The sequence below is a fragment of the Flagellimonas aurea genome (genome assembly GCF_017313785.1).
Classification (GTDB): domain Bacteria; phylum Bacteroidota; class Bacteroidia; order Flavobacteriales; family Flavobacteriaceae; genus Flagellimonas; species Flagellimonas aurea.
On sequence record NZ_JAFLNL010000012.1, the window covers coordinates 1 to 57,671 of the forward strand.

The window sequence follows — 57,671 nt, forward strand, 5'->3', positions numbered from 1 at the left end:
ACTATCTCCATTTCTATGGTATCTTTGTCGAGTACTTTGTACATGGGCTATGGTATTTGCGTGTGGTAACACAAATGTCCGTAGCCCTATCTTTCGATCCAAAAAAAGTTTAAATCACTTCATAAACAATGAATAATATCAAAGAGAAGATAAAAAGAATTAAAATTGATTCTCTGTATGGTAAGAAAAAACATTTCAATGCTGCAGATAGAAAGGAAAATTGGCATTATTGGATTGGAATACCCTTAATTATTGTAAATATTTTATCTGGTTCAATTTTGTTTTATGTCCTTACTGAAGATGCGGCGGATTGGTTAAAATTTGTGCCTTTAGTATTTGGATTAATTGCTGCGTTGTTAAGTGGTTTTCAAACATTTCTTAATCTTCAAAAAAAAGTTGAAGGACATAGAAGAATCGGTAATAGGTTTTTAGGAATAAGTAAGAAATGTGATATGTTAATTGCCTACATAGAAGATGATGTCATTGCAAAGAGAAATTTAATAGGGTCCATTGAGGAAATAATTTCAGAAATGGAAGAAACTAACAAAGACGCTGAATCGTTTCCTACGAATAACTCAGATTATAAGCATGCCAAAATTGGCATTAACTCTGGTGAGGAGTTTTATACAAAAAATGAATTAAGACTTTAGCATTAAAAAATATCCAAAAAAATGATATCAAAATACTTAGTTGACTTGGTTAACCAAGTTTCCATTCAAGAAAATGAGGTTAGAGAGATAAAGACTATAAGCGATGAACTGTTTATAATTTTAAAAATTAATTTAACATTTTTCCAAGGTTTTAGAGTATATGGCTCAATTACACGTGGAACTTCGTTATCTCCCACTATATCCAGAAAAACAGATGTCGATGTGTTTTGTGAATATGACCTGGGAAGTTGGATTACTTTAATGGAATACAATAAAGGTACAGAGTCGAATATCGTATTGACTGATGTTATTTATAGAGGTTTGGTTGACTTGAAGAATGAGGATTTGAAAGATGTAAAACTTGATTACCCCTCCGTACATCTAAAATTTAAGGGAATTGTCTTTGAATTAACGCCAGCTTTAGGGGATAAAGGAAGTAGTAGTTTAACACTTGAGTTGCCTTATACAGAATGGGAATATGATCATCGACACCTTTTACCACTTGGGAAACAAACCAATGTGCGCACAACTTCAAGGAAAAGTGAAGATCCTGAGGATAAAAAACCTAATTCAAAAGTTGAAACTGTCTTACCATATGTTTATAACGATCGAGTAAAAAACAAGAATAATAATCCATATTTTTATTTAATTATTCTATTGAAATACTGGAAATATGTTTTTCAATCAAATATTACCTCTTTTCTTCTTGAATCTGATATTTTCGAAGGTTTAGAAAAGTCCAAATTCTTTAAAGGAAAACAAGATTTAAGAGATATTTTGTTTACTTTCTTAACCACTACAGAAGTATATAGCTTTGAACTATTTAGAACGGATAATCAATTCTCAAAATTATACAATAACATTGTAAGTATTAAGAATCTTTATGACCAGGGAGAAGAGGAAGATGCATTTTATCAGTTAATTAAATATTTACCCCCTCCAGATTATTTAAAAAAATACTCTTTCCCGTGTTCAGAATTACTATAAATATCAAATATTCAATTTGATCTTAAAAATAATATCCAATGTTTGATTTATTTATCAATTAAACTAAAAAGTATTTTTAATTCTTCCACTAGGTGCGAATATAAATTCCCTCGGCCAATGCAGGACTGCTAATGGTATGGTGAGGGCTTCTAAATGGTCTTTGGCTCATCAACCCCTTATTCTTGACTATTCCAACAACACTGTGGATTTTGGTAGTTTCCAGTGCTTCGTGAAGTGTCATGGGCGGTAAAATCGAGGGCAAGCGCTTGGCCAACATGGTCTTTCCCGCACCCGGAGGACCTATCAAGATGACGTTGTGGCCTCCGGCAGCAGCAATTTCCATACATCTTTTAATACTCTCCTGCCCTTTTACATCTGAAAAATCAAACTCGGGAAAGCTCAGGTGTTCATAAAATTCCTGTCGGGTATACACCACCGTTTGTTCCAAAGGTGCATCCGTATCAAAAAAGTCGATTACTTCCTTGATGTTGTTTACACCGTAAACTTTTAGCCCGTCCACGATAGCTGCTTCATTCGCATTTTCCTTGGGTAGGATAAACCCCTCGAAACCTTCCTCTTTTGCTTTGATAGCAATGGGCAAGGCGCCTTTTATTGGCTGTAAGCTCCCGTCCAACGAGAGTTCTCCCATAATCAAATATTTATGGATGCTTTCGGAGCGGATTTGGTCCGATGCTGCCAAGATGCCAATGGCCAGTGTAAGGTCATAGGCAGAGCCTTCCTTTCGTAGGTCGGCAGGCGCCATATTGATGGTGATTTTTTTTCCGGGAATTCGATACCCGTTATTTTGGAGCGCCGCGGCAATCCTAAAATTGCTCTCTTTAATCGCATTATCGGGCAATCCAACCAAATGATAACCAATACCTTTATCTATATTTACCTCTACAACAATTGTGGTTGCTTCGATTCCAAAAACGGCACTTCCGTAAACTTTTATCAGCATATCAACTTTCTAATTGAAAAAGGCTGAGAAAATAGCCAATCTCCAATCAAAAAAATCAATGGTTTGATGGATACCCTAATTTGAATTGATGAATGCCCCGTTTGAATTAACGAAAGGTCAAAATGGATTCTGCAGTTTCTTCGATTTCCTTCTTGTTCATCATCATTTTACGGAACTCTCCGTTGACATACATCTGGGCCTGATCATCATAATGTTTACTGAACGGATTTCCTGACTGTCCCGTGGGCAAGATACTGATGCTGTTCTCTACATCGGAAAAATCGATGATTCGGCGGGTAGATGGTCCAGAGTTTACTTTGTAAAATCCAGTGCTGTCATATGGAAAGGCCAAATTGTTTATCACCTCACGGGTGCCCTCGACAGGGAATGGTCCCACATTGAAGTATTTTCTCAAGGATGCCACTTGGCCAAAGGGATGCCCATGCTCCAATGTATGCACCTTGTCCCAAGTCCACTGACTAGTATCCTCTCCAAAGTCTTTGATCAATGATTCCCATGTCTGAGCGAATGACATCAACACGATATCCTGCCTTGTTTCCACTACATCTGGAGTGTTGACGTTGTCCCACCATTTTCCGGATTTCATTCTGGAGCCCCAAGCTATCTGTCTCTTAAACAGGTGTGTGGACAAGAATTGTTTGAACATTTCCGGGCCCAATTCATCTTCCATGGTATTCTTCACCATAAAATATAGTGTCCTGTGGTATATTACCGGGCTAATGGATTTGAGCTTATATTCCCCATTCCAATTTTTCATGGAGTCCAAAAGCACCAATTGTTCATTGTTCAAATTTGAAACATCGAACAATTTAATCAACTCGGTGACCACCTCCGTGTTCACTGGAGAGGTGACATCCAATATCATCTCAGAAATGGATTCCCTGTCCCAATCATCTTTAGCATCCAATAACTGCACAATCCGCTTTGCCCGGTTTTCAGGCAAATAATAACCGGGATAGAGCATTCCTGCAATAGAATCGGGCTGATTATTGGCGGAATACACATAGTTCCACGGTGGGTTCTCGGCCATTGGATTCTCTGAAAAATCCAGATAGCGCAAGGGTTCTTCTTTTCCTGATCTACCATCCAAAATAAACTTGGTGGACAGACTGTCCGGCATCTCGTAAAGCTTGGCGGTGGCCCACCATGCCACATTTCCTTGGGCATCACCATACATTACATTGAGTCCCGGTGCATGAATATTGGGCAAAGCGTTCTTAAACTCTTTCATATTGCTTGCATGGCTCAATCCGTATAAGGCATGCATCACCATATTCTTGGGTTTGGTATATATCCAAGACATGGCAACTGGTTTTTCCTCCGAAATTTGGTCAGCTATATTGTTTAAGACAGGCCCGTGATGTGTTTTCTTGTAAGTAAACGATACATCCTCACCATCTTTTACTTTGATGGTTTTATTTACAAATTCATAGTCCTTCCATCCTTCTGCTGTTTTGTATTTGGTACTATCGGATGGGTGGGTTTCTTCATAATAAAAATCGATGTCGTCGTTTTCGAACATGGTGAGTCCGTACGCCAGATTTCTGTTGTGTCCCAACAAAGGAAATGGAACTCCTGCCAAATGATACCCGTACTTTTCATAGGTTGGGGTACTTATGTGGGCCTCGTACCAAACCGAAGGTTGTGCAAACCCAATGTGAGGGTCGTTGGCCAAAATCACCTTTCCATTTTTAGTTTTTTGCGGAGCAACCACCCAACTGTTGCTTCCTTCGAATTGCGGAATGGGCAGCTTGCTTAAGGCTGTATTCACACTTGCGGTAATGTTTGTACCGAGAGTATCGGCAACTTCTCCTTTAAAATTTTTAATCCATACAGTGGAGGTATCCGAACTTATGGCCAAGTCCTTCATGTACTCGTCTCCCAATTTGTTGCGCATACTTGTCAACAAAGGGTCTGTTTTGTGGGCCATGGCAAAACTGAATGCCATATATCCCACAGCATTGTATACGTCTTCAATGGTAAAGGGCTCCTTATCGATGCCGGTCAAATAAAACTCTATGGGAGTCGGTCCCTGCTTAATAAATTCATTGATTCCATCCAGATAGGCTTCGGCGAGCACAATGGTTTCACTATCGGTATCAAGACTAGCAACAGTTTCTTTTGTGTGATCGGCAATGCCCAGGGAGAGAAAAAACTTGTCCGTTCCAATCATATCCTTCCCAAAAACCTCAGAAAGTCTTCCTTTTGCCACCCTTCGGAGCAACTCCATCTGCCATAATCTGTCCTGAGCATGAACATAACCCAATGCCTTTAATGCATCAGCCTCGTTGTCGGCATAAATATGAGGAATCCCATAGGGGTCAAAATAAGTGGTTACCTCATTGGAAATACCGGGCAGTTTTTTTTCACCACTATAGTCTGGTTTTAGGGAATTTAAGAATATAGCAATACCTATAATTACAAGTAGAAGGAATCCTGCAATTGCAAGAAGAATCTTTTTGTACTTTTTCACGAAGATGGGTTAAGTCAATTAGTACTCTAAGTTATAATTAATTTCTTAGAAGGCTTAAAAAAGATATTGACAAATATCAACTATTTGTTCATGGAAAGATAGTGCTTTTCCAAGCCTGACTTTAACCATTTCTCATAGGTTTCAACATCAACGTATTGGACTGCTTCATTGAGAATTTCAAGATTTGGGGAAAGCAATACATAATAGGGTTGCGACGCAGCGTTAAAGTTGATTGTCTGGAACGTGCCCCATTTTTGGCCAATCGTCTGGATGGATTTCACCCGTCCAGAGTCATATTTAAAATCGAACTGCTCGGATTTAGGCAGTTCTTTTCTATCATCAACATAAAGTGAAATCAACACATAATCTTCCTTCAAGATGGGATAGATATTGGAATGGCTCCACACATTTTCCTCCATTTTTCTACAATTTACACAGGCCCAGCCCGTAAAATCGAGTAAAATAGGCTTGTTCACTTCTTGTGCGTATGCCACGCCTTCTTCAAAATCTTTATAGCAATCCAACCCTAATGGGCAGTCACTCTCTGTTTCCACAACGCTGTAAAAACTAGGAGGTGGGAAACCGCTCAAAAGTTTTAGGCTACTGACATTGAAAAGTCCTAGAACCAAATAAGCGGTAAATGCTAAACTAAGTATACCTATTGTTTTTCTTGCCGTTGAAAGATTCTTTTTGGGTCCATCATGTGGAAACCTAAAAATTCCGAATAGGTAAAGTGTCATCAAAACAAATAGCACTACCCAGATACCAACAAAAATTTCTCGTTTAAAAATGCCCCAGTTCCCTACCAAATCGGCATTGGACAAAAATTTGAAAGCTAAAGCCAGTTCCAAGAATCCAAGCACCACTTTTACAGTCGTCATCCAACCACCAGATTTTGGCAAGGAGTTCAACCAAGCCGGAAACATAGCGAACAATGCAAATGGAAGGGCCAAGGCCAAACCAAAACCTACCATTCCAGAGGTTAGATTGGTGGCTACATTACCTTCTGCCAATGTGGTACTTCCCAAAAGACCACCCAAGATAGGTCCTGTACAAGAAAAAGATACGATAGCCAAGGTCAACGCCATAAAAAAGATACCAAGCCCTCCTCCTATTTTGGATGAAGCGGAATCCATCTTATTGGCCCAAGAACTGGGCAACGTTAATTCATAGTAGCCAAAGAATGAAAAGGCAAAGAATACAAATATGACAAAGAAGAACACGTTCAACCAGATATTGGTGGCGATGGTGTTCAAAATTTGTGAGTCTACCGAATTGAACAAGTGGAACGGTAAGCTCAATAAGAAATAAATCAGCACGATAAAGAAACCGTAGAGCAAAGCATTGGCTATCCCTTTGGATTTATTCTGCGTCTGCTTGGTAAAAAAAGATACCGTCAACGGAATCATGGGGAAAACGCAGGGAGTCAACAGGGCTATCAAACCACCAATAAAACCCAATCCGAAAATCATCCACAAATTGGATTGTCCTTCGGAATCCGTAACTCCGTTTTGATTCAAAAGGTTTTTGTTCTTAAAATCTACCTTGAGCGATTCTCCCAAGGCAACGCTACGTTCATCCAGAGCTGTTTCTTCAGTAACAAAACCACTTCCGTCCAACGAAATTTGGAATAGCTCGTCAACAGGAATACAGACCTCTTTGCAAATTTGGTAGAACAAGTTCACTGAAATCTGGTTGACCTCAGGGTTCAATAATTTGATTTTCTGGGTGAAAATGGCCTCATTCTTAAAAAAAGTCTCCTCCACCTCGAAGATATCGCTGTACTCTTTTATGGTCTCGCTCTCGTCTGTTTTACCAACGAGCTCGTAATCCTCCCCTGCTTTTTCAAAAGTAAATTCGCTGGGCAAAGAACCGTTTTCATTCGTATATTGGGAATAGACGTGCCAGCCGTCCATAATTTTCCCTTTGAACACCAATTCGTATTCGGTGTCGGACAATTTATGTACTTCGTGGCTCCAGACTGCAGGATTCTGGTCTGTTTGGGAATATATAAATGGATTTACAAAAAGAAATCCCAGTAATAGTACCAATAGTCTCATGGGAACTGTGTAATCTTTAAAATTTTCATGGTTGAACCATCAACCTTGAATCGTTCATCGGCTCTTCTGCCCACAATCCAGACTATGTCATCGCCAGAGCAGAGCAACCATTGTTTCTCCTTGGAAATCAGGTCCATCTTTTCGTCCTTAAAAAATTTGGACAGCTTTTTCTTGCCCTTCATCCCAAATGGATAAAAATAGTCGCCTTTTTTCCAATTCCTTAACACTAACGGAAAGTTTAACTTTTCCTTGTCCAAAAATACGACATTTTGCCCCTGTTTTTCAAAGGTTTCCACATCTTCTAAACTTATTTTGATGGGCAGTTCATCTATCGCTTTATCTGAATGTATTTCAAATGCTTCGCTCTCTTTGCGTTCAATTTTTGCAAGAATGAGGCTTTGCCTATCTTTTATCAATCTATGCGTCTTGGAGAACACTTGTTTACCGCTCTCGGCGGCCAATAAATCCTTCACATCGCTCCATTCGCTAAACCCATACCCATTGAACAATCCATACAAATATGCATCCAAAGGTTGCAACTTTTGTAGTTCGGCAATTTTGATTTGTACTTTATCCTTCCTTTGTTGAAACAGTTTTGACTTCAGCTCATTTAAGTGATTATTTACCAAATCATTGATTTGCCTCAAATGATGCTGCGTATGCTGAAAATTTTGAAGAAATGTTGGGTTGAGCTCTTTTATTCCTGGGACAATTTCATGACGGATTTTATTCCGAAGGTATTTAACGCTTGCATTGCTACTGTCCTCTCGCCATTGGATGCTTTCTGACTTTGCATATTCTATAATCTCGTTCCTGGAAAAGGGCAACAACGGCCGAACAACATTACCATTTACTTGGGGAATGCCTGAAAGTCCTTCTATTCCGGTTCCTCGGGAGAGGTTGATAAGAAAAGTTTCCAAACTATCATCTGCATGGTGAGCGGTCAAGACATAGTCGTACCTTTTGGATTGCAACAGTTCATCAAACCACTTGTAACGCAATTCCCTTGCTGCCATTTGCACCGATAAACGTTGCTCTTCTGCATACTGTTCGGTATCAAATTGCTTTACATAAACATCGATTTCAAAAGTAGAGGCCAACTCACGTACAAAATCCTCATCTCCATCACTTTCCGTACCTCGCAAGGAAAAATTGCAATGGGCCAGTGCAAAATCAAACTTTAAAGCTTTACATAAATGAGCCAAAACCACACTATCAAGGCCACCACTGCATGCTAGTAGGAGTTTCTTGCCATTAAGAAATGGCATTGCGGCAGCAACGTGTTCTTTGAATTTTTGGACCATACTACAAATTTACGAATAAACCCTAAGCCTTGCGGCTGTGTTACATTGTTGGTATGTTTCTGAGTTATTTTATTGTTCTATTGGTGTATAAGGCTGAATTGATACTTGATCGTATTTTTATGTCCATCCTTATGTCCAACAGCGCAGCGGTCTTGGTGCTTTTTCTCTTGCGCTTCATTATCTTCCCTTTTTGACACAAATTCCACGAATCATCCCGAATGTTTTTTATCGATTATGACGTTTGAACTTTTACACCTGCATACTGATTTCTGAGTTATCTGTTTATAGGTCTTTGTTCTTTTATCCAAAAGCGCAGCGGTCTTGTTTCCTTACCTATGTTTCTCTTTCCTCCAAAACCGTTCGCATTGCTTTAGCTTTCAGCAAACATTCCTGATACTCCCTTTCCGGGTCGGATTTAGCAGTAATGGCACTGCCTACGGAAAAGGACACATATTTATTGCTTGCATTGTACAGAATACTGCGAATCACGACATTGAAATCAAAATCACCTTTTGGTGAAAAATAACCTACCGCTCCACTGTACAGGCCACGTTTGCTTTCTTCCAATGCCTCGATGATTTTCATTGCAGAAATCTTTGGGGCACCTGTCATACTTCCCATAGGAAATGTTTCCTTGATTAATCCCAAAGAATTTTTGTCCGTTGCAACTTTTGAAACTATTGTGGAAATAAGTTGATGTACTTGCTTAAAAGTATGGGGGTTACAAAGTTCCTCTACTCGCACCGAACCCTTTATTGCACTCTTGGACAAATCATTCCGAACCAAATCGGTGATCATAATATTTTCGGAGCGTTCTTTTTCATCTTGAGCTAAATCTCTTTTGATTTTTTCATCTTCCCGCTCATCATCACCTCTCCTTGCAGTTCCCTTTATGGGTTGTGAAATTACTTTTTGTCCGTGCTTTTTTAAATATCGTTCAGGCGAGGCGCACATCAAATAGTTATCGTTGAGGCGTGCAAAAGCGGCAAACGGTGGTTCGGAAATACCATTTAGTTTTTTATAAGTTTTCCATGGGTCTATGGTAGCTTCTTCGGCATAAAACTCTTGACAAAAGTTGGCTTCATAAATATCTCCTCTGTGAATATGTTCCAAAAAACGATGGGCCTTTTCAAAATAAGCATCCTTGTGAATCCTCATTTTTATTTTGATAGCATCTTGTGGGTCGGCCGGCAATTGTAAAGGGACAAAATCTCTGATTTCTTCAAAATCCGCTTCAATTTCCTGAGCCACCACATTTAAATAACTGAAATGGAGCTCATCATTCTCTACCCGGATAACCTTTAACGGCTGAAAAAACTGCACCGCCGGAAATCCGAGACCGTCAAAATTATTTGAGGTCAAGTCCTCCAACTCGTTCTTTACATCGTATGAAAAGTAACCAAATAGCCAATCTTTTTCATTTTCTAAAAAATCGTGGAGCACTTTAGTGGTTTCAAATTTTTGAGATGCGCCAACCGCTAAACAGGCTTCAAAACTGGAATATCGGTCCTGATGGGAATTGCTGTCCAGCCAAACGGCCGTTTCAAATTGTTTGGACCACCAAAAAAGCGCCTCTTTACTTTGTAAAAGGGATTTTATCTTAAAGGAGCGATGCGTCCGCAATAGTTATGAGTTTAAGGAATCCAAAAATGTATCCAGCGCCTGTTTGTGTTCAATTTGTAGGGTCTTGTCCAAAATACCATCATCACCAAAATTCTCATAAAAAGAGGGTAATGAAAAGCTCGCTGTTATTTCCGCGCCAAATCTTGGCAGCATGCCTTCAATAACAGTAAAAGAACCTTTTGCGCCACGTCTGCCGCCCGATGTGGACATCAAAAACACCTTGGTGCTTTCCAAAAAATTACGGTCCATGCGGGACAACCAATCCAATACATTCTTAAAATATGCGGACGGATTGCCATTATGCTCGTTTACGGACAAAATAAGTGCATCCGAACTGTTGATTTTTGCTTTCAAATCCTGTAAGAAATCAGCATATCCATCTGATTTCTCCAAATCTTCACTGAACATGGGAAATGCATGTTCCGCCATGTTTAAGAGTTGAATATCATGCTGTTGAACCAAGGAAACAGTAAATTTTACCAATCTAAAATTGATAGAAGTGGAAGAATTACTCCCCGCTAATGCCAAAATTGCAGCCATATCATGGAATTGTTGATTGTTTCGCTAAAATACCCCAATTGGAAGTTAGATGCGACTATTTTGCATATTTTTGATGCGGCCAACATCTAAACTACTTGCTAAACAAGTATATAGGGTGAATCAAATACAAATGACTGCAAAGACTGACAGACTATTTTTTGTGGATGCCATGCGTGCATGGGCAATTTTGATGATGCTGCAAGGACATTTTATAGATGGCCTGCTAGACCCTGTTTTTAGGGATGCCGGCAACACTACCTATAACATCTGGTTGTATTTTAGGGGAATAACTGCTCCCGTGTTTTTTACGGTCTCCGGTTTTATTTTTACCTATCTATTGATTCGGGTTCCACAAAGTGGTATGGAAAACCCAAGGGTGGCCAAGGGAATCCGACGTGGGCTACAATTACTGCTCATTGGCTATTTGCTTCGAATGAATCTTGGAGGATTATTTAAAGGAGAAATTTATGATTCTTTCTATCTGGTAGATGTTCTCCACTGTATCGGTCTATCTATTTTGGGGCTTATAGGTGTTTATGTGCCGACTGCAAAAAAGAAAAGCTACGTTTTTCCGACCGTTCTTGTGATCATCACATTGGTGCTTTTCCTGTTCGAAAGGGTTTACAAGGATTGGTCCTTTGCATTTTTGCCCGACTTTTTGGCAAATTACTTTACAAAGGCCAACGGGTCCGTGTTCACTATTATTCCATGGTTTGGCTACACAACCATTGGGGCATTTATCTCCGTGCTCTTCACTAGGTTCAAAAATTATAGGCATTTGTACCCTGCTGCCATTTCCATTGCGTTGGCCGTTGGTTATCTGTTGATTTATCAATCGTCCAATTTCTTTGAAATCGTTTACGAAAGGACCGGGTTCAATTTTCTCAAACAACTGCTCACCAACAACTACCTATTTATTCGGTTGGGCGATGTTTTTGTAGTTTTTGCCGTGTTTATGATACTCCGCAGATTAATGACCAACAAGACTGTTTTGAAAATCGGGGCAAGTACTTTGTCTATCTATGTGATTCACTTTGTTATCCTTTACGGCAGTCTTACAGGCTTGGGGCTCTATCGGTTCTTTCACCATTCACTTTCTCCAGAGATCGTGGTTCCCGGTGCACTTGCATTTATGATTACGTGCACATGGTTGTCCCTTCAATACAACAAGTACGAATTGGGCATCAAAACACAGATTTCTTCAGGTCTTGCGTTCATCAAAACCCAGGCAATCGAACTTAAAGAATTATCCATTCCGGTACTTCGAGAAGTTTTTATCCGTGTTCGTATTTTCCTAAGACGCATTTTCCGAACTGTCAGGAGCTAAAAAAAGCATCCAATCCTAAGACTGAATGCTTTCTATAAATCATTTTGATTTTCCTATCTACACATGCAATGCCCTATCATCCGTAGCGGCCAACGCAGCTTCCTTAACGGCTTCGGCAAAGGTTGGGTGCGCATGGCTCATACGTGAAATGTCTTCGGCAGATGCCCGGAACTCCATAGCGGTAACGCCTTCGGCAATCAAATCGGCACAACGTGCCCCGATCATATGGATGCCCAGCACCTCATCGGTATTCTTATCGGCCAAAATTTTCACAAAACCATCCAAATCCATACTGGCTCGGGATCTTCCCAACGCTCTCATCGGGAACTGACCTGATTTGTATTCCACGCCTTCTTCCTTCAATTGCTCCTCTGTTTTGCCCACAGCGGCAACTTCCGGCCAGGTGTAGACCACTCCCGGAATCAAATTGTAATCGATATGTGGTTTTTGTCCCGCTAAAATTTCAGCGACCATGGTTCCTTCTTCCTCGGCTTTGTGGGCCAACATAGCTCCTTTTACTACATCGCCGATAGCGTAAATGTTGGACACATTGGTCTGTAGATGCTCGTTCACCTCTACTCTACCTCTATCGTCCAATTTTACTCCTGCTGCTTCAGCGTTCAATCCATCGGTATATGGTTTACGGCCTACGCTTACCAAACAGTAGTCCCCTTTAATGGTGACTTCCTCGCCTTTTTTGTCGTCGGCCTTTACAATGACCTCATCGCCTTTGCGCTCTACGGATTTAACTTTATGGGAAAGGTTGAACTTTACCTTTTGCTTTTTCATCACTTTGGCAAGTTCTTTGGACAATGCGCCGTCCATTCCCGGGATAATGCGATCCATGTACTCCACTACGGTAACATCGGCACCCAAGCGTTTGTACACTTGGCCAAGTTCCAACCCTATGACACCTCCTCCGATAACAATCAGGTGTTTTGGTATTTCTTTCAATTTCAATGCCTCCGTGGACGTGATTACACGCTCCTTATCAATCTCGATAAATGGCAAGGATGATGGTTTTGATCCCGTGGCAATAATGATGTTCTTGGCCTCGATGGTCTCCTCTCCGTCCTCTTTTTTAATTTGGACGTGTGTCGCATCCTTAAAACTTCCCACTCCGTGATAGACATCGATTTTATTCTTGTCCATCAAAAACTCGATGCCCTTGGTGGTCTGGTCCACAACGCCTTGTTTGCGATCGATCATTTGTTTCAGGTTCACTTTGATCTCGCCCGGGATATCGATACCGTGCTCCTCAAAGTGCTTAACGGCATCCTCGTAGTGGTGCGATGAGTCCAAAAGTGCCTTGGACGGGATACAGCCTACATTTAAGCAGGTTCCGCCAAGGGTGGCATATTTTTCTATAATCGCCGTTTTCATTCCCAATTGGGCACATCGTATTGCCGCCACATAGCCTCCTGGTCCAGAGCCGATAATGGCTACATCATATTGATTCATATTATAATAATTGTAAGGATAATTGCTAAAAAACTGTGTTTCTGTAAAACAAGTGTAAAAATACGAATGTTTTTCGGGACAGTACCAATCTATTCTGCGGGATTGTTTGGGGTTGCTCGGTTATTTGGTTATTTGGTTATTTGGATGATTGGATTGTTCGATTGTTGTAAATTGTTTAGTGTTAACTGCTTACTGCATACCGGCTCCCGACTCTAGAAACTTATAATTTTACACTTTGTCCTTCCAGCACTGCCTACTGCTTACTGACTTTAGATTTTAAAAACTTACAATTTAGTACGTTGTACTCTGTCCCTCCAGCCCTCCCCACTGCCAGACTCCCAGCTTACACTTTTATGTCTTTTGTCTTGGTTCTTGAATCTTACATCTGATTTCTAAACTGCTGGCAACTGGTAATTGCTCATTGTAAACTGCCCACTGCCCACTGATTCCTTAAATATGCACCGAAGGGCTGTTCTTCACCTCCTTGATCACAAATGAGCTCTGGGTGTTGCCGATATTGGCGATTGCGGTTAGTTTGGTGAGCATAAATTCGCGATAGCTTTTCATGTCCTTTAGGAATATTTTTAAGATATAATCGTAATCCCCTCCCACATGGAAGCATTCGGATACTTCTTTAAGCTGCAGGACCTCACGTTCAAATTTGATAACGTTTTCCTTGGTGTGCTGTACCAAACGTATCTGACAAAGCACCATAAAATCGCGGCCCACCTTCACCTTGTCCACCAAGGCCGTGTATTGCGTGATCACTCCGTTCCGCTCCAAACGGCGGATGCGCTCGTAAACGGCAGTCTTGGACAAATGCAAAGCATCCGCATATTGTTTGGTGGTTTTTTTGCTGTCGTTTTGGAGTAATCTGAGCAACTCAATATCTACATTATCCAGTTTCATACCGACGATTTTTCTAATTGGAACATCAAAAATCCAATTTTACGGAACAATTTCCTAATATTTTTATGTAATTAGATTATTCATCTTCATTTATCATAATCTATTGATTTTTGGGTCTACATATTTTTATTTTTACTAAAAACAGCTCATTATGGACTATAAAGCATCGGAACACATTCAAGACCTTCAATATTTTGGTGAATTCGGAGGTGTAAATCCCTCCATATCAGATTCTTCCACCTATACGTTTCTATCAGCAAAAACCATGTTCGATACGTTTGAAGGGAACACCGAGGGTTGCTATTTGTACAGTCGCCACTCCTCCCCGTCCAACTTGTATTTGGGCGAGGCCATGGCACAATTGGAAGGCACGGAATCGGCCAATGTGTATGCTAGCGGGATGGGCGCCATTACCGCAGTGATTCTTCAATTGTGCGATGCTGGAGACCATATTGTGTGTAGCCGAACCATTTACGGTGGGACCTACGCTTTCCTGAAAAATTTTGTGAAGAAGTTCAATATGGACGTTTCCTTTGTGGATATTACCGATTTGGAAACCGTGGCGAACTCCATCACACCAAAAACCAAAATGATCTATTGCGAGGCAGTGAGCAATCCTTTACTGGAAATTGCGGATATTCCTTCGTTGTCCAAAATCGCCAAGAAAAATGATATGCCCTTGGTGGTGGACAATACGTTTTCACCGCTGACCATCAACGCAGCAAAGCTGGGTGCCGATATTGTAGTGCACAGTCTTACCAAATTCATCAATGGCACTAGTGATTGTGTTGCTGGCGCTGTTTGTGCCTCTACCGATTTCTGTTTGAGCTTAAAAGATGTGAACAATGGAGCGGGAATGCTCTTGGGCAGTACATTGGATAGCTTACGTGCCGCATCCATTTTGAAGAATATGCGAACGCTGCACATCCGAATAAAAAAACATAGTGAAAATGCCCACTTCCTCGCCGAACAGTTTGAAAAAGATGGTTTAAAAGTAGTGTATCCCGGTCTGGAAAGTCATTCCGGGCACCATTTGATGAAATCCCAAATGAACACAGAATACGGTTTTGGTGGAATGCTTACCCTTGATGTAGGCTCCGTGGAACGGGCAAATGCCTTGATGGAACTGATGCAAAAAGAAAAATTGGGCTATCTGGCAGTAAGCCTTGGCTTTTACAAAACATTGTTCAGCGCTTCGGGAACCTCTACATCTTCCGAAATACCCGAAGAAGAACAAAAGGAACTGGGTCTATCCCAAGGACTTATCCGTTTTTCCATTGGTCTGGACAATGATATCCGAAAGACATACACCACCATGAGAAGCTGTATGGAAAAGTTGGATATTCTATCGCCAGATGCAAGTTTGGCCTAGTTAAGTCGACTAATGCAGTTTGCACAACATGGTGCAAAATCGTAATATTACCTCTTAACAAACTCAGACCAAATGCCGAACAAAGAGGAAAAACCAAAATTTAGGGAAGACGAACATATTGTAGAGAACAAACAACTGTGCATCACGGAAGCGTTGATACCCGTTTTCGCCCTTGTTGCCATGCTGGCCTACAATGTTTTTGTTTTTGGTGATGACGCCCTGAGCGGTTCCAACCAGTTTATACTCTTAATGGGCGGAGCGGTCGCAGCAATCATTGGTTTTTTCAACAAGGTATCCTATGATCAAATGATCGATGAGGTCGCCGAGAATGTTAGGTCCACCACAGGTGCTTTGCTGATCCTTTTAATGGTAGGTGCTTTATCCGGAACTTGGCTCGTGAGCGGAATAATTCCCGCAATGATCTATTACGGACTTCAAATATTGAATCCCACCATATTTTTGGCCGCTTGTGTGGTTATCTGCGCCATTATTTCCATTGCTACGGGAAGTAGCTGGACAACAGCCGCGACTGTTGGTATTGCCTTGATAGGTATCGGGGAAGCCTTGGGCATTTCGTTGGGAATGACGGCCGGCGCCGTGCTTTCCGGCGCTTACTTCGGGGATAAAATGTCGCCATTGAGCGATACCACCAATTTGGCTCCTGCCATGGCAGGAGGGGATTTGTTTTCCCACATTCGATATATGACCCTCACTACGGTTCCGACCATCGTGGTCACCTTGGTTGTGTTTATTATTCTTGGTTTTACTATAGATACATCCGGAGTGGCGGACACAAGTTCGCTCCTTACCAATATTGGGTCTACCTTCAATATTAATGGTTGGCTGTTTATTGTACCCTTGGTCGTAATTGGATTGATTCTTAAAAAGGCGCCACCATTGATGGCTCTTTTGGTAGGAACTTTGTTGGGCGGTGTGTTTGCGCTAATTTTTCAGCCTGACATCGTAGCCAATATTGGTGGGGGCACCGCGTTGAATTTTGAAACAGGGTACAAAGGAATTATGAATGCCATCACGGTTGATACCGAAATTGCCACAAATGATCCTGCCCTGAACGATTTATTCTCTTCGGGTGGAATGTCCGGTATGCTCGGCACCATTTGGTTGATAGTCTGCGCCATGGTATTTGGCGGAATTATGGACGGTATCGGGGCTTTGGAGCGCATCACGGAATCCCTTCTAAAATTGGCAAAGACCACTTTTGGACTGTTCGCAAGCACCGTGGGAAGCTGTTTGGCCTTGAACGTAACCGCTTCCGACCAGTATTTGGCCATTGTAGTGCCCGGTAAAATGTTCTCCAAAGCTTATAAAGAGCGTGGTCTTGCGCCGGAAAACCTGAGCCGCTCCTTAGAGGATTCCGGTACAGTCACCTCCGTTCTTGTACCTTGGAACACTTGTGGTGCTTATCACAGTAGTGTTTTAGGCGTTGGCGTCGGTGAGTACTTCCTGTATGCTATTTTCAATTGGTTAAGCCCCATAATGACGTTGCTTTTTGCTGCTTTCCGAATCAAGATCAAGCAACTTACTACCACGGCCTCTGAATAAATTTTCTTTTCAGCTTTTTCAATACATCGACTTCTTTGAGAAGTCATCAAAAATTGATGCGCAATTTTGCCACAACCTCAATATTGATAGTGCTTTTTTATGGCATAGTCACGGCTTATCCAACCATAAGAAATACTAATTTTTAAGCTGGTAAAAGCCGTAAAACCACCCTATTTTTGCTACTCGAAAATTTAAAAAACATCCAATAAATGACTTTAGTAGGAAGAAAATTTCCAAACATTGAAGTAAACGCCATCGACGAATTGGGCGATACGTTCAAAATCAACATTTTAGAGAAAGCCAAAACAGAAAACAAGAAGGTTTTATTATTCTGGTATCCAAAAGATTTCACTTTTGTTTGTCCGACCGAGCTTTTTGCCTTTCAACAAAACCTAAGTGAGTTTGAAAAGAGAAATACCATTGTTATCGGAGCTTCTTGCGATACTGCCGAAGTACATTTTGCTTGGTTGAACACAGAAAAGGACAACGGAGGAATAGAAGGTGTAACCTACCCTATCGTTTCTGACAGCAATAGAAACTTGGCTTCTGCCTTGGGCATCTTGGACATCATGAAAGAAGACTATAACGAGGAGACCAATTCTGTTGTAGTGGAAGGTGACAACGTGACCTACAGAGCCACTTATTTGATTGATGAAGAAGGGACCGTATTCCATGAAAGCATCAACCACATGCCATTGGGTAGAAACGTGAAGGAATTTTTGCGTTTGGTAGATGCCTACACACACGTTCAGGAAAAAGGAGAGGTTTGCCCAGCCAACTGGGAAGAAGGAAAACAAGCCATGAACGCGGACAGAGCCGGTGTTTCCGATTACTTGGCCAATCACGTAAACTAAGCACTATGGTTGTAGAATTGGACAAAGACAATTTAAGCGAAGTCATTGCCAACAATGACAACGTAGTGGTGCAGTACAGCGCATCTTGGTGCGGCAACTGCAGGATCATGAAACCCAAGTTCAAAAAGGAAGCCTCTTTGAACGAGAACATAACCTTTGTAATGGTAGATGCCGAAAAATTCCCGGAATCCAGAAAACTGGCCAACGTGGACAATTTGCCCACCTTCGCCGCCTTTTCAAAAGGATTGTTGAAGAATCAGGTACAGACCAATAAATATGATGTTTTAAAAGACTTGATCAATGAAGTTGCCCATAATTAAACAGTTGGTCAATTTTGCCGAGGAGCACGACGAGGATTACCTTCAGGAAACTGCTGATACCCTCGAAAGTGTATGTGAAGTTTCCAGTTTAAAAGATGAGGAACTGGATATGATCGGGGAATTGATCTCCAATATTTATGGGGCCCTGGAAGTATCCAACGAAATCAAGAAAGGAACTCCTAAAAAAGAAGCCCTTAACGCTTTTATGTCGAGGGTGCTCGGCTCCATAGACAAGTAACGGACATTGTCATAAACATTAAAATAAGAACCTTCCCGTAACAGACTTCGGGAAGGTTTTTTTAGTATTTTTGGTCCTGAATCAAAACTACTACTATGGCAACTGTAACACTTAAAGGAAATGAAATTCATACACTTGGCAACCTACCAGAAAATGGTTCCCAAGCCCCAAGCTTTACTTTAGTAAAAACCGACCTTTCCTCAACTAGCCTATCCGATTACAAGGGTAAAAAGGTTGTTCTTAATATTTTTCCCAGCATCGATACGGGAACTTGTGCGCAATCTGTGCGCCAGTTCAACCAAGAAGCTGCCGAACTGGATAATACCGCAATATTGTGCATCTCCAAAGATTTACCTTTCGCCCAGGCACGTTTTTGTGGCGCAGAAGGTATTGACAAAGTAGAGACCCTTTCCGACTTTAGGAATGGGAACTTTGGTAAATCCTACCATGTTGAGTTTACTGATGGTCCGTTACAAGGATTGTTATCTCGCTCCGTTGTAGTGGTCAATGAAAATGGTGAGGTCGTTTACTCTGAACAGGTATCGGAAACTGTAGATGAGCCCAATTACAAAGCCGCCCTCGAAGCATTGATGGATGCCTAAAGAATCTTTTTTTAAGAACAGGATCAAAAGTGTTGGCTTTGCCCTTAAGGGCCTGTTTCTGTTGTTACGGACAGAACCCAGCATCAAAATCCAGTTCTTTATCGCATTGATTGTTACTGCCTGTGGCTTTTACTTTGAAATCTCCTCCACCGAATGGATAGTTCAGGTTTTGGCGATAGGTATGGTGATGGGCGTAGAAGGTGTAAACACGGCCATTGAAAAAATCTGCGACTATATCCAGCCCAATTTGGACCCCAAAATTGGTTTTATAAAAGATATTTCCGCAGGGGCCGTTATGATAGTATCGGTCTTGGCAAGTATAATAGGTTTGATCATCTATGTCCCCAAGATTTTTTAGTAAAATCCAACACCCACAGTAGCAACGTAAATTTGTAACTTAGCCCCGCTTAAAAACGATTGATGGCCAAAAAAAGAACAAAATCAAAATCAAAAAAAACTACCACAACTGCCAAAAGGAAGCTGTCCTTTAAGCCTTCCAAGCAGAACAAGATTATTTTCGGTAGTCTTTTGATCGTTCTCAGCATAGCGCTTTTCTTCTCCTTCATGTCATTCTATTTTACATGGCAGGAAGATCAGAGTATGCTATCACAATTTGCAGACCGCAATGTCGAAGCCAGCAATCTGCTCAACAAATTTGGCGCCAACGTAAGCCACTTTTTTATGTACCGGGGATTTGGTCTTGCCTCCTTTGTATTCCCTTTTTTATTGGCCATTACCGGACTCTATTTATTTCTTGGTTTAGATGGCAAGCGACTGATATACAAATGGATTTGGGGATTGGTCGGAGTTATCTGGGGATCTATTGCCTTGGGCTTTTTTGCGGCCGATTATCCTCTTTTAGGCGGATTGATAGGTTATGAGATGAACGATTTTCTTCAAGATTACACAGGTAAAATTGGTGTGTTCTTGATTCTGATATTTGTTTTGATGGTAATCTTGGTGCGATTGTTCAATTTCACCCCCGAAGGATTCGCCAACTTCTTCAAACGACAAAAGCAAAAGATAAAGTCTGATTTCAAAGAAGAGCCAACTGTCCATACCAAGGATACCCCAATTGAAGATGAAGAAGACGGTCTGATATTGACCACAGAAGATACTGCTCCAGAAAAAGTGGATACCTACACCCATAAAAAGGACATCCCGCCATTGGACGAAGCCGGATTGGACGTCAACATTCCTGAAGATGAGGAATCCGACATCGCATTAAAAGTAGAGGAAACCCCCGTTGAGGAAGAGGAAACTGATGCCAAGGCTGCCAAATTGGTAGAGGATTTTGGTGAGTTCGACCCAAAACTGGAACTGGGAAATTATAAGTTCCCTACCCTTGACCTTTTGGAAGCGCACGGTGCTTCTGGTGGCATTACCATCAATCAAGAAGAGCTTGAGGAGAACAAAAACCGAATTGTAAGCACCCTCAAAAACTATAAAATTGGAATTGCCCAGATCAAAGCGACCATAGGTCCAACCGTAACACTATACGAAATTGTACCCGAAGCAGGAATCCGTATCTCCAAAATCAAAAACTTGGAGGACGACATTGCTTTGTCGCTTGCCGCACTGGGAATCCGTATCATCGCACCGATTCCCGGAAAAGGAACTGTTGGTATCGAGGTACCCAACAAAAACGCCACGATTGTTTCCATGCGTTCGGTAATTGCTTCCAATAAATTCCAAAAAGCGGAAATGGAACTGCCCATCGCTTTTGGAAAGACCATCAGCAACGAAACATTTGTGGTGGACTTGGCCAAAATGCCCCACTTGCTCATGGCAGGTGCTACAGGTCAGGGTAAATCAGTTGGTCTTAATGCGGTAATCACTTCACTACTCTACAAAAAACACCCAGCAGAGGTGAAATTTATTTTTGTAGACCCTAAAAAGGTGGAATTAACCCTTTACAATAAGATTGAACGTCATTTCTTGGCAAAATTGCCAGATTCCGATGAGGCCATCATAACGGACAACACCAAGGTAATCAACACCTTGAACTCACTCTGCATTGAGATGGACAATCGCTACGAGCTGCTAAAAACGGCAATGGTCCGTAATATTAAAGAGTACAATGTTAAGTTCAAGGCAAGAAAACTGAACCCGAACGAAGGCCATAAATTCTTGCCATACATCGTATTGGTAATAGATGAGTTTGCTGATTTGATCATGACAGCTGGGAAAGAAGTGGAAACACCCATTGCCAGATTGGCACAATTGGCCCGGGCCATCGGTATCCACTTGATCATTGCCACGCAAAGACCATCGGTGAATGTAATTACCGGTATCATTAAAGCCAACTTCCCTGCCAGGATAGCTTTTAGGGTTACCTCAAAAATCGATTCCAGAACCATTCTGGACGCCCAAGGAGCCGACCAGCTCATCGGACGCGGAGATATGCTCTACACACAAGGAAATGATGTGACCAGGCTGCAATGTGCTTTTGTTGACACGCCGGAGGTGGCCAAAATCACCGATTACATTGGATCACAACGTGCTTACCCTGAAGCCCATTTGCTGCCAGAATATGTAGGCGAAGAATCTGGCACAAGTCTTGATAATGATATCGAGGACAGGGATGCCATGTTCCGGGAAGCTGCCGAGGTTATTGTAACCGCACAGCAAGGTTCCGCCTCGTTGATCCAACGAAAATTAAAATTGGGGTACAATCGTGCCGGTAGAATCATAGATCAATTAGAAGCTGCCGGAATCGTGGGGCCATTTGAGGGCAGTAAAGCCCGACAAGTTTTGGTCCCTGATATGTACGCCTTAGATCAATTATTAGAAAATGAAGCAAAATAAGACCATGATCAAGAAAAGTATTCTTTTAATAGCATTGTTTGCCGTTGGATTGTCTTCCTACGGGCAAAACTCAGGAAAGGCCAAGGCTCTTTTGGACGAGGTTTACAATAAAGTGCAGAGTTACGACAATATTTATATTGATTTCCAGTCCACTCTTGAGAATACAGAGGCAAATCTAAAACAGGAAACCAACGGAAATGTAACCTTGGATGGAGAAAAATACCTGTTGAACTATTTTGGTGCAAAACAATTGTACGACGGTAAAAAAGTATATACCGTAGTGCCGGAAAACGAAGAGGTAACCATTGAGGACGTAAACGAGGACAACGACAACGTGAGCCCATCCAAAATGCTGACCTTTTACAAAACGGGACATAATTACGAGTGGGACATCCTTCAAAATGTGGGCGGTAGAAAAATTCAATATGTAAAATTGATTCCAATTGATTCAAATACTGAAATCAAATCCGTTTTATTGGGTATCGATACACAAACAAAACACATCTACAAGCTGATTCAAACAGGAAGCAATGGTACCAAAACCACGATTACCGTTAATTCTTTCAAAACCAATCAGCCCATATCGAGCACTCTGTTTACCTTTGACGAGAAAAAGTACGAGGACAAAGGGTACTATATCATAAGAAACTAGGCATTGAAAATACTTGACCAGTATATACTAAGAAGATTTCTTTATAACTTCTTCAGTTCCTTTTTCATACTGATCGTCATATTCATCTTTCAGGGAATATGGCTGTTCATCGATGATTTAGCGGGAAAGGGACTGGGCATGGTAATTATTGGCAAGTTTATTTTCTATTTTATTCCTACCCTGGTGGACAAGGTGCTGCCCCTTACTGTGCTCCTCTCCTCTATCCTTACCTTTGGTACTTTTGCGGAAAACTATGAGTTCGCCGCCATGAAAGCTTCTGGGATATCGTTGCAAAGAGGGATGCGCAGCCTTATCGTATTTGTATTGTTCTTGGGATTGGTAACCTTCTTTTTTGCCAATGACGTCATCCCAAAATCCGAACAAAAAATGTTCAACCTTAGACGGAACATCGCCAAGGTGAAGCCAGCCGCGGCAATTACCGAGGGTGTTTTTAGCGATTTTGAAGGGACCGGACAGGGAATGAACATCAAAGTGGACAAAAAGTATGGTGAACAGGATCGTTTTTTGGACAATGTGATCATCCACAAGAAAACGGACCAGAACATTAATAATACGGTCATCAAGGCCAAAGCAGGTGAATTGATCAGTAGCGAGGAATCGGATATTATCCAACTGGTCCTGAAAGATGGGAACTATTACGAAGAAATCGTAAAAAAGGATGCTAAGGAAAAAAGGAAACAACCCTTTGCAAAATCCAATTTTGAAACCTACACCATCAATATTGATATTTCGGAACTCAACGACCAAGATTTGGAAGAAGACCAAAATATCACCACCAACAAAATGAAAAATGTAGGCCGCCTGATCAAGGACATCGATTCGCTCCGGGAGAACAACCTCGAAAAAGTAACGGCGTTTTCCAAAAACGTGGTGAACCGCATGGGAGCTTTTCCTGTTAAGGCACCAATAGACACTACAACACAGAAATTAGAACTTTTAAAGGCAAAGGACACCATTCAAAGGGATTCCATTAAAAGTATTGACCAATTTGTGTCCGGTTTAGAACAGTGGGAACAAATCCAAGTCATGAAAAAAGCTCTGAACGAAGTTTCCAGTATCATAAATACGGTGGATTCCAAAAAAGATGAACTCCAGAGCCGATATAAATTTTACAACAGTCATATTTTGTCCCTTCACCAAAAATATGCACTTGCTCTTTCCTGCATCATATTATTTTTTGTGGGAGCTCCTTTGGGTGCCATCATCCGAAAGGGTGGATTGGGACTGCCCATGGTAGTGGCCATTATTTTATTTTTAACGTATTACTTTATTGGGGTATTTGCCGGCAATTATGCCAAGGAAGGAAATATTCACCCTGCTATCGGTGCCTGGCTACCCACTATGATCATGCTTCCTTTGGGCATTTCGCTTACCAGAAGGGCCACAGCAGATAAGGGGTTAGTAGGGTTTGGTCATTTCATTGACCGTATCAAATCATTATTTAAAAAGAAAGAAAAAGAAGCTGAAAACCAATGATCGCCAAGGATAAAAAAATACAATTGAACGCCATTGAAGAAGCCATTGCCGACATTAGAGACGGTAAGGTAATTATCGTTGTGGATGATGAAAACCGCGAGAACGAAGGCGATTTTATTGCCGCAGCCGAGAAGGTAACCCCCGAAATGATCAATTTTATGGCCATGCACGGTCGTGGGCTCATCTGCGCACCACTTACGGAAGATAGATGTGAAGAACTGGAACTAAATATGATGGTCCAAAATAATACGGTACTCCATCAAACGCAGTTTACTGTTTCCGTAGATCTATTGGGATACGGTTGTACCACAGGTATCTCGGTTCATGATCGGGCCAAGACCATAGCTGCGCTAGTAAATAAGGACATTAAACCTCACGAGTTAGGAAAACCTGGTCATATCTTCCCTTTGAGGGCCAAAAATGGAGGTGTTCTACGCCGTTCTGGACATACGGAAGCTGCTATTGATTTTGCACGATTGGCGGGACTGGAGCCTGCTGGTATTTTGGTAGAAATACTGAATGAAGACGGAACGATGGCCAGGTTGCCACAACTATTGAAAGTGGCCGAAAAGTTTGATCTTAAAATTGTTTCCATCGAGGATTTGATCGCCTACCGAATGGAACACGATAGCTTGATAGAGCTCAAAGAAGCCTTTACCATAAAAACACGGTTCGGTGAATTCCGTTTGAGAGCTTACAAGCAAACCACCAACGACCAAATCCATATTGCCCTTTTGAAAGGAAATTGGAAAACCGGGGAGCCTGTGTTGACGCGTATCAACTCTACCTTGGTGAACAACGACATTTTGGGAACTTTGACCAACAATCCGGATGAAGGATTGCAGCGAATGTTCGATGCCTTGAACAAAGAGGAAAAGAGTGCCATGATTTTTATTAACCAAGGGAACCAATCCTTAAACTTGTTGACCAGACTGTCCGAGTTTAAAAAATTACAGGACGAAGGCATAAGTAAAGCCCCTAAAGTTGAAATGGACAATAAAGATTTTGGCATTGGAGCTCAAATACTGCATGACATCAACATCTCCAAGATTAGATTATTGACAAACTCCGGTCAAACCAAACGTGTGGGCATGGTAGGCTACGGTCTTGAAATTGTGGAGTATGTGAATTATTAACGGACGATTCCAGTTCCACTAACCACCATCAGATTGATGCCTTTATGGCCTCTGCCATTGTTTTGGCACGGGCAACAGTTTCTTCTTCCGACCATCCCAATTTAATCAAACAGGATATGTTTCTGGACATCCATTTATCAGATTCGGAAAAGTCTGCCTTGCTGTAATCGGGCAAAGCCTCTTGTACATCTTTTGGCAGCTTACCCAAAGATTTCAAATTAGTGAGATGTTCCCATTTTTTATAATAGTGCCAGTTATTGTCGTACCAATAAAAACAACCGTCCACTCCGGATTCAATCAATTCTTGATGGGCCACCTGGGCCAATTCTTCCGTAGGCATGAAAAAATTTAGAAATGAATAATTCTCCTCCCCCCCATCTGGAACAGTTCTAAAAATAACCTCGGGAATATTGGACAAGGCTTCCCTCAAAATGGTATAATTCCGCTTTTGAATGACCAAAAACTCATCCAAACGGGCCAATTGGGCAACACCTACTGCCGCATTCATTTCGGAGATTCTAAAATTATATCCTAAAAATGGGTGTTCTTCCGCCCCTCTGTTATTTCCCATATGATCATGACCGTGATCGGAATATTTATGGGCGTTTTCGTAATAATCTTGATTGTTGGTAATCATTGCACCGCCTTCTCCGCAGGTAATGGTTTTTACATAATCAAAAGAAAAACAGCCCAAATCGCCTATGCTTCCCAGAGGTTTCCCGTTGTAGGTGCCTCCAATAGCTTGACATGCATCTTCCAGTAATAAAAGTCCATGTTTGTTACAAATGGCTTTCAACGCATCTAAATTGGCCATGGAACCACACATATGCACGGGCATCACGACTTTGGTTTTCGGGGTGATGGCCTTTTCGACCGCCTCAGGTTTCAAGGTAAGGGTGTCATCAATATCGACCAAAATAGGTACTGCTCCCAAAGCGAGAATGGACTCAAAACTGGCTACAAAGGTAAAAGTGGGCATAATCACTTCATCCCCGGCTCCAACTCCTGCACTGGCCAAAGCCACTGTCAATGCGGCAGTTCCACTACTTACTGCATGGACATACTTGGATTGCACCCTTTCCGAAAGCCCTTTTTCCAGCTCCTTGGTTTTCCAATGTCCGTTTCGCATTCCATCGAACCCGTAGCGCATGAGCACTCCGGAGTCCATTACATCTTGTACTTCTTTTCTTTCCTTATCCCCAAAGAGTTCAAATCCTGGCATAGTAAATATTATTTAAAAGAACCATAGTTTGATGGCCATCAAAACCACTGCTATGATCAAAAACGTTTTTATAAATCCGTCTCCTTTTTTTACAGAAAACCTACTGGCGAACCATGCTCCCGACCCATTTCCGATAGCAAGAACAAGGCCCATTTTCCAATCCACTTTATCGTTCAATACAAAAACCGCCAATGCGGCCAACATATAAACAAAAACCACGGCTACCTTTGTGGCATTGGACCTTACTAGATTCATCTGATTAAAATAATGCAGAAACAGCATCATTAAAAATCCAAGACCTGCATTGATAAAGCCCCCATAGATACCAAAAAAGAAGAAAACCACAAGAGCAATCCAAAGATATTTGCCCGTGAGTCGTTCTTGCATCTCATCTATCCTCATTTTAGGCTTAAAAATGATGATAAGCACCACAGCGATCATCACTATGGCCAAAATCCTATTGAAGGTTTCCCCATCAATATCCACTGCAATGTATGCACCTATTATAGCTCCCAAAAAAGCCGATATCCCCAAATAAATATTAAAAGGATACGTAGAAATCCCTTTACTCTTGAACCCTGCAGTACCCATCGCCGTTTGGATAACAATGGCCACCCGATTGGTACCGTTGGCAACGGCCGGCGGTAGCCCCAAAAAGATTAGGGTTGGCAATGACAGTAACGACCCACCCCCTGCTACGGTGTTAATAAACCCTACTGCAAAACCAACGGCAATCAATAGCAAATAATGGTACCACTCAAGCATAAAAACAAAGGTATGACCATTGTTTTGAACGGCATATAGAATTGATGAACTTTAGTAAAATCAAGAATCATCAAAATAAGCAAGAGAGAACACTTTCAATTTACCGAAAACATAATTTAATAGCCTCTAAAATGTCAATTTTTTAAAAATTGTTACATTTGAATCAACCTTAAATACAATCTCATGAAAAAAATCGCATTATTTACACTAGCCGTATTTTTCGGATTAACCTGTGCACAGGCACAAGGTGATTTTAAAGCAGGAATCCATGCAGGACTTCCCATTGGGGATGCCGGAGACTTATCGACATTTGCGCTAGCCGTGGAATTAGGCTACTTGTTCGATGTATCCGATGAGTTCCAAGCTGGCCCAACCTTGGGCTATTCACATTCTTTCGGTGACGAAATAGATACCGGTTTTGGAACCATCGATGTTGATGACGTCCAGTTCCTACCCATTGCTGCGGCTGGTCGTTTCAGTGTTTCCGATGAATTCTCGCTAGGCGCGGACCTTGGCTATGCCCTAGGAATAAGTGATGGCAATGACGGTGGATTTTATTATGCACCAAGAGCCGCATACTCCATAACCGATATGATGGACATTGTGCTGGCATACAGAGGTGTAGCCCTAGATGGAGGCAGCTGGGATATTATCTCCTTAGGATTGGAGTTTGGCATTGATTAAAACCCGCCTATCCTAAAAACACTATCCGATGTGCTCCAACAGGTACATCGGATTTTTATTTTATACAACAATAAACCAAAAAGGTCTTTTGGGATAAGAAAAAGCTTTATATATTTGCACCCGCTTAGGAGGAATGGCAGAGTGGTCGAATGCGGCAGTCTTGAAAACTGTTGAGGGTCACACCTCCGGGGGTTCGAATCCCTCTTCCTCCGCTGGGTAGACATCAAAAACTACCATAAACCCTGTAAATAATTGATTTACAGGGTTTTTTATTTTTTATGCTTTTAAATGGTATCAAATAAAACCATATAAAAAGTGAGCGATTCGGTGCCCTTCCAAACCTCATCAAAAAGGGGCACCCAACAACAATTAAAATGTTGTTAATCAGATATTTATATTGACAACTGTTTGATATTTTTTCCTAATTTCAAGGTAAATAATGTTAAATTCGGTGTCACTTTTATGGTATCTCTTCTACTCTATCTCAGAAAATATAAAAAAGACCGCGTTGGCAGGTCAACTATTTATGTCAGAATCACAATTGACGGAAAGCGTGCAGAATTCAGTACAGGACGCAAGGTACAACCCAGAATATGGGATGCGGCTTATGGTAAGGTATTGGGGGTTTTCCCAAGAAGTAAGGCAATTAAACTCCTATTTGAGCAAAATACGCACTGACCTTTACCTCCATGCTGATAAATTGAGGGATAGAGGTCAAGTACTTACCGCGGTGTCACTTAAAGAGTCTTATCTGGGGTTGGACAAGCCCAGCAAAATGCTCTTGGAGATATTCCAGGAACACAATGACCAAGTGGATAGTTTGGTGGGAAGGGATTTTGCAGAGGGAACTGCCGAACGTTACCGGACTACAAAGAGCCACCTCAGCGAATATCTCCAAAGAGAACTTGGAAAAAGTACAGCATGTGGACCATGCCTTCATTTCAGGGTTCGAATATTACTTAAAGACCAAAAGAAAATGTAGCCATAATACGGCCATTAAATATGTGGTCAACTTTAAAAAGATAATTCGGATTGCCTATGCCAATGGATGGATAACCAAAGACCCTTTTGCCAATTGGAAGGCGAGATTGAAAAATGTAGAACGGGAATTCCTTACCAACGAAGAACTTCAACAACTGATGGACCATCCTTTTACAAATGAACGATTGGAACACGTAAGGGATTGTTTCGTTTTCTGCTGCTTTTGAACTTTAAAGTCAATTTTCTTCGTGCCATATACAGTAAATTCAATGATTAAACTTACTGCCCTATTCTTTGGGGTATCTACGATACTAATCTTATTTTTGGTAACAGAACAATAAAATTAATCCTTCACATGTTCCCAAGTAAGAATACGGAAAAAAATCTACTGATAATTTTATACCTCAATGCAATCTATCCCTTAGGTCCAAGTCTAAAAAATTATCTTGTTCAACATATTAAAAGTTGTTCTTTTTTGAAAAACCGATTCATTTGTGAAGCTGGAGAAATCTGTGATCGTCTCTACTTTATTAAAAAAGGAATGGTCCGTGGATATTTTGTAAGCGACGGAATAGAATTAACAACTTGGGTGGACACGGAAAATGAGGTATTCACCTCGATTACCGGTTTTTTTAGAAATCAACCTTGCCAAGAAAACATACAAAGCTTGGAAGAAACCTATTGTGATTATTTGGAATATGAAGACTATAAGTATTGCCTAAATAATTTTCCGGAAATGCGGCAGATTAACCGTATACTATTGGAGGAATATTACATTCTTGCCGAACAAAGAGTATATTTAGCAAGAATCCCCAATGCTCAAAAAAGATTGGCCTACTACATGGAGAACATGAAACCCCATATTGTCGAGCGAATCCCGAGAAAACATTTAGCTTCCTATCTTGCCATAAGACCGGAGACTTTGTCCAGACTCTTGAAAGAAAGACATTAAACCTTGCCAACTACTCCCCTAACCAATAATAAATCCTTGAAGGAAATCCATCCAAAAAGTATATTTCCCAACATCCATTTTCAATAATTTCCCCCGCTTACCTTGCATCTTTTGTCAGAAAATGACATCAAATTGATATATGTCAATTTCCGGAACTTTTTTTAATACTAAAAAAAAACACCCTCCGTTCCTTATAGCAAAATGAAGAAAAATTGTACACGATTGATTGGATTTGGATAGTCTCTATAGTAATTGAAAAATTCTTTCAAAAAAGCAAAATCACTTTACTTGTAATATGGCATAAAAATACGTTTCCCGAACCAAAAAATTTCTAAAACAATAATTGGCGACCTGATTTAGCAAAGCTAAATCCATGTCCAAAAAAAAGCTGCGACCATGCGGCCAGGACTTTTCATGCCTTTTCCTAAGTGCATTAAAAACCTATAAATCATTACTAAAACCTAAACTAAAATCACAAATGAAAAACATTTTTAACCAAAAAGTAGTACTGAGCTTCTTGCTCCTTTTTTCACTGACCTTGACTACTTCCCTGGCCCAGACCGAGGATGTTGTAATCGTAGATTCCGACTTCTCGAACAAAGGTGGACTCATCGCTTCACTACCCATAAACGTTGCTTTGATCGAAACCAAAATGTCCAACAACTTGGCCCAAACATTCAAGCAGGCCCTGGCCGAGAATCCAAATGTGAAAAACATACATCTTTTTGCACCATCTACGGATGCATCCATCAATTTAGACGGGCAGCCATACAATGCCGAAACCATAGCAAAGCAATTTCACCCGACGGACTTTCAAACCCACAACCCCATTACGGTGTTTGTGTACTCCTGCTCTTTGGCTAAAAATGCTTTAGGCATCTCTCTTTTGGAAACCATATCCTCAAGGACTGGTTTTAATGTAGCCTCTTGTGCCTCTTGCGACGACCTCAAAGATGAACTCATGTTCGATTATTCGGTAAGGCCTTTAACGGCAACCAGCAACCTTTTTGAATAACCTTTTCAATATCCAAATACAAATTCAACCAAAATGAACAAAATCAACCTTCACCATCCTTACATCATAGCACTACTGTTTTTTGGGTTGGGATGGAACACCCTGTTTGGCCAAAAAGTCAATATGGAAGTGCAACAAGGGCCCAACATTGACGTAGTACTTACCGTGGGTGTCACCAATCAAAATATAGAAACCTTTGAAGAAGATCTAGGTGCAGCCCTGGAAAGCAAAGGAATACCTGCCGACAAACTCTTTGTACAAGGTTTTGAACGAACCACTATCTCCTCCAACTCCGAAGATGCAGCAGACATTTTCAATAACTGGATAAGATGGGGCTACAACCCAGAGACCTGGGAATTTGTGGATTCAGAAAAATTTATCCGAAGAATCAACAATGATTACATGGCAGGTTTTTACGATCCGGTTTTTGATTCGTCTAATTACACGTTGGAAGCCGATATTGCATTTACCTCTGGTTCGGATAACGATGACATGGGAATCACATTCGGAATGGAAAATGGTCCTGTAGGTTCCTATATTTTCAATCTTTCGGGAGCCGTAAGAGGATTCACGACCAGTGAGTTTATTCCAGGCCATGGTTTTGCATCGGGTTTGTACAAGATTACAAGGGATGATGGCAATGCGAACCCTCAGCACTATGTTCAGGGATTACAAGATGCCTCCAACACCATTTTTGACCCCAACTCTACCACTACATGGTATCATTTTAAAATTGTGGTCAGTGGTAAAAATGTAAAAATCTACATGGATGATGCATTGATCATCGACTATACCGCGGCCGAAGAAATTGGCGGCAGTTATGGATTCTTCTCCAACAGTCAACCATACGCCACTTTCAAAAACATTGAAGTGACCTCCTTGAGCCTAAAAAAGTTCAAGGACGTACTTAGGGAGCCTCAATGGAGAAACAGCGCTATGCGATTCAATGTGAACCTTGATGATCAGGAAGTTGCTGATTTCGACAACGATCAAGATCTCGCCGAAATATTGATGCGTACCATCAACGAGGACATTCACTATATCGGTTGGGGGTTGAACGACAACCAAACCCAGTTCGAGCGCTTTGTACAACAAAACAACAACAAGGGAACCTTTGTAAACCGCGATATGGGAAGCTGGTCCACTTGGATGGATAATATGGCCCAATATATTTATGAGCAATACCAATTCCTTACCGTGACTGAAGGTGACTACTTTATTGCTGGGACCAGTGTTGAAATAGCTGTAGATCCTTCCGAAATGAAAACCAGTACAGCCAATGCAAACTACCCAAGTGGTAGATGGAAAATAACACATGATGAAACCTTCTTTCCCAATAACCAAGGAAGGGTTTCCTGGAACGACCTTTATTTGGAAGATGTACCCGAATTCTATGAAAAACCAGGGAAATACTCCTTCACCTTTGAGAATCTCCCAACTTCCCCCACTACTCTATACTTCCACAGAAAACCAGTAGCGAGCTTCTCCTACAGTTCGGATACGGGAGTGTTCAACGACACCTCCTACGATTTGGATGGTGGTGCCAATAATGGTATTGCACAGACCGAATGGAAATGGAAATCGGTGGATGCAGCTTCAACCGCAGGCTGGAACACTGGAATATTCGATAAGAATTCCGTTGCGGATGGAGAATATTTGGTGATGCTGAATGTACAGGACCATCAAGGGGTATGGAGTAGCCCATCAAGTGCTTATATTTTAGTAGACAGCAGTAGTTCATCTACCAGCGAAGACCTCCCAGTGGCACAATTCAATATTCAACCAGATGCACTGTTCACGTACTCTGGTTCCATGAACATCAATATAGAAAACAACTCCATCGACCCCTATGGAAGAACACTTTCCAATGAAGAGTGGATTGTAACACAACGAGTATACGATAGCGAAGGAAACCCAACGGATACCGAAATTCATAACTCCACCATGGAGAAGACGGATTTTTCAGCTTACAACAATCTAACTGCAGAATACATTATTAGCCTTCGCGTACAGACCAATACAGGGGTTTGGTCCGAACCGTTCTTCCGAACATTGACCATAACCCACGATACCACTGAGCCTACCTTATCGGCCACGCCAAATAGTGGGTCTATTGATACGGACACCCATATTTTGTTGACCTTTCAAGACGAAAATGATGGAAGTGGATTTGACGTCCAGCGTTATGTATTGATCCAGGATGGCAACCCGCCCGCAACGGATAGCAACCTTTGGTCCTCCTGGAGCAACAGTCAATCCAAAACCACTTCATTTTCCAGTGGTGGTACGGGATGGTACATCCATGCAGAGGCGAAGGACAACGCTGGAAACATAGGGACCGCCTCCTTTGGTCCGTTTGACCTTGCTTTGGTGGTCGGTGCCAAGAACGATTTGGCCGTATTGGATGAGGATACCGAGTCCGACCCTATCGATGTTCTGTACAATGATGTATACGATACCAACAATACACCAACGGTAAGTATCATAACCCAAGGAGCCAAAGGTTCCGCTGTGGTGGACGAGAATAATAAAATAGTCTACACCCCAAATGCGAATGCATATGGAAGCGATGCCATTATCTATGAATTGGATGATGCAGGGACAAAGGTAACCGCAACCCTTACCTTATCCATTACCGCAGTGGACGACACCCCAACAGCAGTTGCTGATTCCTTCACTTTGGATGAAAATGCCACCTTGAACGAGGATGTATCAACAAACGATATCGAAGTGGATGATGATGAAAGGGTATATCACATCATTACCAATCCATCCAATGCAAGCTCATTTACATTTAACGCAGATGGTACGTTCAGTTACGAGCATAATGGCAATGAGTCGGCAACGGATAGCTTTACCTATAATTTTGAGGATGCTGTTTCCTTCTCGGAAACCGTTACGGCCACATTGAACATTACCAATGTAAATGACGCACCCAAAGGTGGGGATGTTATCCTTGAAGTTATTCAAGATGTAGGATATACTTTCAAAACAACTGATTTTACCTTCTCTGATGATGATGCAGGAGATGTTTTCAATGGTATACAAGTGATTACACTACCAACGGAGGGTATTTTATTATACAATGGCTCTCCCGTTCAGGCAAATGATATGATCAATGATGTGACCTTACTTGTCTTTACCACGGCAAATGGAGGATACGGGGATGACTATACCTCCTTCTCCTTCAAAGTAAAGGATGGGGATGACGCCTTGAGCTCTACTACGCACACAGCGGATATCAGTGCCGCTCAAGATACTGATGGTGACGGAATACCCGATAAGGATGATGAGGACGACGACAACGACGGTACACCAGACGATGAAGATGATTTCCCAAAGGATGATTCCGAGGATACCGATACCGATGGTGACGGAACAGGCGACAATGCAGACGAAGACGATGACAATGACGGTACACCCGATTCAGAAGATGACTTTCCTAAGGATGATTCCGAGGATACCGATACCGATGGTGACGGAACCGGGGACAATGCCGACGAGGACGACGACAACGATGGTACACCCGATTCAGAAGATGACTTTCCCAAGGATGATTCCGAGGATACCGACACCGATGGTGACGGAACAGGCGACAATGCCGATGAAGACGACGACAACGACGGTACACCTGATGATGAGGATGACTTTCCAAAGGATGATTCCGAGGATACCGATACCGATGGCGACGGAATTGGGGATAATGCCGACGAGGACGACGACAACGACGGTACACCTGATTCAGAAGATGACTTTCCCAAGGATGATTCCGAGGATACCGATACCGATGGTGACGGAACAGGCGACAATGCAGACGAAGATGATGACAACGACGGCATACCTGATTCAGAGGATGCCTTCCCCAAAGATGATTCCGAGAACACCGACACCGATGGTGACGGAACAGGCGACAATGCCGATGAAGATGATGACAACGACGGAACACCTGATTCAGAGGACGCTTTCCCAAAGGATGATTCCGAGGACACCGATACGGACGGAGATGGAACTGGTGACAATGCCGACAATGATGCCGACAATGATGGCACCCCTGATGATGAGGATGCTTTTCCAAACGATCCCAATGAAGATTCCGATGTAGACGGTGATGGTATTGGTGATAATTCCGATACGGACGACGACAATGATGGGGTAACCGATACCGATACGGACGGAGACGGTCTGGGCGACAACGTTGACAACGATGATGACAACGACGGAATACCCGATGATAAGGACGATTTCTCTAATGATGCTTCTGAGACCATCGATACGGATGGAGACGGAATAGGTGACAATGCAGATACCGATGATGATGGCGATGGCTATTCTGACGAAGTGGAATTAAACGAAGGAACCGACCCAACGGATGCATCCAGCACTCCAATGGATACCGATGGTGATGGAATTCCAGACACTATGGATGAGGATGACGACAATGATGGCGTTCCAGACATTGATGATGCATTCCCTACAAGTGAAGAACCTGCGTTGGTTCCCGCACAAGCTTTTACCCCTAACGGTGATGGTAACAACGATGCTTGGATTATTCCGGGAATCGATAACTATCCCAACAATGTGGTCAAAGTTTACAACCGATGGGGTCACGAAGTGTTCGGCACAAAATCGTACCGAAACAACTGGGAAGGTTTCTACAAAAACAGGAACGAGAAACTCCCCGCTGGATCATACATGTACGTAATCAATTTAGGAGATGGCTCTGCCCCCTTGCAAGGATGGATTTTCATCAACTATTAATACCAATAAAAACACCATACACAACAGATGAAACTTTTTAATAGCATACAATTATTGGTCATTTTCTTTGCACTTTCCTTCTCGGCAAGTGCACAACAAGACCCGAACTACACCTTTTACCGCTACAATATGAACCTGTATAACCCCGCATTTGTGGGGAGTTCAGAGGCTGCCGAATTCTCTTTGGGGATTCGCAGCCAATGGGCGGGAATCGAAGGAGCCCCCGAGAGTCAAAGTGCCATTTTCGGGATGCCCGTGGGCAGAAATATAGGACTTGGAGCCTCCATACTCAATGATAAGACCTTTATCGAACAACAGACCTGGGTGGCCATCGACGTCTCCTACAACATCCAATTGGACGATGAGCACATGCTCTACTTCGGAATCAAGGGAAGTGCCAATTCCTATGACGCCAACACACAGGGCCTTGTCACCTACGGTGTGGGCCAAGATGGTGCCTTGGTTGATTACGATAGTCGTTTCACCCCAAATGTAGGTGCAGGAATCTATTTGAAACACGATAGATATTTTGCCTCCCTGTCCGCCCCAAAGCTATTGACACCGGAGCGTCTACAAGAGCGTGATGGGAACGCTTATCTTGGTGTTGATCGTATGCACGCTTACTTGAGTGGCGGCTATACTTTCTTATTGGGACGAACCTTGGACTTAAAGACCATGGGGATGTTACGCTATGTTGACGCATCGCCCATATCAGTGGAATTCACAGGAATTTTGGACTTTGGTGAACGCTTTGAGTTTGGGGCAAGCTATAGATACGATGAAAGTATAAGTGGATTGTTTTTGTTCAATATCAGCAATGGGTTTAATTTGGGTTATGCCTATGAAACTTCCATCCAAAACCAAATTGACGGTTTGGACAACAATACACACGAACTCTTTATGCGGTTGAAGATGTAAAATTTAAAAATCAAAAAATACTTATATTAGTGTTAAATGCCCTTCTAACCAAGGGCATTTTTTATGACTTGAAATAGCAAGCATTATATTTAGGGTTGGGAGGATATAAATAACATTGGCTTTATTGACAAGGAGCATATCTTAGTTATACCAACAAAAAAAATTGACTGAGCATTTCAAACAGCTCGGACGTTCTAGTTATGACCGGTACCTAAATATGGTTGTAAGTCATTGTAAATCAGAAACAAGCACTGAAAATTCAGAACCTGCACACCTTATTGCACATTTATCATGAAAATGAGAATAAGAACATATCCATTTGATAATAAAAATACAGAAATCAGTTTAAAAACGATGAATTACCTTGAAAAATTATTGATGGCACCAACATTCAAACTTTACCTGACCTCATCCCATATTTAGGTACCGGTCATAACTAGAGAATCCGGACTGTCTTCTTTTATTTGATACAATCATAATAGGTATATGCTCTATAAAGATTGGTTTATTGATCCACGTATATTTCATGTAAACTACATTAAAATAATCGTTTTTCATATAAAGTAACTGTTTTTCATGGTACATTTGTTATTGAATTTCACATCATCAGATGAAAAGTAATGATTTTTCACATAAAATAACTGTTTTTCATGGCCGCAACTTACCAGAAGAAGGTTTCTTGGTCGGTTACTCCCTTTTGATTTCCGTATTGGAAAATCAATTTAACGTAGCCGTTCCCATACCTGATTTGATGGCCGTGACAACGGAGAAGCACCAACGCTACAATACGGACCAATGGCAAGTGTTCACCATAAGGCACAAACCTAAGGACGACCTGAAAAGCCATTTGGTCTTTGCACTTAAATACGAGCCCTTGGATCTATATATCCTAAAAAGAATTTTCGAGACGACAGGGGATGCTATCATCCAACAAATGTTGGAGGAAGAGCCAACAGGACAATATACAAGAAGGGCGTGGTTTTTATTTGAATGGCTGACGGGTATAACCCTTGATGTACCCAACTTGAACAAAGGCACCTATGTAGAGGTGGTGGATCCTAAGCTGCAATATGACGCTGAGCCTGAAAATTCAACACGGCATCGCATCAAGAATAACTTGCCCGGAATCCCAGGATACTGTCCCATGATTCGAAGGACAAAAAAACTGGATGGGTATATTGATAAGGACCTATCTGAAGCCATCGAAAAAGGATTGGGAAAACGGGACAAGGATCTTATTCGAAGGACCGCTGCTTTTTTACTTTTGAAGGACTCGAAGGCATCCTTCGCCATTGAAGGGGAATATCCACCGAGCATGCGGGCAAGGAATTGGGGAAAAGCCATAGGTCAATCTGGCAAATCCCCATTGAGCATACAAGAAATCGAACGGTTACAGCATATTGTCATTGGCAACAAAAAACTAAGGCACATGGGTATTAGAACTGGGGAAGGGTTTATTGGTGAGCACGATAGGGAAACTCTCTCCCCTTTGCCTGACCACATCTCAGCCAAGGCCAAGGACCTTCCCTTTTTGATGCAAGGGTTGTTCGGCACGAACGAACTGTTGCAGAAGTCCCTTTACAATCCAGTATTGGTTGCCGCCACCATTGCCTTTGGCTTTGTCTTTATCCACCCACTATCCGATGGCAACGGTAGGATACATCGCTATATCATCCACCACTTGCTCACTCGGATGGGCTATACCAAACGGGGGATGATATTTCCCATTTCCTCCGCCATTCTGGAACGGATAGACGAATATCAGGATATTTTGGAGCATTTTTCCTCGCCAAGGGTCGAATTGATTGAATGGGGGGAATCACAGGATCATAACATCAACATCCTGAATGAAACCATTGATCTATACCGGTACTTTGATTTGACCAAACAAGCGGAATTCCTCTATACGTGTGTGGAAGAGACCATTGATAGAATCATACCTGAAGAATTGGATTATTTGGAAAAATACGATCGGATGACGAACTTTATTAACACTCGGGTTGCCATACCGGATACCAAAGTCGATTTATTGATTAAGCTTCTTAATCAGAACAAAGGTAAATTGTCAAAGAAAAAAAGGGAAAAGGAATTTACGGAATTGACAGATGGTGAAATTCAGGAAATAGAAAATTCCTTCCAAACCATTTTTTATGGATGATATGAATCCTGTCCATATTTTAGTCCCTTACCAAATCAAACCCCTATGTGTGTTTTGGAACCGATATCAATCGACCAAAATAAAAAGGTTTGCTTTCCCTATTTCATTTTTGGTCAATCTGAAAGCTTTAATGAAAACATTGGCCAACGTATGCTATTCCCGCCTGAGTAAATTGAGTAATCACCAATACAACACAAAAATCTGACCTTCAAATCACAACTGCCAAATATTGAATGGCTCAAACTTTCCTTTTTTGATGTTCATTTTGATAAATATGTGTAGTTATTTATAAACCATCGTAAACAAATGTGGACAACTTGGTTAGCAATTCGATTCCCTTGACGACTTACTTGTTTCTTGGGCGAATTCCGGTATTCCTCGGAGTTTTTATTCAAAAATCAGCATTGTTGGGATAGCTCAATAATTAATCCTTATATAATTGTATTTCAATGTTTTAATACCAACTTAATAAAAAGTGACCTATTCGGTGAGCAATAATTTTGAAAAGCTCGAAAACCCTAAGAAATAAAGTGTTTCCAGAGATTGGTTCTAGTGCCTCCGGGTCGATTTGAACATTACCTATGGTAGAATCTACATAAAGTACCGAGAGTTGTCATACCTTTTATGTGTCACTTACCATGTATGCTTAAAAACCTTTTAGCTTCAGCTTTTACCGATATGGTATAAGAAGTTTTTACCTTTAACGGTGTTTGCGCTATTTCCTCAGCAATTTTCACCTTTAATTGGTGATTTTCACAAACAGCGGAGTATATTTTATATAGTTCATATTTTGGCAAAAACCTGGAAGGAATCATTTTTTTTGCCAAATTAAAATTTACTATGGCCAATCCATATTCCTTTAATTCCAAATAGTTGGATGCCTTTAGAAGAGTAACATCATAGCTTGTCCTCCTCGATTCGTATTTTTCAATTTGCCGATTGGATTGTTTGAACTTACCGGCATGATGCAATTTATAGGCAAAATCATGTTGGAATTCTGAGATATCACCTATTTTTTTCTCCAATCGGTGGTAAGATATTTCATTGAAGTTTAAGGAATCGGTTTCCCTTCTCCACTCCATTTCCATAAGGGAATAGTTACCGATACAGAACAAAGCAACTAGAGGGAAGGACAAAACCATTACGATCTTAGGTTTCTTCAGGGGCAATGAATGATTTGACATCCGCCTATTTGTGGTGTTAAGGCAAACCATGAGGATAACAATGACAAAGTAATAATGAAAAGGATATGAAAATAGTGCGAAAACCATGATGAAGAATACGGTAACCTTACTTGGATCAAAAATAAAATCCAGTTTATTCAACCATTTTACCAATCCAAAAACAATAAGGCCGGGGATTATGATTCCATAGTTTACCAAGCATAGTAAATATTCATTAAAAGGATTGTTTACCTGATCGGCCACTTGCGAATAATCACTTTCCACATGCCTATTGAAATACTCCGCTTGCCATAGCATATAGTTTTGCGAAAAGCCATGTTTCCCAAAGCCGAATAATATGTCCTCCACCCCGGAGGTCAAGACTGTTTGCCAAATGAACAATCTACCATTGGCAGAGTCCTCTTTTAAGAAAAACAACAATGGAATTGAAAGAGATAACACCACTAATGAGGAGACAAACAGTTTTCTGTTCTTCTTGAAGATATAAAGAAGACCAATGATAAGGATTGCAAAAAACACACTCCGTGATTTCAATAGTATAAGGGAAAATAGCATTAAAAAAACAGCGGCATAAACTAATTTGCTTCTGCAGTTACGACCGTATGAAATGGAATGTGGCAGACAACATAAAATCAATAGAGCCGATATATTCGGGTTATCAAATGTTCCTGTTACCTGAAAATACGGATTACCACTATTGGTCAATCCAAAAAACTGAGCGATACAAATAAGGGACTGTATGAACCCTACAAAAAAAAAGCTCCTGCAATTAGGTTATCAAATCGGAAAGAAATCAAAATGATATATAGTAAAATAAAACCAACGGCGATACCTATGATAAAAAATAGATTTTGTTGAGGTATTGCCAAAAGGTATATGGCAATCAACATTACAGTCAATAAAAATGGTATGGATTGGATATGGACAATAGGCCGGTTAAAGCAGAGAAAATAGATCGATGCTACAATTAATGTGATGGTTGTTGCCAATATCCGCGGAGTCTCGTAATCAAAAACGAACAAATCATCTTTGACCGAGACCGATGAGATCAATATGGCAAAAACAAATATGGATAACAGTGAATTCTTTTTAATCTTCATAAAAATACTTCCGTGTATTGAGATCGTAATTGGCACAGTGTGATATATACTCCCAAAAAATCAAGCTGACCAGAATTCTATTTTCCCTGATATCATAAATCTGATTCAGGTCATCTGGGGAATACTTATTTAAATGGTCCACAGAAAAACTCAATATGGAAAACTCACTGATGATCTCTTCCAAATAGACCATAATTTCTTCCTTGACGGCCAAGGATGTGCTGTCCTTCAATAGCAGTTTCCTGAAGGACTCCTTAAAATTACCCTGAAAAAAAGGGTTTCTTGGAATTGGACACGTGGTCATCCTAGGTATCACAACTTCAATGGTATCACATTTTTCGTTTTCTATCCGTTTCTGAACCACATAATCCTTTGTTCCAGAACCTTTTTTGTAGATATGGATAGGAAAGAAGTAATCGTATATGCTGTCCAAGGATGTATTGAGCTCATTGAATTCATGAGGATCGATGTTAAGGCGAAAAAAATCTTCGGGTTCATCCCGGTCTTTGGCCAAAACCTTCATGAGAGCGATCATAGACTCCCCGCGGTCCCCTTTGAAATTTTCGCCCAAAGTCGTAAAAAAGAAATCACTTGCCTCTGAAAAGCTATGGATACTTTCATTAAGCTCCTTATTTGTATGCCTCTCGCTTTTTACTAGTTGTGACTGGGCATCGGACATAAAAAGTAAAAAAACGATTATAGCCCAAATTCGACTTAGCTCCATGGATAAACAACATTAAAAACCACAACCACAGTTAATGGCATCCCGAATATCCTGTGCGTCACTTCCACTATTGGAAGCCCGCAGTGACATTACCGTATTACCTTGGTTGTTCCTTATTTCAAAATAGGTGTAATTACCTGATTGTGTTTCCCTAAAGGATACAAAGGTATTATTTGGATTGGTTTCAGAATAAATTGAAGTAGAACTGGAAACGTGATAGGTAACCGGAACACCGGCAAATGTTGTTGACCCAGTTCTATTATATGCAAAATTGTTCCATGTAAAATATTCTCCAACATTGCCACCATGTCCATTTTTATAGTTTGTCATCGCAATGCTAACTTGACCTGCCAATCGACCTCCCGCAGTTTGAAATATGGGTAAATGGGACACACTGATTCGTACCGTGTGCGGGGTTTCCTGAAGTGTCGTGAAGTTTCCAAAGGACTTTTTCAAATTTTTGACCGAGAAAAGAATTTCACCATTTTCTTCCAACAACACGGCTTTGTCATCCTCGATTTGGGAATTCAAATATTCAACATTTTCCCTTATATATTGAAATATGGGTTCAGAAATCCCTATTTCAGCACCTGATCGAAGGTCATAGGAGTACAACCCATTTTCCAACCTTGTTTTTGCCATGAATCGATCATAGGCTTCATTGTACAAATCTTTATTGACCTGTTCCCACATGGTCTCCGGATTATCAAAATCCTCAATCTCGATATAAGCCAATTGTGGTATTTCGTCGTATCCTGTTTCGTTGTCACAGGAACTGATTGAGATAAATAGGACACCTAATACCAATAACGGCCGGTTAACCTTTTTTTTTAGGAATAAATTTTTCATGGTCAGCGTTGTTTTATTTTCTTACGTTCAATTGTAAATTTTATTTACCTCAATAATAGCGATTATATTCACCCAAGTATCTCATTCAAGGTTAATTAAGGGTTATGTACATGTTATCATTAGGATTATTCCTACATCATCTCATGTGAAAAACTATATTTGTCCACATGTAAGCCCAATTTGTCCACATGTAAGCCCAAGCTATTTTCAATGCACAGGAAAACCAATCTGACGGAGATTGATTGGTCCTTGAGTCACATATAATGATTCCCTTATAACGTCCCGATATGTTAAATTTCCAAATAAGTCATTGACCTTCATGAACCAATCGGTATCCCCTTGGCATAAAATAATTGTCCATTTACACATTGAACAAATGAACAAGACAGAAAGAAGTCATTTAAAAATTCCCAATTCATGATAGCTTCCCATAAATTAGGTTACTTACTATACTCCGTTGTCCTTTCCATGGTGCTTTTATCTTGTAGAAACATTGAAAACAATGCTTTGAACAAAGCCTTGAACAGCTCTGGAAGCAATAGGCAAGAATTGCAAAAAGTACTTGATCATTACGACCACCCTGCGGATAGCTTAAAACTAAAGGCGGCCGCTTTCCTAATTCAGCATATGGTCAACAAACGGTCCTATGAAAGCCGAACCTATGAAAGATATGCACTGTTTTTTAAGGAAGTAAAAGGCGTATTGTCCAATGACACCTTGGATGTAAGGGACAAGAAAATAAGATTCTCTTTTATTTATGATTCGCTCCAAGTGGATAAGGCAACTCAAGGTCTGGAACTGAAGGAAGATATTGAGTTTATCAAGGCCTCCTATTTAATTGAAAATATTGACAAGGCGTTTCTTGCTAGGGATAGTTTCCCTTGGTCCGCATCCGTTCCTTTTGAGGATTTCTGCCAATATGTTTTACCATATAAGGTCTTCAATGAACCGATGGTCCCATGGAGAAAGACCCTTATGGATAGGTACAGATGGGTTTTGGATTCCATTAAAAACCCAAAAAGTTTAAGGGAAGCGACCATATTGATCAACAAAAGGTTTAATAAGGGAATGACCTATTTTACACGGATGAACAGATTTCCCACATCCCTGGATTTCAAAACTTTGGATGACATAAAAATAGGTGCATGTGAACATTTGGTCACGATGAACGTGTATCACCTAAGGGCCATGGGAATACCGGCACAAATCGATTATACCAAATGGGGAAATCATGACGGCACCCATACTTGGTGTTCCATTACCGATGAAAATGGGGAACTTTTTTCCTTTGATGCCCTTTATCAGCCAAAAAATGTTTCCGATTCCCTTTATATGAATGGGCTTTTTAACCATATACCTGAATCAAACCTTAGAAAAAGAAAGGCACCCAAAATATATAGGGTATCCTTTGAAAATAAAGAGCAGCATTTACCTAAAAACCAAATAGCACTATCTGGTATCGTTCCAAAAGAACTCATCGACCCTAACGCGATGGACGTAACGGCCCAATATGCCAATCCCACGGCAACGATCGAGCTTGAAATTCCAACGGCTTCCAATGAAGATATAGCCATACTGAATGTTTTCAATGGTTATGGTTGGCAACCCATAGCCTGGAGCATGAAGAATCAAAACGAATCATTTCGGTTTGAGAACATGGGAACCGATATCATGTATTTAAATACATTGAAAAACGCCAAAGATGGGAGTGAAACAAAACATCCTCCCTTTATCTTACGGAACAGTGGTTCCATAAGTACCATTACGGCCAACAAAGATAAGCTCACGACCATACTTCTTGATAGAAAATATTTTATTGACCATGATTTAAAATTGGCCTTGAATAAGATGGTGGGAGGAGTTTTCCAAGGAGCAAATTCCAAGGATTTTAGGGATGCCGTTGACTTGCATACTATCACTACGGTTCCCAAGCCAAAAACAAATCGGTATGAAATCCAGTCAATAGAAAAATTTCGTTATATACGGTTCATATTGCCTCAAGAACAATGCAGAGTGGCCGAAATGAAACTGTTCAAAAAAACCGCTAAGGACAAAGAGCCCATCTTATTATCAACAAATCAACTCATTAGCAGTAACAAAGGGAACAATCATGCAGAAAAGATCATGGATGGGGATGTGCTCACTTACTTTGTTGCAGATAACAAAGAAAATGGATGGATAGGTTATGATTTGGGGCCAACCAAGGAAACGGTCATTGCATCGATCGATTTTTATCCTCCCAACGATGGAAACTCCATCGAAATCGGGGATAAATATGAGTTATTCTATTGGGATGATCATTGGAAATCATTGGGCATAAAAATCGCCAAAGAAGAAAAGCTAGTCTTTACCAATTGCCCGGATAATGCACTATTTTTATTGAAAAACCATACAAAAGGTGTTCAAGTACGTATTTTCACTTATGAACAAAACGAACAACTTTGGTGGTAATGGTGGTGGGTGTAGACACAGGACATAGACTTAGAACTGTACATCTACACAGTAATCGGTAACACTTGCTTTGGAGGCTTCCCTGGTAGGATAGATATGCTTCACCAACGGTTCACTGGTCCTGCATTCCTGTGAATGGATGCATCCAAAGAAAAAAAAATCAAAGCAATTTGAAATAAGTATCCTTTCTTCATGGCTTGGTTGGGTTTATAGGATTACTTCTTTTTATAAATATCATAACAGCCTTCATCACATGTGCTCGGAAATTCCGCCAGTATCAGATTATTTCCTTCAAATTTGAATATATATTGGATAGGCAGGTCCTTACAAGGCTTTTCAATGGTAATGGTATCGTTTTCAATGGAAAATATCCCCTCACAGTCTGGCAAAAAGCTATCGATAAACCTATTTTCTTTCGTAAACATCAGTGTTTTACCATTATCAACGGGATTAATGCCAACCCCATCGAACCGTTGGTACAGGAGCCATGTTCCATTGATATCATGCTCTTGACCTGTTCTGACATCCTCATTGTTACAGGATTGGATGGTAAAATAATCCCAAATCCTATAAAAAAGTTCAGTCCTAAAGTTTTCATTGCTGTTAAGTTTTTCATGACTTGAATGTATCACATCACTTAGTATCAAGCGTTAAGTGTTTATTATTATAAGATTAATCCAACGGCGTGTATTTTTCAAGAATAAAATATGTGCGGGAGAGATATATCCAGATGAACATTACCATCAATTAAATGGAACATACCTTTGAAGCCCTTTTCTTTCCCTGGGGAACTATTAGGATCCATGAACCGATTACAGTATACGGCCGAACCTTAAAAATCCATTACCTAAAGTTTAAAAAAAGGTTACCTCATATGGAAGCAGGATATGGACCATTGAAAAATAATACCCAATAACTTTAGCCCCAATGCCCCCTTCCGAATCAGCCATTGGTGTTTATAAATCGTCTTTTACCAAGGGTTTAAAGAGGAAAAACCACAGCTCTGACCTCATGGCAGCATAGGTTTATCCACATGTGAAATTCCCTTTTTAAACTTAAAGTTTAATTAATACAATTTTGGTTTAAACTAGCTAACATTGCATTGCTACCCTACGCATTACACGATATGAACGCCACGGATACCCACCTATTATTGCTGTCGAAAGCGGATAACCAAATCGCTTTCAAACAGCTGTATGATAGGCATTGGAAAAGGCTATATCTATTTGCCCTGAAACTGCTCAAGGAAAAAGCGGAAGCCAAGGATGCCGTACAGGATGTTTTCTCCAATCTATGGACCAAGCGTAAGGAACTCGACATAAAACATCCTGAAGCCTATCTCATGGCATCCATTAAATACAAATGTCTGGAATACCTTAAAGAGAAAAAGCTATCCTCATCCTTTTTGCAACAGTTCGAGTTGCCCACTCAGGGAAATCCCATTGAGAACAAAATCCATTTTGAGGAAACCATGGAATTGCTCGATACCGGCATCGACGGATTACCTGCAAAAACCAAGAAAATCTTCAAAATGAGCAGGCACGAAGATTTATCCAATAAGGAAATCGCCTACCTTTTGAACATCTCCACTAAAACGGTCGAGTACCATATCACACAGTCAATCAAACAGTTGAGAGAGGTAATCGTCACTTGAAAAAGTTTCGTTCAAAAAAAATGCACTTTTTTTTTAGGGTTGTCCCCAGTTTTTTCCTCTAACCAATAGAGGACATTGGGAAAATGAACGAAAAGCAACTAAAGCGTCTTATTGAAAACTATTTGAACGGTAACTGCACGGAGCGTGAAAAAACGTTGTTGGACAAGGTACTCGATAGTTATGACAGCCCAGCGGATATCACGCAACCTTTGGAGGACGAACACCGACTACAAAACGAAATATTCTCCAAGATCACATCGGAAATCGAAGGGGACACCTCCAAAGTACCGCCATATCCGGTCAAGAAGCGTTCGAGCTCCCGATGGCTTGCAGTAGCGGCCACTATCCTGGTACTTATAGGTATGGGATCTGTATATTTCTCGGAACAGCCCCTAAAGCAGGTCCCGTTACATCAAACCGAAATACTGAGTTCGGTCACCGATTGGGGGCAGCGCAACACCATCACGTTGAGCGATGGCACAACCATTACCTTGAACGCCGGCAGTCAACTCCATTATCCAAAAACTTTTGAGGGGAATACCATTCGATCGGTCAGTTTGGTGGGAGAAGCCTTTTTCGAAGTTGCCAAAAATCCGGGCAAGCCCTTTATCATCAAAACCGGGAAAGTAACCACAAGGGTTCTCGGTACTTCATTCAACATCAATTCCTATGAATTCAACGACATGATATCGATTACCGTCAGAACGGGAAAGGTACAGGTCGAATCCGTTTCAAGAAGCGGTAAGACCGATGCCGTCCAGCTCGTTCCCAACGAGATGGCACAATACAGCAGGTCCAACGATTCGATAACCAAGTCCATAGTGGACAATGATAATTACATGGATTGGAAAAACGGAATCATACGTTTTAGCGACATCACATTCCATGAAGCTTCCAAAATGCTCAACAGATGGTATGGGGTCGACATAAGCTTTGAGAACGAAGCCTTAAAAAAATGCCATGTGACGGCACGGTACGAACATGCCAAACTGCAAGTCGTACTGGAAAGTATAAAATTTGCCACTAAAGGAATGGACTATGAATTTACCGACCAGAAAAAAATTCTTTTAAAAGGTCGTTGTCAAAACTAAACCATTAACACAAAACTTTAAGCCTATGATATAAAGTCCCCACAATAAAAAAGCAGCCTGAGAAACTTTGGCGAGGATCAACAGACTGCGATGACATTTAACGATTAAATGAATAACCATTAAACAATTTGTGAAGTTATGAATTCACTAACTATTAAACAATTTATAGCGTTAACAATGAAAATTTCTTTTCTTTTTGTGATTGTTGCGCTTTTGAACCCACTTTTTGCTTCAACAGCAAAAGCACAAAAACTGGATGAAGTCTCGATAAATTTATCGGTAAAGAATGCTTCATTGGAAGAAATCATCGAGACCATAGAGGTCCAGACCCCCTTTAACTTTGTATATGGCCGTACGGTATCCAAAATCAAGAACCGTTATAGCCTGAGATACCGAAATGTGTCTTTGCGATCCGTCCTGGAACTCTTGGCCAAGGATGCCGGTCTAGCCTTCCGCAGGATCGACGAGAACATCTCCATCGACAAAAGGGACAAAACAGCGGTGGCCGTTATTGAGGAAACCTTCAAGGAGATCAAGGGCACCGTGGTCGATGAAAACGGACAGCCCCTGCCAGGAGCATCAGTGGTCGAAAGCGGAACGACCAATGGGACCGCCACCGATTTTGACGGTAATTTCACATTGGAGGTCGCTCCCGATGCCATCCTGGAGGTATCCTACATCGGATATGCCACCCAATATGTGGAGATCAATGAACGAGCAGAACTCATCGTCCAGCTTGAACTGACCTCTTCCAGTCTACAGGAAGTGGTCCTGATCGGATATGGCCAGCAGGCCCGCGCCAAGGTCGTTGGATCCGTGGCCGAAATCAAGAGCGAGGATCTTGAGAATGTTACCGCGGCCACTGTGGACCAACAATTGGCAGGAAAACTCTCCGGTGTGATCATCAACCAATCCAATGCCCAACCGGGCCAAGATTCCCAGATTATCATCAGGGGCACGGGAACCCTTACCGCAGGCACCAATCCGCTGATCGTAGTGGATGGGTTCCCATTAACGGAAGGAAGTACCTTGGGATCCATCAATCCCAATGACATCGCCGAGGTAAATATCCTGAAGGATGCCGCATCGGCCGCCATCTACGGATCAAGGGCCGCCAATGGGGTCATCCTGATCACCACAAAGGCCGGTGGCTACAACCAAAAGACGAGAATTACCTTTGAAACCTACGGAGGTGTGCAACAGCAAAGTTCAGGTGTCGATCTAGTTGATGGATATGATTTTGCCCAATTCCTGACCGAGGCGCGTAACTGGGGGTATGTTTCCAAGGACCCGATCAATAGGAGTGCAAGTGACCCAAACTCGGTCCGGGTGACCAATTTGATCAATGGCCAACAAATAGATGGTCGTGAACTGTTCCTCCCTGAACTTACCCCTTACCTCAACAGGGAACCGGGACTGATCAATACGGATTGGATCGACCAGGGCTTTAGAAGTGCGCCCATATCCAATTATGCCCTGTCCATTTCAGGTGGAAACGATAAGACAAGTTACTATACCTCCCTAGGATATTTTGATCAGGAAGGGGTCGTGATCGGAACCGATTTCAAACGGTATTCCGCGGCGATCAATTTGGAGAGCAAAATCAATGATAAGGTAAAGTTCGGTATCAATCTAAAACCGTCCTACTCCATAGAAAATTCCGTAAATCAAGGTGACCGAAGTAACGGTGTCCTAGGCTTGATTCCATTGAACTTTCCGTTCTATAGCCCATACAATGCGGATGGCAGTGTCAATATCAGTGAACAATTGGTCAATGAACAGCATGAGATCGAAGGGGTCCGTATCAACGGTACACCCGTAGAAAACCTGTTGGCCACCTCCAGCATGGTAACCGATACCAAACAACGCTTTCGGACATTCGGTAATCTTTTCCTGAATGCCGAAGTGATTTCAGGATTGACCTATCGCCTATCCCTTGGGGGGGATTATGACACCTCCGTCAGGGACTATTACTATCCCATCGGGGTGGGATCTTACCGGACCCCGGCCCCGAGGGCGGATGCGGATGCGGACCAGCGCAAGCAGAACAAGATCAATTACTTGATAGAAAACACCTTGAACTACGAAAAGGATTTTGGAAAACACCATATGAACCTATTGGTCGGCCATACGTTTCAAAAAGAAAAAACGGACTACACCCGTGTGACAGGTACCGGGTTTGCGGATGACAATATCCAGAACATTGCCGGTGCCAGTTCGTTTACCGCAAGTGCCGATGTGGGTATTTGGACCTTGGAATCCTATTTGGCCCGTTTGCAATACGATTTTGATTCCAAATATCTTTTTTCAGCGGCCATTAGACGTGATGGGTCTTCCAGGTTTGGGAGCAACAACCGATGGGGGAACTTCCCCTCTATATCAGGTGGATGGGTGTTTACCAAGGAAAATTTCTTTCCAAAGGATGCTTTCCTAAGCTTTGGTAAACTATCCGCGAGTTGGGGACAGACCGGGAACAATCAGATTGGAACCTATGGTTCCAAGGCGTTGGTCACTGATTCCAACTATGTTTCCAACGGAGGGATAGCACCGGGGTTTATTACCACTTCGGCACCCAATCCAAATTTGGGATGGGAAGTGGCCTCCTCTTTGAATGTAGGTCTTGACCTCGGGTTATTTGATAATCGTTTGAACGTGAACATGGCCTATTACAAGACCAACACCAAGGACCTGTTGTTGGACGTTCCGGTTCCACAGCAGACCGGGTATGACAATGTACTGGCCAATATCGGGGAAATGGAGAACCAAGGATGGGAATTCCAGGTCTTTGGAGATGGCTTTAAACTCGGGGAACTCGGATTGGGCTTCAATGCCAATTTTACCTCCTATGAAAACAAGGTATTGGCCCTTGGGCCCGGACAGGACAGGATCGCAACCGGTAGAGATCAGTTGTTCGTTACCCAGATCGGTCATCCCATTGCGGAAATCTATGGCTATCGAGTGGACGGGGTATTCAGGACACAGGAGGAAATCGATGCCTACCCCCATCTTGACGGCACGCTCACGGGCGATCTAAGAGCGGTTGATGTAAACGGCGATGGTGAGATCAATGACGATGACAAAATTTCCAAGGGCACATATGCGCCTGACTTCACCTATGGCTTCGGGGCCAATTTGGATTATAAGGGATTCGCCTTGAGCTTCAACTTTGTCGGAGTCGAGGGCAGGACCCTATTGGATGGCGATCTTAGTTCCTTGACCGAAGCTGGAGAAGGCTTTGCCTTGCCCACCCAATATTACTTTGACAACCGATACCATCCTGAAAACAATCCTGACGGATTTCTGGGGCAGCCCAATTTTGGAAACTTTTCCAATTCAAGAAAGATCTTGAGGAGTTCGGTAACGGTCGATGAGGGCAATGGGGATTACTTCAGGTTCAGGGACGTCCGTTTGGGCTACAATGTCCAAAAGAACATCCTGGACAAGTTGAGTCTTTCCGGTCTCCAAATCTACATTTCAGGTAACAACCTATTTACCTCTACCAAATGGAGGGGATGGAACCCGGATGGAACATCGAGCAACATTTTGGAGTCGGGCTACAATACGGGTGGCAATTACCCTATTGCAAAAACCTATACCGTAGGTCTTAAAATATCCTATTAAAAAAACTAAAGCAATTAAAATGAAAAAGTTAGCATATATACTAACGGCCGCTATGACACTGTTCATGGCCAGTTGTGAAGATGAGCTGGTACAAAACCCCAACACGACGAAAGTGGCCGACAATTTCTATAGTAACGAGGCAGAATTGGAAGAAGCCATCAATGCGGTCTATGCGACCTTGCAATTTACAGGAGTCTACAATACCGGCATGCCCGCAGTCGGGGAATTGCCCGGAGAGGATGCCTATGATGAAACACCCGCAAATGATGGTGGGGTGTACGGTATGCTGGATGATTTCAACGTCATACCACAGAGCAGTCTGATCGCCAATGTCTGGGAGGACAGTTACAAGGGCATCCAACGATCTAATATCGTATTGAACAGGATCCAGGAAATAGAATACGATGATCCGGCCACCAAAAGTGCAAGAACCGGAGAGATGTTGTTCATCCGTGCCCTGTTGTACTTCAACCTGGTCAGAACCTTTGGGGATGTACCCTTGATCATCGAAGAGGTTACCAATCCACAAGAATACTTCGGTCAGTCAAGAACCCCTAAAGGGGAGGTCTATGGACAGATCATCTCTGACCTGGAAGAAGCTTCGGACCTATTGCCGGTCCGTAATGAGAGTAATAAGGGCCGAGTGGTAAAAACTGCAGCGCAGGCCCTTTTGGGAAAAGTGCACCTGACCTTACAGGATTATACCGCTGCAAAGTCGAGTTTATTGGACGTTGTTAGTGCCACAGTGCACGACCTGGTGGCTGTGGACGAAGTATTCTCCCTGGAAAATGAGCTGAATGAGGAATTGATTTTCGTGGTCCAGTATGCCTCCGGTGTTAATTCCAATAGTGAGGGGTCGGATGCCTATCGCATGTTCAATCCTACAGGAAGACAAGACGGAGGTCTGGCCGGTACCAAGGGCCATGGGGTATTGAAACCCGATTTCTATGCACTCTACACCGACAACGATACCAGAAAGGGCAGTTATGTGGGGGTATTGCCATCGGGATTGGCCTATACCAATAAAATAGCCGTTCCCACCACAGTGGTCGATGATTCCGGTAGTGATTGGGTGGTACTTCGCTATGCGGATGTCCTCTTGATGCTGGCCGAGGCAGAGAATGAATTGGGCAATGCAACGGAAGCTATAGGATATTTGGACATGATCCGCGAACGTGCCGGTCTTGAGGAATATCCCGGTGCCACCGACCAACAATCCATTTTTGAGGAAATCGATCTTCAGAGAAGGCTGGAACTGGTTTGGGAAGGACAACGATGGTTTGACCTATTAAGACAAGGACGAGCCCAATCTTTATTGGGCATTACCGATGCCAATAAATTGTTGCTCCCCTTACCCGCGAGCCAAATTGCTGCCGATCCCGCATTGCAACAAAACCCAGGATACTAAACCAAACGCTATGTTCCGATATATCAAGCTTTACAGTATACTCTGCATACTATGGACTCTAGGGATACAGCAGGTTATGGGCCAACAGGCCCATAACCTTTCCCCTAGCCGTGCCGAGCAAATCTTGGCACACCTAAAGAACCCTTCCGACACCTATATCGTTGTGGTTTCCCATCGCGGTGATTGGCGTTATGCCCCGGAAAATTCATTGGCGGCGATCCAACATTGCATAGCCATGGGCGTGGATGTCATCGAACTGGATTTCAGGCTTACCAAGGACGGGCATTTGGTCGCCATGCACGACCAAACCGTGGATCGTACCACTAATGGAAGCGGTAAGGTAAGTGAGCTTACTTTAGCGGAAATCAAAAGTCTTCGGTTAAAAAACGCCGCTGGTGTTCGTCATTCCCGGCAACAGGTACCCACTTTGGAAGAAGTGATGGAACTGGTCAAGGGCAAAGTCATGGTCAATTTGGACAAAACCGAAAGCAAGTGGGTCAGGGAAGCCTATCAAACCCTTAAAAAGACCGGTACTGTGGACCATGCCATATTCAAGGGCAATGATGACGTAAAAACAATGCGGGAAAAATACGGCAAGCTCATGGACAGTATTATCTATATGCCCAAACTTTGGCCGGAGAATGCGGATGTGGTAGAATTCCACAACGCTTATGAAAAGGACCTGAACCCTTTTTATTACGAGACCATTTTTGACACGGAGGACGCCCTTCCCCTGCTACTTGCCAAAACGCGCATGAAAAAGGATGGGGATGGTTTTTTGGCCATTGCCCTTTGGGATGAACTTTGTGCGGGACGCACCGATGAAAAGGCCCTTTTGGAAGGAGCGGACAGCTCTTGGGGATGGCTCTTGGAGCAAGGGGCCAATGCCATTATGACCGATAGACCTCAGGAATTGATAACCTATCTAGAAGAACGCCAATTGAGAACCTTTGAACAAAAACCCTAACCATCCAAATAATCGATAAATGAAAAATTACCTTATTGCAATCACGTTCACAGGCCTATTCATGGTATCCTGTAAACAAAACAAGACAGCTTCCACAGCAGCTGGGGAGGAAGTACCGGCATCCACAACAAGGGAAATGTCCCTTCCCATGACCATGGACAGTCTTATCGCCAACTTGAAGAACTCCCATAACAATCAGGTGATCGTAGTGGCACACCGGGGAGATTGGCGGAACGCCCCTGAAAACTCGCTCCAGGCCATCCAAAACTGCATCGACATGGGCGTGGACATGGTCGAGATCGATGTCCGTCAAACCAAGGACGGTCAATTGGTCCTTATGCATGACAATACCATTGACCGTACCACTACAGGTACGGGAAAGGTCTCCGAGGTCACTTGGGAATACCTACAAACGTTACAACTCAAGGATGGAATCGGGCACAGTACACCGCACAAAATACCGACCTTGGAAGAGGCATTGAACCTTTGCAAAGGCAAAATATTGGTAAATCTCGATAAGAGCTATGATATCTTTGATAAATGTTATGAGGTCATGGAAAAAACAGCTACCGTCGACCAGGTGGTCATCAAAGGAAACATCCCATATGATCAGGTCGAACAGGAATTTGGCCAATATCTGGACAAGGTCTTTTTCATGCCCATTGTCAGACTCGACCATCCTGATGCCCGATCGGTAATCAACGACTATTTACAAGAAGATATCCCGGTAGCCTTCGAATTTACCGTGCCTCAAGATACGATTTCCATCATTCAGGACTTTGAATCCATCCGCCAAAAAGGTGCTTCGGTCTGGGTCAACTCCCTCTGGCCCCAGCACAATGGTGGTCACGATGATGAAAAAGCGGCCCTCGATCCAACAACATACGACTGGTTTATTGAGAACCATATTGATATGATACAAACGGATAGGCCGAAAATTTTAATTGACTATTTAAAAAGTAAAAACCTGCACAGATAGTGTCCGATAACCCAAGGATCAAAATTTTTGTTTGAGTTAGTTTAATTATTTTTAGTAGCGAAAAGGCGTGGTTTTCAGGTAGACTGCGCCTTTTCCAATGATATCCGTGAATAATGGAAAAACAACCATGGCTTCTTTTATTAAGGACCCCTTAAAATTTATAGTAGGGCAAACAAATTTGTGGCCTTCCACAGCAAAGCTTCAAGAAGGGTTTGCAAAGTCAGGACACACCAAGAATCCGTTTGGATGATTTCCGTATTGTTTTAAAAGAAATTACTTGATAGTAACTATGACCCAAACTTTCCAAATGGTGATTCCCGCCCCATCATTCTTTTTGATGAATTTCCTCAATTGGAATAATTAAGGTCAAAGCGTCCATCGGTGATTTTGATCAGTTCTCCATTGTTTCCCTGGACAGTAAATTCAAAAGTGCCTGAGATGATATGTTCTTGGTCATCAAATCGCGTAATAGTTAGAGTGCCATATCCGTTTTCCCCAGTAGAGGTATCCAAAACAATTCCTCCATCTAGGTAGTACTCCGCAAAAAATTACCACTTTAAAAGGATTCCAAGGTATATGTTCCTGTTTGGAGCCCTTCAATATCAAGAGCTCCCATATTGATGCTTTTTGAAGGGTCATTGGCCTTGCGAGTTGCACTGATACCCAAAGTGTATGCTCCATCAACATATTGATAAAAGGCACGGGGTCGGCCATTTCCGAACTTCGCCGGGAAAAACGGTTTCCCATTGATGAGGCAACAAAAGTCTGTTCGCCTGTTTGCATAGTCCTTACTGTTATGGGGTAACATAGTCAGCATACCTTTGGAAGACACAACACCCTTGGGTCATCATCTTTTACTCCCACTTTATGATGACAAGCTCGCACCGTCTGTTCCATTCATGATCTTCCTCGCTACAGCTATCCTCGGGCTCACATATCACAATCGGACTTGTCTCCCCATAACCTTTGGCAATTATCCTATGTTCGGCAATACCGCTTTTGACCAGAAAATCCTTGGCCACATCGGCACGTTTTTGCGATAGGTCCCTATTATATTCGGCATTCCCGCGGATGTCGGTATGCGTTCCTATCTCAAGGACTATTCCAGGGTAGGCCTTCATGATCTCGATAACCTTGCCCAAACGCTCACGGGATTCCCTTCTGAGGTACCAAAGACTGTAATCAAAGTGGATTTCGGGAGTTTTAATAATGATACGGTCATTCTCTTTGACGATGGACTCTTCTCGTTCGATGGTCTCTTCAATGTCTTGTTGACGCTCCATATCCGCTTTTTTCCGGGCAATTGCTGCCTTTTCCTCCAATTCTTTTTCTTTCTGGATCCGTTCTTGTTCGGCCATTTTTTCTTCCCTCGCTTTTCGCTCCGCTTCGGCCTTTGCAGCTTTCTCGGCCTCTTCTTGCTTTTCCCGTAGGATCAAGGCATTCTGTCTTTCCCGCTCTTGAACCGAAAATAGGGTTAAGGAACCATTGTTGACCGCATTCCGCTCTTTGTCCGTCCGGATTATCTTAAAATTGTCCTCGAAACCTTTCTTCTCGGCTTCGATACGGTATTCGGTGGAGCATTCGGTCATAAACTCGAAGAAGGCGTTCTGGTCCGTGATCAAACTTTCAACAATATTTCCTTGGGCATCCAAAAGTCGGATATCGGCATGGGCCAAAGGCAATTTGGTGTTCTTATCGGTTAGTGTACCGGCGATGTACTGCCTACAACTCTCGATGAGCAAGGGTTTGGTTTCGGTAAAGGAATATATATCATCACTTCCTTTTCCTCCAGGACGGTTCGATGCAAAATACCCGGTTTTGCCACTACCCTCCAATGATAGGGAAAAATCGTCATAACCACTGTTGACGGGAAGCCCCAGATTGTCTGGTTTTTCAAAAATACCGTCCCCCCTCTTTGCCAGAAAAATATCCAAGAGACCATAACCTGGGTGACCGTTCGAGGAAAAATAAAGATTACCGGCCTCATCCAAAAATGGAAATTGTTCTTTTTTGTCCGTATTGATATCCTCCCCCAGGTTGATCGGATTCCCGTAGGTCCCATCGTTATGGATGGCCACCGAATATATATCGAACGATCCAAAGCCCCCATCACGATCAGAGGCAAAATAAAGTTGGGTCCCATCAGCATTAAGAGCAGGGTGTTCAGTGGAAAACCCATCCCCGTTAAAAGGAAGCTCCCTGATATGAGTCCATGACCCATCCACCCGTTCCGCGCTATAAATTTTGAGGTTTTTGATTTTTTCAGACTCGGTTCCCTTCCTACCGTTTCTGGTAAAATAGAGGGTTTTTCTATCCTTGGTAATGGCGAAGGTGCCCTCGTGTTTCCTTTTGGTATTAATGGTCTTGGAGAGATCGGTGCTAAGGCTATCACCCATATTCAGCCCGTCAAAAGGATGGACATAAATATCAAGATACTTCTGGTTGTTCCACCGGAACGTTTTTCCTGTGTGCTTCCTTGTGGCACTGTACACCAGCATCGAGTCCACTTTAACTGCACCAAATTCGGAAGTCGGGGTATTGATGTCCAGGTTGCTGATCGTGAACCGCTCCCCAATGGCCCTTACGTTTTCCAAATAGGTTATTTCCGTTTTTAATTGATCTACCTTGTCGGCTCCATAGTGTTGGGCATAAAAATCCAGCAACACTTGGTTTGCCCTATCATAGTCCCCAATGGCCTTTAATGATTGGTTCAGTTTAAAATAATAGCTTTCATCCATACGGGATCCATAATTGGAAGCCAAGTAGGTGTACCATCTTGCGGCAGCTTCCATATCAAAGGTACTGTAGTAGCAGTCCGCAAGATTTTTAATG

At 42.0% G+C, this 57,671-nt stretch carries 46 protein-coding genes, 1 tRNA gene and 1 pseudogene (1 of these 48 running past the window's edge); 30 read left to right on the top strand and 18 right to left on the bottom strand.

The window, feature by feature from the left end; genetic code table 11:
* Positions 1-128 precede the first annotated feature (128 nt).
* Both J0656_RS17000 and J0656_RS17005 read left to right on the top strand, forming a co-directional pair.
* A complete protein-coding gene (locus J0656_RS17000) occupies positions 129-650 on the top strand; it encodes an SLATT domain-containing protein (RefSeq protein ID WP_207036087.1) in 522 nt (173 codons plus the stop codon).
* A gap of 21 nt (positions 651-671) precedes the next feature.
* The gene (locus J0656_RS17005; RefSeq protein ID WP_207036089.1) at positions 672-1,637 is read left to right on the top strand and encodes a hypothetical protein; all 966 of its coding nucleotides are present in this window, start codon (positions 672-674) and stop codon (positions 1,635-1,637) included.
* Between the two features lie 106 nt (positions 1,638-1,743).
* Here J0656_RS17005 and J0656_RS17010 read toward each other — a convergent pair.
* The 6 genes and pseudogenes from J0656_RS17010 to J0656_RS17035 all read right to left on the bottom strand — a co-directional run.
* Positions 1,744-2,598, bottom strand: a pseudogene (locus J0656_RS17010) (YifB family Mg chelatase-like AAA ATPase); the annotation flags it as partial.
* 106 nt (positions 2,599-2,704) lie between these two features.
* Positions 2,705-5,092, bottom strand: coding sequence for a penicillin acylase family protein (locus J0656_RS17015; protein WP_207036091.1), 2,388 nt, complete (start codon positions 5,090-5,092; stop codon positions 2,705-2,707).
* Positions 5,093-5,172: 80 nt separating this feature from the next.
* Complete coding sequence (locus J0656_RS17020) at positions 5,173-7,152, bottom strand: protein-disulfide reductase DsbD family protein (protein WP_207036093.1); 1,980 nt, start codon at positions 7,150-7,152, stop codon at positions 5,173-5,175.
* Positions 7,149-8,456 (bottom strand): tRNA lysidine(34) synthetase TilS, encoded by a 1,308-nt coding sequence (tilS, locus tag J0656_RS17025; RefSeq protein ID WP_207036095.1) that lies wholly within the window; start codon positions 8,454-8,456, stop codon positions 7,149-7,151. The genes J0656_RS17020 and tilS overlap by 4 nt, the downstream gene beginning before the upstream one ends.
* Positions 8,457-8,789: 333 nt before the next feature.
* Positions 8,790-10,079 carry an anthranilate synthase component I family protein gene (locus J0656_RS17030; RefSeq protein ID WP_207036097.1) on the bottom strand — a complete coding sequence of 430 codons (1,290 nt, stop codon included), beginning with the start codon at positions 10,077-10,079 and terminating at the stop codon, positions 8,790-8,792.
* Positions 10,080-10,082: 3 nt separating this feature from the next.
* Positions 10,083-10,619, bottom strand: a complete 537-nt coding sequence (locus J0656_RS17035) for an NADPH-dependent FMN reductase (protein ID WP_207036099.1) — start codon at positions 10,617-10,619, stop codon at positions 10,083-10,085.
* A gap of 130 nt (positions 10,620-10,749) precedes the next feature.
* On the opposite strand from J0656_RS17035, the gene J0656_RS17040 reads away from it, so the two are divergent.
* Positions 10,750-11,946, top strand: coding sequence for a heparan-alpha-glucosaminide N-acetyltransferase domain-containing protein (locus J0656_RS17040; RefSeq protein WP_207036101.1), 1,197 nt, complete (start codon positions 10,750-10,752; stop codon positions 11,944-11,946).
* Positions 11,947-12,003: 57 nt separating this feature from the next.
* Here the strand turns inward: J0656_RS17040 and lpdA are convergent, their stop codons facing one another.
* Together lpdA and J0656_RS17050 are read right to left on the bottom strand one after the other, a co-directional pair.
* Positions 12,004-13,407, bottom strand: coding sequence for a dihydrolipoyl dehydrogenase (lpdA, locus tag J0656_RS17045; RefSeq protein ID WP_207036104.1), 1,404 nt, complete (start codon positions 13,405-13,407; stop codon positions 12,004-12,006).
* Between the two features lie 450 nt (positions 13,408-13,857).
* The gene (locus tag J0656_RS17050; protein ID WP_207036106.1) at positions 13,858-14,316 is read right to left on the bottom strand and encodes an Lrp/AsnC family transcriptional regulator; all 459 of its coding nucleotides are present in this window, start codon (positions 14,314-14,316) and stop codon (positions 13,858-13,860) included.
* A 151-nt stretch (positions 14,317-14,467) separates the two neighbouring features.
* Between J0656_RS17050 and J0656_RS17055 the strand changes: the two genes are divergently transcribed.
* The 11 genes from J0656_RS17055 (at position 14,468) to ribB (ending at position 25,358) form a co-directional block, all read left to right on the top strand.
* Positions 14,468-15,688, top strand: coding sequence for an aminotransferase class I/II-fold pyridoxal phosphate-dependent enzyme (locus J0656_RS17055; RefSeq protein ID WP_207036108.1), 1,221 nt, complete (start codon positions 14,468-14,470; stop codon positions 15,686-15,688).
* Between the two features lie 72 nt (positions 15,689-15,760).
* Entirely contained in the window at positions 15,761-17,251 is a 1,491-nt protein-coding gene (gene nhaC, locus J0656_RS17060) for a Na+/H+ antiporter NhaC (protein WP_207036110.1), read from the top strand.
* 209 nt (positions 17,252-17,460) lie between these two features.
* On the top strand, positions 17,461-18,105 hold the full coding sequence (locus tag J0656_RS17065; RefSeq protein ID WP_207036113.1) for a peroxiredoxin: 645 nt from the start codon (positions 17,461-17,463) through the stop codon (positions 18,103-18,105).
* Between the two features lie 5 nt (positions 18,106-18,110).
* A complete protein-coding gene (locus J0656_RS17070; RefSeq protein WP_207036115.1) occupies positions 18,111-18,425 on the top strand; it encodes a thioredoxin family protein in 315 nt (104 codons plus the stop codon).
* The gene (locus tag J0656_RS17075; RefSeq protein WP_207036117.1) at positions 18,406-18,663 is read left to right on the top strand and encodes a DUF6952 family protein; all 258 of its coding nucleotides are present in this window, start codon (positions 18,406-18,408) and stop codon (positions 18,661-18,663) included. The genes J0656_RS17070 and J0656_RS17075 overlap by 20 nt, the downstream gene beginning before the upstream one ends.
* A 95-nt stretch (positions 18,664-18,758) precedes the next feature.
* Complete coding sequence (tpx, locus tag J0656_RS17080) at positions 18,759-19,265, top strand: thiol peroxidase (RefSeq protein WP_207036119.1); 507 nt, start codon at positions 18,759-18,761, stop codon at positions 19,263-19,265.
* On the top strand, positions 19,258-19,623 hold the full coding sequence (locus J0656_RS17085) for a diacylglycerol kinase family protein (RefSeq protein ID WP_207036121.1): 366 nt from the start codon (positions 19,258-19,260) through the stop codon (positions 19,621-19,623). The genes tpx and J0656_RS17085 overlap by 8 nt, the downstream gene beginning before the upstream one ends.
* Before the next feature lie 62 nt (positions 19,624-19,685).
* Positions 19,686-22,073 carry a DNA translocase FtsK gene (locus J0656_RS17090; protein WP_207036124.1) on the top strand — a complete coding sequence of 796 codons (2,388 nt, stop codon included), beginning with the start codon at positions 19,686-19,688 and terminating at the stop codon, positions 22,071-22,073.
* 4 nt (positions 22,074-22,077) lie between these two features.
* Complete coding sequence (gene lolA1, locus J0656_RS17095; protein WP_207036251.1) at positions 22,078-22,725, top strand: outer membrane lipoprotein periplasmic chaperone LolA1; 648 nt, start codon at positions 22,078-22,080, stop codon at positions 22,723-22,725.
* A gap of 3 nt (positions 22,726-22,728) precedes the next feature.
* A complete protein-coding gene (locus J0656_RS17100) occupies positions 22,729-24,222 on the top strand; it encodes an LptF/LptG family permease (RefSeq protein WP_207036126.1) in 1,494 nt (497 codons plus the stop codon).
* On the top strand, positions 24,219-25,358 hold the full coding sequence (gene ribB, locus J0656_RS17105) for a 3,4-dihydroxy-2-butanone-4-phosphate synthase (RefSeq protein WP_207036128.1): 1,140 nt from the start codon (positions 24,219-24,221) through the stop codon (positions 25,356-25,358). Before J0656_RS17100 ends, ribB begins: the two co-directional genes overlap by 4 nt.
* 28 nt (positions 25,359-25,386) lie before the next feature.
* Here the strand turns inward: ribB and J0656_RS17110 are convergent, their stop codons facing one another.
* A complete protein-coding gene (locus tag J0656_RS17110; protein WP_207036129.1) occupies positions 25,387-26,580 on the bottom strand; it encodes a DegT/DnrJ/EryC1/StrS family aminotransferase in 1,194 nt (397 codons plus the stop codon).
* A gap of 12 nt (positions 26,581-26,592) precedes the next feature.
* The gene (locus J0656_RS17115) at positions 26,593-27,345 is read right to left on the bottom strand and encodes a sulfite exporter TauE/SafE family protein (protein ID WP_207036131.1); all 753 of its coding nucleotides are present in this window, start codon (positions 27,343-27,345) and stop codon (positions 26,593-26,595) included.
* A gap of 183 nt (positions 27,346-27,528) precedes the next feature.
* Between J0656_RS17115 and J0656_RS17120 the strand changes: the two genes are divergently transcribed.
* The 9 genes from J0656_RS17120 (at position 27,529) to J0656_RS17160 (ending at position 38,811) form a co-directional block, all read left to right on the top strand.
* Positions 27,529-28,029, top strand: coding sequence for an outer membrane beta-barrel protein (locus J0656_RS17120; RefSeq protein ID WP_207036133.1), 501 nt, complete (start codon positions 27,529-27,531; stop codon positions 28,027-28,029).
* Between the two features lie 127 nt (positions 28,030-28,156).
* Positions 28,157-28,241: transfer RNA gene (locus tag J0656_RS17125), tRNA-Ser, on the top strand.
* A gap of 250 nt (positions 28,242-28,491) precedes the next feature.
* Positions 28,492-28,707 (top strand): Arm DNA-binding domain-containing protein, encoded by a 216-nt coding sequence (locus tag J0656_RS20460; RefSeq protein WP_207036134.1) that lies wholly within the window; start codon positions 28,492-28,494, stop codon positions 28,705-28,707.
* A 125-nt stretch (positions 28,708-28,832) separates the two neighbouring features.
* Positions 28,833-29,237 (top strand): phage integrase SAM-like domain-containing protein, encoded by a 405-nt coding sequence (locus J0656_RS17135; protein WP_207036136.1) that lies wholly within the window; start codon positions 28,833-28,835, stop codon positions 29,235-29,237.
* Between the two features lie 248 nt (positions 29,238-29,485).
* Positions 29,486-29,962, top strand: a complete 477-nt coding sequence (locus J0656_RS17140) for a Crp/Fnr family transcriptional regulator (protein WP_207036138.1) — start codon at positions 29,486-29,488, stop codon at positions 29,960-29,962.
* A gap of 478 nt (positions 29,963-30,440) precedes the next feature.
* Positions 30,441-30,977 (top strand): DUF4347 domain-containing protein, encoded by a 537-nt coding sequence (locus tag J0656_RS17145; protein ID WP_207036140.1) that lies wholly within the window; start codon positions 30,441-30,443, stop codon positions 30,975-30,977.
* 33 nt (positions 30,978-31,010) lie between these two features.
* Positions 31,011-35,735: a T9SS type B sorting domain-containing protein gene (locus J0656_RS17150; RefSeq protein WP_207036142.1), complete on the top strand. Its 4,725-nt coding sequence runs from the start codon at positions 31,011-31,013 to the stop codon at positions 35,733-35,735.
* Positions 35,736-35,762: 27 nt separating this feature from the next.
* Complete coding sequence (locus J0656_RS17155) at positions 35,763-36,653, top strand: PorP/SprF family type IX secretion system membrane protein (RefSeq protein ID WP_207036144.1); 891 nt, start codon at positions 35,763-35,765, stop codon at positions 36,651-36,653.
* Between the two features lie 610 nt (positions 36,654-37,263).
* On the top strand, positions 37,264-38,811 hold the full coding sequence (locus J0656_RS17160; RefSeq protein ID WP_207036146.1) for a Fic family protein: 1,548 nt from the start codon (positions 37,264-37,266) through the stop codon (positions 38,809-38,811).
* A 629-nt stretch (positions 38,812-39,440) separates the two neighbouring features.
* Here J0656_RS17160 and J0656_RS17165 read toward each other — a convergent pair.
* Genes J0656_RS17165 through J0656_RS17180 form a run of 4 tightly spaced genes read right to left on the bottom strand, consistent with a single transcriptional unit; the run spans position 39,441 to position 42,668 of the window.
* Positions 39,441-40,700, bottom strand: coding sequence for an O-antigen ligase family protein (locus J0656_RS17165; RefSeq protein ID WP_313790203.1), 1,260 nt, complete (start codon positions 40,698-40,700; stop codon positions 39,441-39,443).
* Positions 40,701-40,741: 41 nt separating this feature from the next.
* A complete protein-coding gene (locus tag J0656_RS17170) occupies positions 40,742-41,095 on the bottom strand; it encodes a hypothetical protein (protein WP_207036151.1) in 354 nt (117 codons plus the stop codon).
* Positions 41,085-41,819, bottom strand: a complete 735-nt coding sequence (locus tag J0656_RS17175) for a hypothetical protein (protein ID WP_207036152.1) — start codon at positions 41,817-41,819, stop codon at positions 41,085-41,087. Before J0656_RS17175 ends, J0656_RS17170 begins: the two co-directional genes overlap by 11 nt.
* 12 nt (positions 41,820-41,831) lie before the next feature.
* The gene (locus J0656_RS17180) at positions 41,832-42,668 is read right to left on the bottom strand and encodes a hypothetical protein (protein ID WP_207036154.1); all 837 of its coding nucleotides are present in this window, start codon (positions 42,666-42,668) and stop codon (positions 41,832-41,834) included.
* Between the two features lie 417 nt (positions 42,669-43,085).
* Between J0656_RS17180 and J0656_RS17185 the strand changes: the two genes are divergently transcribed.
* The gene (locus J0656_RS17185) at positions 43,086-45,119 is read left to right on the top strand and encodes a hypothetical protein (RefSeq protein ID WP_207036156.1); all 2,034 of its coding nucleotides are present in this window, start codon (positions 43,086-43,088) and stop codon (positions 45,117-45,119) included.
* Positions 45,120-45,334: 215 nt separating this feature from the next.
* Here J0656_RS17185 and J0656_RS17190 read toward each other — a convergent pair whose 3' ends face one another.
* Positions 45,335-45,766: a hypothetical protein gene (locus tag J0656_RS17190; protein WP_207036157.1), complete on the bottom strand. Its 432-nt coding sequence runs from the start codon at positions 45,764-45,766 to the stop codon at positions 45,335-45,337.
* 455 nt (positions 45,767-46,221) lie between these two features.
* Between J0656_RS17190 and J0656_RS17195 the strand changes: the two genes are divergently transcribed.
* From J0656_RS17195 to J0656_RS17220, 6 genes are all read left to right on the top strand, one after another.
* Positions 46,222-46,773: an RNA polymerase sigma-70 factor gene (locus tag J0656_RS17195; protein ID WP_207036159.1), complete on the top strand. Its 552-nt coding sequence runs from the start codon at positions 46,222-46,224 to the stop codon at positions 46,771-46,773.
* A gap of 83 nt (positions 46,774-46,856) precedes the next feature.
* Entirely contained in the window at positions 46,857-47,864 is a 1,008-nt protein-coding gene (locus J0656_RS17200; RefSeq protein ID WP_207036161.1) for a FecR family protein, read from the top strand.
* 177 nt (positions 47,865-48,041) lie between these two features.
* A complete protein-coding gene (locus J0656_RS17205) occupies positions 48,042-51,485 on the top strand; it encodes a SusC/RagA family TonB-linked outer membrane protein (RefSeq protein WP_237688984.1) in 3,444 nt (1,147 codons plus the stop codon).
* 19 nt (positions 51,486-51,504) lie between these two features.
* Positions 51,505-52,893: a RagB/SusD family nutrient uptake outer membrane protein gene (locus J0656_RS17210; protein ID WP_207036165.1), complete on the top strand. Its 1,389-nt coding sequence runs from the start codon at positions 51,505-51,507 to the stop codon at positions 52,891-52,893.
* A 10-nt stretch (positions 52,894-52,903) separates the two neighbouring features.
* On the top strand, positions 52,904-53,860 hold the full coding sequence (locus J0656_RS17215) for a glycerophosphodiester phosphodiesterase family protein (protein ID WP_237688985.1): 957 nt from the start codon (positions 52,904-52,906) through the stop codon (positions 53,858-53,860).
* 19 nt (positions 53,861-53,879) lie between these two features.
* The gene (locus J0656_RS17220) at positions 53,880-54,839 is read left to right on the top strand and encodes a glycerophosphodiester phosphodiesterase family protein (RefSeq protein WP_207036168.1); all 960 of its coding nucleotides are present in this window, start codon (positions 53,880-53,882) and stop codon (positions 54,837-54,839) included.
* A gap of 347 nt (positions 54,840-55,186) precedes the next feature.
* On the opposite strand, the gene J0656_RS17225 is transcribed toward J0656_RS17220, so the two are convergent.
* The 3 genes in view from J0656_RS17225 to J0656_RS17235 are tightly spaced (at most 44 nt apart) and all read right to left on the bottom strand, a layout consistent with a single transcriptional unit that may run on beyond the window.
* Positions 55,187-55,351 (bottom strand): Riean_0653 family protein, encoded by a 165-nt coding sequence (locus J0656_RS17225; RefSeq protein ID WP_207036170.1) that lies wholly within the window; start codon positions 55,349-55,351, stop codon positions 55,187-55,189.
* 44 nt (positions 55,352-55,395) lie between these two features.
* Positions 55,396-55,656 (bottom strand): hypothetical protein, encoded by a 261-nt coding sequence (locus tag J0656_RS17230; RefSeq protein WP_207036172.1) that lies wholly within the window; start codon positions 55,654-55,656, stop codon positions 55,396-55,398.
* A 37-nt stretch (positions 55,657-55,693) separates the two neighbouring features.
* Positions 55,694-57,671, bottom strand: the 3' portion of a protein-coding gene (locus J0656_RS17235; protein WP_207036174.1) for an OmpA family protein. The gene runs 161 nt beyond the window's last position; 1,978 of the gene's 2,139 nt are visible here — the last part of the coding sequence; the start codon falls outside the window, past its right edge — the gene reads right to left on this strand; its stop codon occupies positions 55,694-55,696.

Bases quoted from the DNA above. Each gene is read 5' to 3' on its own strand.
- J0656_RS17000 (WP_207036087.1), top strand. From the start codon at position 129: ATGAATAATATCAAAGAGAAGATAAAAAGAATTAAAATTGATTCTCTG.
- J0656_RS17005 (WP_207036089.1), top strand. From the start codon at position 672: ATGATATCAAAATACTTAGTTGACTTGGTTAACCAAGTTTCCATTCAA.
- J0656_RS17020 (WP_207036093.1), bottom strand. From the start codon at position 7,152: ATGAGACTATTGGTACTATTACTGGGATTTCTTTTTGTAAATCCATTT.
- tilS (WP_207036095.1), bottom strand. From the start codon at position 8,456: ATGGTCCAAAAATTCAAAGAACACGTTGCTGCCGCAATGCCATTTCTT.
- J0656_RS17035 (WP_207036099.1), bottom strand. From the start codon at position 10,619: ATGGCTGCAATTTTGGCATTAGCGGGGAGTAATTCTTCCACTTCTATC.
- J0656_RS17040 (WP_207036101.1), top strand. From the start codon at position 10,750: ATGACTGCAAAGACTGACAGACTATTTTTTGTGGATGCCATGCGTGCA.
- lpdA (WP_207036104.1), bottom strand. From the start codon at position 13,407: ATGAATCAATATGATGTAGCCATTATCGGCTCTGGACCAGGAGGCTAT.
- J0656_RS17050 (WP_207036106.1), bottom strand. From the start codon at position 14,316: ATGAAACTGGATAATGTAGATATTGAGTTGCTCAGATTACTCCAAAAC.
- J0656_RS17055 (WP_207036108.1), top strand. From the start codon at position 14,468: ATGGACTATAAAGCATCGGAACACATTCAAGACCTTCAATATTTTGGT.
- nhaC (WP_207036110.1), top strand. From the start codon at position 15,761: ATGCCGAACAAAGAGGAAAAACCAAAATTTAGGGAAGACGAACATATT.
- J0656_RS17065 (WP_207036113.1), top strand. From the start codon at position 17,461: ATGACTTTAGTAGGAAGAAAATTTCCAAACATTGAAGTAAACGCCATC.
- J0656_RS17070 (WP_207036115.1), top strand. From the start codon at position 18,111: ATGGTTGTAGAATTGGACAAAGACAATTTAAGCGAAGTCATTGCCAAC.
- J0656_RS17075 (WP_207036117.1), top strand. From the start codon at position 18,406: ATGAAGTTGCCCATAATTAAACAGTTGGTCAATTTTGCCGAGGAGCAC.
- tpx (WP_207036119.1), top strand. From the start codon at position 18,759: ATGGCAACTGTAACACTTAAAGGAAATGAAATTCATACACTTGGCAAC.
- J0656_RS17085 (WP_207036121.1), top strand. From the start codon at position 19,258: ATGCCTAAAGAATCTTTTTTTAAGAACAGGATCAAAAGTGTTGGCTTT.
- J0656_RS17090 (WP_207036124.1), top strand. From the start codon at position 19,686: ATGGCCAAAAAAAGAACAAAATCAAAATCAAAAAAAACTACCACAACT.
- lolA1 (WP_207036251.1), top strand. From the start codon at position 22,078: ATGATCAAGAAAAGTATTCTTTTAATAGCATTGTTTGCCGTTGGATTG.
- ribB (WP_207036128.1), top strand. From the start codon at position 24,219: ATGATCGCCAAGGATAAAAAAATACAATTGAACGCCATTGAAGAAGCC.
- J0656_RS17110 (WP_207036129.1), bottom strand. From the start codon at position 26,580: ATGCCAGGATTTGAACTCTTTGGGGATAAGGAAAGAAAAGAAGTACAA.
- J0656_RS17115 (WP_207036131.1), bottom strand. From the start codon at position 27,345: ATGCTTGAGTGGTACCATTATTTGCTATTGATTGCCGTTGGTTTTGCA.
- J0656_RS17120 (WP_207036133.1), top strand. From the start codon at position 27,529: ATGAAAAAAATCGCATTATTTACACTAGCCGTATTTTTCGGATTAACC.
- J0656_RS20460 (WP_207036134.1), top strand. From the start codon at position 28,492: ATGGTATCTCTTCTACTCTATCTCAGAAAATATAAAAAAGACCGCGTT.
- J0656_RS17135 (WP_207036136.1), top strand. From the start codon at position 28,833: ATGACCAAGTGGATAGTTTGGTGGGAAGGGATTTTGCAGAGGGAACTG.
- J0656_RS17145 (WP_207036140.1), top strand. From the start codon at position 30,441: ATGAAAAACATTTTTAACCAAAAAGTAGTACTGAGCTTCTTGCTCCTT.
- J0656_RS17150 (WP_207036142.1), top strand. From the start codon at position 31,011: ATGAACAAAATCAACCTTCACCATCCTTACATCATAGCACTACTGTTT.
- J0656_RS17155 (WP_207036144.1), top strand. From the start codon at position 35,763: ATGAAACTTTTTAATAGCATACAATTATTGGTCATTTTCTTTGCACTT.
- J0656_RS17160 (WP_207036146.1), top strand. From the start codon at position 37,264: ATGAAAAGTAATGATTTTTCACATAAAATAACTGTTTTTCATGGCCGC.
- J0656_RS17170 (WP_207036151.1), bottom strand. From the start codon at position 41,095: ATGAAGATTAAAAAGAATTCACTGTTATCCATATTTGTTTTTGCCATA.
- J0656_RS17175 (WP_207036152.1), bottom strand. From the start codon at position 41,819: ATGGAGCTAAGTCGAATTTGGGCTATAATCGTTTTTTTACTTTTTATG.
- J0656_RS17180 (WP_207036154.1), bottom strand. From the start codon at position 42,668: ATGAAAAATTTATTCCTAAAAAAAAAGGTTAACCGGCCGTTATTGGTA.
- J0656_RS17185 (WP_207036156.1), top strand. From the start codon at position 43,086: ATGATAGCTTCCCATAAATTAGGTTACTTACTATACTCCGTTGTCCTT.
- J0656_RS17200 (WP_207036161.1), top strand. From the start codon at position 46,857: ATGAACGAAAAGCAACTAAAGCGTCTTATTGAAAACTATTTGAACGGT.
- J0656_RS17205 (WP_237688984.1), top strand. From the start codon at position 48,042: ATGAAAATTTCTTTTCTTTTTGTGATTGTTGCGCTTTTGAACCCACTT.
- J0656_RS17210 (WP_207036165.1), top strand. From the start codon at position 51,505: ATGAAAAAGTTAGCATATATACTAACGGCCGCTATGACACTGTTCATG.
- J0656_RS17215 (WP_237688985.1), top strand. From the start codon at position 52,904: ATGTTCCGATATATCAAGCTTTACAGTATACTCTGCATACTATGGACT.
- J0656_RS17220 (WP_207036168.1), top strand. From the start codon at position 53,880: ATGAAAAATTACCTTATTGCAATCACGTTCACAGGCCTATTCATGGTA.
- J0656_RS17230 (WP_207036172.1), bottom strand. From the start codon at position 55,656: ATGCTGACTATGTTACCCCATAACAGTAAGGACTATGCAAACAGGCGA.